The sequence below is a fragment of the Ruminococcus sp. AM31-15AC genome, from assembly GCF_003462045.1.
Taxonomy (GTDB): domain Bacteria; phylum Bacillota; class Clostridia; order Oscillospirales; family Ruminococcaceae; genus Hominimerdicola; species Hominimerdicola aceti.
Window position 1 is genome coordinate 1 of the sequence record NZ_QTYG01000018.1, and the last position, 49,816, is coordinate 49,816.

Annotated in this window: 38 protein-coding genes, 5 pseudogenes and 1 riboswitch; of the genes and pseudogenes, 29 read left to right on the top strand and 14 right to left on the bottom strand. The window is 42.6% G+C overall.

Annotated features, from left to right (window positions below; genetic code table 11):
- Positions 1–671 precede the first annotated feature (671 nt).
- From rlmD to DW793_RS06900, 4 genes are read left to right on the top strand one after another with little or no spacing between them, the layout of a single operon-like run.
- Complete coding sequence (gene rlmD, locus DW793_RS06885) at positions 672–1,925, top strand: 23S rRNA (uracil(1939)-C(5))-methyltransferase RlmD (RefSeq protein WP_118157458.1); 1,254 nt, start codon at positions 672–674, stop codon at positions 1,923–1,925.
- The gene (locus DW793_RS06890) at positions 1,894–2,832 is read left to right on the top strand and encodes an AAA family ATPase (RefSeq protein ID WP_118157459.1); all 939 of its coding nucleotides are present in this window, start codon (positions 1,894–1,896) and stop codon (positions 2,830–2,832) included. The genes rlmD and DW793_RS06890 overlap by 32 nt, the downstream gene beginning before the upstream one ends.
- Positions 2,833–2,845: 13 nt before the next feature.
- Positions 2,846–4,006, top strand: a complete 1,161-nt coding sequence (locus tag DW793_RS06895) for a DUF58 domain-containing protein (protein WP_118157460.1) — start codon at positions 2,846–2,848, stop codon at positions 4,004–4,006.
- Positions 4,007–4,018: 12 nt separating this feature from the next.
- Positions 4,019–6,229, top strand: a complete 2,211-nt coding sequence (locus DW793_RS06900) for a transglutaminase-like domain-containing protein (protein WP_118157461.1) — start codon at positions 4,019–4,021, stop codon at positions 6,227–6,229.
- Positions 6,230–6,368: 139 nt separating this feature from the next.
- On the opposite strand, the gene dapB is transcribed toward DW793_RS06900, so the two are convergent.
- From dapB to asd, 3 genes are all read right to left on the bottom strand, one after another.
- Complete coding sequence (dapB, locus tag DW793_RS06905) at positions 6,369–7,127, bottom strand: 4-hydroxy-tetrahydrodipicolinate reductase (RefSeq protein ID WP_118157462.1); 759 nt, start codon at positions 7,125–7,127, stop codon at positions 6,369–6,371.
- Positions 7,128–7,277: 150 nt separating this feature from the next.
- The gene (gene dapA / locus DW793_RS06910) at positions 7,278–8,168 is read right to left on the bottom strand and encodes a 4-hydroxy-tetrahydrodipicolinate synthase (protein WP_022286926.1); all 891 of its coding nucleotides are present in this window, start codon (positions 8,166–8,168) and stop codon (positions 7,278–7,280) included.
- A 36-nt stretch (positions 8,169–8,204) separates the two neighbouring features.
- Positions 8,205–9,287, bottom strand: a complete 1,083-nt coding sequence (asd, locus tag DW793_RS06915; RefSeq protein ID WP_117898006.1) for an aspartate-semialdehyde dehydrogenase — start codon at positions 9,285–9,287, stop codon at positions 8,205–8,207.
- A 173-nt stretch (positions 9,288–9,460) separates the two neighbouring features.
- A riboswitch (Lysine riboswitch) is annotated at positions 9,461–9,649 on the bottom strand.
- A 219-nt stretch (positions 9,650–9,868) separates the two neighbouring features.
- Between asd and queA the strand changes: the two genes are divergently transcribed.
- The 18 genes and pseudogenes from queA (at position 9,869) to DW793_RS07005 (ending at position 27,853) form a co-directional block, all read left to right on the top strand.
- Positions 9,869–10,921, top strand: coding sequence for a tRNA preQ1(34) S-adenosylmethionine ribosyltransferase-isomerase QueA (gene queA / locus DW793_RS06920; RefSeq protein WP_022286924.1), 1,053 nt, complete (start codon positions 9,869–9,871; stop codon positions 10,919–10,921).
- Positions 10,922–10,990: 69 nt separating this feature from the next.
- A complete protein-coding gene (locus DW793_RS06925; RefSeq protein ID WP_181988310.1) occupies positions 10,991–11,704 on the top strand; it encodes an acyltransferase family protein in 714 nt (237 codons plus the stop codon).
- The gene (locus DW793_RS06930; protein WP_147342175.1) at positions 11,659–12,111 is read left to right on the top strand and encodes a hypothetical protein; all 453 of its coding nucleotides are present in this window, start codon (positions 11,659–11,661) and stop codon (positions 12,109–12,111) included. Before DW793_RS06925 ends, DW793_RS06930 begins: the two co-directional genes overlap by 46 nt.
- Before the next feature lie 73 nt (positions 12,112–12,184).
- A complete protein-coding gene (locus DW793_RS06935; protein WP_252969715.1) occupies positions 12,185–12,484 on the top strand; it encodes a PAS domain-containing protein in 300 nt (99 codons plus the stop codon).
- Entirely contained in the window at positions 12,484–13,578 is a 1,095-nt protein-coding gene (locus DW793_RS06940; RefSeq protein ID WP_118157465.1) for a metallophosphoesterase family protein, read from the top strand. Before DW793_RS06935 ends, DW793_RS06940 begins: the two co-directional genes overlap by 1 nt.
- 13 nt (positions 13,579–13,591) lie before the next feature.
- A pseudogene (gene tgt, locus DW793_RS06945) lies at positions 13,592–14,733 on the top strand (tRNA guanosine(34) transglycosylase Tgt).
- A gap of 257 nt (positions 14,734–14,990) precedes the next feature.
- Complete coding sequence (locus DW793_RS06955; RefSeq protein WP_118157467.1) at positions 14,991–15,548, top strand: manganese efflux pump MntP; 558 nt, start codon at positions 14,991–14,993, stop codon at positions 15,546–15,548.
- Between the two features lie 287 nt (positions 15,549–15,835).
- Positions 15,836–16,501, top strand: coding sequence for an HAD family hydrolase (locus tag DW793_RS06960; protein ID WP_041337309.1), 666 nt, complete (start codon positions 15,836–15,838; stop codon positions 16,499–16,501).
- Between the two features lie 21 nt (positions 16,502–16,522).
- On the top strand, positions 16,523–18,190 hold the full coding sequence (locus tag DW793_RS06965) for an AMP-binding protein (protein ID WP_118157468.1): 1,668 nt from the start codon (positions 16,523–16,525) through the stop codon (positions 18,188–18,190).
- Between the two features lie 234 nt (positions 18,191–18,424).
- Entirely contained in the window at positions 18,425–19,483 is a 1,059-nt protein-coding gene (locus tag DW793_RS06970) for a fibronectin type III domain-containing protein (protein WP_181988311.1), read from the top strand.
- A gap of 149 nt (positions 19,484–19,632) precedes the next feature.
- On the top strand, positions 19,633–20,286 hold the full coding sequence (locus DW793_RS06975) for a hypothetical protein (RefSeq protein ID WP_252969717.1): 654 nt from the start codon (positions 19,633–19,635) through the stop codon (positions 20,284–20,286).
- A gap of 347 nt (positions 20,287–20,633) precedes the next feature.
- On the top strand, positions 20,634–21,653 hold the full coding sequence (gene pheS / locus DW793_RS06980) for a phenylalanine--tRNA ligase subunit alpha (RefSeq protein ID WP_022288228.1): 1,020 nt from the start codon (positions 20,634–20,636) through the stop codon (positions 21,651–21,653).
- Positions 21,653–22,243: a hypothetical protein gene (locus tag DW793_RS06985; protein WP_117897961.1), complete on the top strand. Its 591-nt coding sequence runs from the start codon at positions 21,653–21,655 to the stop codon at positions 22,241–22,243. Before pheS ends, DW793_RS06985 begins: the two co-directional genes overlap by 1 nt.
- Before the next feature lie 67 nt (positions 22,244–22,310).
- Positions 22,311–24,250, top strand: a pseudogene (gene pheT, locus DW793_RS06990) (phenylalanine--tRNA ligase subunit beta).
- Between the two features lie 77 nt (positions 24,251–24,327).
- On the top strand, positions 24,328–24,693 hold the full coding sequence (locus DW793_RS15285; protein ID WP_252969718.1) for a hypothetical protein: 366 nt from the start codon (positions 24,328–24,330) through the stop codon (positions 24,691–24,693).
- Positions 24,694–24,805: 112 nt separating this feature from the next.
- Positions 24,806–25,051, top strand: a complete 246-nt coding sequence (locus DW793_RS06995) for an IreB family regulatory phosphoprotein (protein ID WP_022288225.1) — start codon at positions 24,806–24,808, stop codon at positions 25,049–25,051.
- A gap of 202 nt (positions 25,052–25,253) precedes the next feature.
- A pseudogene (locus DW793_RS07000) lies at positions 25,254–26,020 on the top strand (polysaccharide deacetylase family protein).
- 159 nt (positions 26,021–26,179) lie between these two features.
- Positions 26,180–27,853 (top strand): DUF6583 family protein, encoded by a 1,674-nt coding sequence (locus DW793_RS07005; protein ID WP_118157471.1) that lies wholly within the window; start codon positions 26,180–26,182, stop codon positions 27,851–27,853.
- A 44-nt stretch (positions 27,854–27,897) separates the two neighbouring features.
- Here DW793_RS07005 and DW793_RS07010 read toward each other — a convergent pair whose 3' ends face one another.
- The 4 genes from DW793_RS07010 to DW793_RS07025 all read right to left on the bottom strand — a co-directional run bounded on the left by DW793_RS07010 (position 27,898) and on the right by DW793_RS07025 (position 31,090).
- Positions 27,898–28,140: an RNA-binding S4 domain-containing protein gene (locus DW793_RS07010; protein WP_022288222.1), complete on the bottom strand. Its 243-nt coding sequence runs from the start codon at positions 28,138–28,140 to the stop codon at positions 27,898–27,900.
- Between the two features lie 66 nt (positions 28,141–28,206).
- Complete coding sequence (locus DW793_RS07015; RefSeq protein WP_256319968.1) at positions 28,207–28,497, bottom strand: HU family DNA-binding protein; 291 nt, start codon at positions 28,495–28,497, stop codon at positions 28,207–28,209.
- 24 nt (positions 28,498–28,521) lie between these two features.
- Positions 28,522–29,319, bottom strand: a complete 798-nt coding sequence (gene mazG / locus DW793_RS07020) for a nucleoside triphosphate pyrophosphohydrolase (RefSeq protein ID WP_118157472.1) — start codon at positions 29,317–29,319, stop codon at positions 28,522–28,524.
- A 58-nt stretch (positions 29,320–29,377) separates the two neighbouring features.
- Entirely contained in the window at positions 29,378–31,090 is a 1,713-nt protein-coding gene (locus tag DW793_RS07025) for a polysaccharide biosynthesis protein (RefSeq protein WP_118157473.1), read from the bottom strand.
- A 223-nt stretch (positions 31,091–31,313) separates the two neighbouring features.
- On the opposite strand from DW793_RS07025, the gene DW793_RS07030 reads away from it, so the two are divergent.
- From DW793_RS07030 to DW793_RS07060, 7 genes and pseudogenes are all read left to right on the top strand, one after another.
- Positions 31,314–32,507, top strand: coding sequence for an aminotransferase-like domain-containing protein (locus DW793_RS07030; protein WP_118157474.1), 1,194 nt, complete (start codon positions 31,314–31,316; stop codon positions 32,505–32,507).
- 6 nt (positions 32,508–32,513) lie between these two features.
- Positions 32,514–32,978, top strand: coding sequence for a hypothetical protein (locus tag DW793_RS07035; protein ID WP_118157475.1), 465 nt, complete (start codon positions 32,514–32,516; stop codon positions 32,976–32,978).
- Between the two features lie 22 nt (positions 32,979–33,000).
- A complete protein-coding gene (locus tag DW793_RS07040) occupies positions 33,001–35,073 on the top strand; it encodes an FtsX-like permease family protein (protein WP_181988312.1) in 2,073 nt (690 codons plus the stop codon).
- Positions 35,070–35,807: an ABC transporter permease gene (locus DW793_RS07045; RefSeq protein WP_181988313.1), complete on the top strand. Its 738-nt coding sequence runs from the start codon at positions 35,070–35,072 to the stop codon at positions 35,805–35,807. The genes DW793_RS07040 and DW793_RS07045 overlap by 4 nt, the downstream gene beginning before the upstream one ends.
- A 14-nt stretch (positions 35,808–35,821) precedes the next feature.
- Positions 35,822–36,079, top strand: coding sequence for a hypothetical protein (locus tag DW793_RS07050; protein WP_118157478.1), 258 nt, complete (start codon positions 35,822–35,824; stop codon positions 36,077–36,079).
- Between the two features lie 18 nt (positions 36,080–36,097).
- A pseudogene (ychF, locus tag DW793_RS07055) lies at positions 36,098–37,191 on the top strand (redox-regulated ATPase YchF).
- Between the two features lie 201 nt (positions 37,192–37,392).
- Positions 37,393–38,760: an MATE family efflux transporter gene (locus tag DW793_RS07060; RefSeq protein ID WP_118157479.1), complete on the top strand. Its 1,368-nt coding sequence runs from the start codon at positions 37,393–37,395 to the stop codon at positions 38,758–38,760.
- Between the two features lie 44 nt (positions 38,761–38,804).
- On the opposite strand, the gene DW793_RS07065 is transcribed toward DW793_RS07060, so the two are convergent.
- From DW793_RS07065 to DW793_RS14605, 7 genes and pseudogenes are all read right to left on the bottom strand, one after another.
- Positions 38,805–42,158: a DUF4132 domain-containing protein gene (locus DW793_RS07065; protein ID WP_118157480.1), complete on the bottom strand. Its 3,354-nt coding sequence runs from the start codon at positions 42,156–42,158 to the stop codon at positions 38,805–38,807.
- A 37-nt stretch (positions 42,159–42,195) separates the two neighbouring features.
- Positions 42,196–43,884 carry a hypothetical protein gene (locus DW793_RS07070; protein WP_118157481.1) on the bottom strand — a complete coding sequence of 563 codons (1,689 nt, stop codon included), beginning with the start codon at positions 43,882–43,884 and terminating at the stop codon, positions 42,196–42,198.
- A gap of 11 nt (positions 43,885–43,895) precedes the next feature.
- Positions 43,896–44,644, bottom strand: a pseudogene (locus DW793_RS15290) (VWA domain-containing protein).
- Positions 44,641–45,036, bottom strand: a complete 396-nt coding sequence (locus DW793_RS15295; protein WP_252969720.1) for a hypothetical protein — start codon at positions 45,034–45,036, stop codon at positions 44,641–44,643. Before DW793_RS15295 ends, DW793_RS15290 begins: the two are co-directional and overlap by 4 nt.
- On the bottom strand, positions 45,033–47,429 hold the full coding sequence (locus tag DW793_RS07080; protein ID WP_118157482.1) for a DUF5682 family protein: 2,397 nt from the start codon (positions 47,427–47,429) through the stop codon (positions 45,033–45,035). Before DW793_RS07080 ends, DW793_RS15295 begins: the two co-directional genes overlap by 4 nt.
- Positions 47,390–48,496 carry an ATP-binding protein gene (locus DW793_RS07085; RefSeq protein WP_118157483.1) on the bottom strand — a complete coding sequence of 369 codons (1,107 nt, stop codon included), beginning with the start codon at positions 48,494–48,496 and terminating at the stop codon, positions 47,390–47,392. The genes DW793_RS07080 and DW793_RS07085 overlap by 40 nt, the downstream gene beginning before the upstream one ends.
- Before the next feature lie 786 nt (positions 48,497–49,282).
- On the bottom strand, positions 49,283–49,816 hold a 534-nt coding region (locus DW793_RS14605; RefSeq protein WP_181988314.1), incomplete at its 5' end, for a hypothetical protein.

The window sequence follows — 49,816 nt, forward strand, 5'->3', positions numbered from 1 at the left end:
CACGTGAGCGTGTGAGTTGAAATTATTTTTCCAAAACTGAACCGTATTCCCAGTTGTGTCACGCTCCACGTGAGCGTGTGAGTTGAAATTTATTGTGACTTCAAGTGCGACTATTTGTGACTTGTCACGCTCCACGTGAGCGTGTGAGTCAATTTTCGTTTCAACGCAGGACTTATCGATATTGAATAATACAAATAACCGCTCCGCTACGGTGAGGCGGTATTTTTATACCCAAATACTATACATTTTTCATGTGTTTTCCGTCAAATCCGCCAATTCACACCCCGAAATTTGTGCAAACAAATGATTTATAATTTAATTTGGCAACATTTCTGCAATTGTTGCATTTTTTCTGCAACAAAATACCCACTTTTCGTGTATAAGTAGAAGAGGTTTCACCACAAATCGGAAACCTTGCGGAGCGACAGTGTATGAGGAAACATTTTGTCAACGTGAGTTAGGTGAACACGATGAGAGGTTCTGATCGCACAGAAAAGCACTTCCTGCACTCCGTCTGAAGCTTGAAAATTGAATATTTATACCGAAACATCTTAGCTATACCCCATGAGCATACTGCTAAATTTAATTGTTATAACCGCCTTTGTTGACATTATTCATATAAAATGGTATACTTAAAATAAAATTTATACATAATGAAAAGAGTAAATGTGATGAATAAACATACCACTATCGATAAGTCAACAGGCGGGAAAAAATGTAGCTGCTTTAAACGCTGCGGCGGCTGTCAGTTGGATAAGGTCTACGCCCAGCAAATAGAATGGAAGCAGGCAAAAGCCGATAGAATGTTGAGCCGCTTTTGCAGACCTCAGCAGATAATAACTATGGACGACCCCTATAATTATCGCAATAAAGTCCAAACTGTCTATAAGGTCAATAGCTCAAAGCGTATCGTCTCAGGAGTATATCAGTCCTCTACCCATAGCATGGTAATAACTGACGATTGCTTTTTGGAGGATATAAGAGCACAGCAAATAGTCGCTACCCTTAAAGAGCTTATGGCTGACTTCCGAATCCTGCCATATAACGAGGAAAGCGATCAGGGTCTTCTTAAGCATACCCTTATCCGTACCTCCCAAACAACAGGCGAGGTAATGCTCGTGCTAGTTACAGCTACCCCCATATTTCCTGCAAAGAAAAATTTCGTTAAAGCTATCACCGAGAAACACCCATATATAACCACTATCGTCCAAAACGTTAATAAAGGCAGAGTTCCTCTTACTTTGGGCGACCGTGATATTATAATGTACGGCAAAGGCTATATCACCGACGAGATGTGCGGCTGTAAGTTCAGAATTTCACCTCATTCTTTCTATCAGGTAAACCCCGAGCAGACCGAAAAGCTATATTCCAAAGCAGTTTCCTGTGCAGAGCTTAAAAAAGGCGATAAAGTTATCGATGCCTATTGCGGAACAGGTACTATCGGTCTTATCGCTGCAAAAAGCGGTGCAGACGTGGCAGGCGTTGAGCTTAATGCCGAAGCCGTAAAGGACGCAGTTTCAAATGCCAAGCTCAATAAGCTTGACAATATCAGGTTTTATAATGAGGACGCAGGTGAGTTCATGACAAAGCTTGCGCAGGCAGGGGAGAGCTGTGATACAGTTTTTCTTGACCCTCCAAGAGCAGGCACAACAGAAGAATTTGTTGAAGCCTTGGGCAAACTCAGACCTGAAAAGATAGTCTACGTTTCCTGTAAAATAGAAACTCTCGAGCGTGATTTGAAGCTTCTTGCAAAAATAGGCTATAAAGCACAGCTTATCCAGCCCGTTGATATGTTCCCGCATACCACAGGTATCGAAAATGTGGTGCTTTTAAAAAGAAAAATGATATCGCTCACACCAAATAGAACACATGATAAAAAGGGGGATAAAAAAATTGAACGAAAAGGTAAAACTTCTCACAGATAATATTGAAAAAGTCATTGTCGGTAAGACCGACTCCGTGCTTAAAATAATCACAGCCATGCTTTGCGGCGGTCATGTTCTTATCGAGGACGTGCCTGGAGTAGGCAAAACTCAGCTTGTATCAGCCCTTGCAAGGTCAGTGGACGGCAAATATAACCGTATCCAGCTTACCCCTGACGTTATGCCGTCCGATATCGTTGGCTTTTCTATGATAGACCAGAAAACTCATGAGCTTGAGTATAAAGAGGGTGTGGCAATGTGCAATTTCCTCTTGGCAGACGAAATAAACAGAGCCTCCCCAAAATCTCAGTCAAGCTTGCTTGAAGTCATGGAAGAACATCAGATATCCATTGACGGTAAAACTCATGAACTTCCATTGCCCTTTATGGTGCTTGCCACACAAAACCCTGTGGAAACTTACGGCACTTATCATTTGCCTGAAGCCCAAATGGATAGATTTCTTATGAAGATATCAATGGGCTATCCCTCATATGATGATGAGCTTGATATCATGTCAAGAGCCGAAAGATCAGGCTTTGCAAAGAATATCCAGCCTGTCATGACCCTTGAAAACGTCCGTGAGCTTATGGGTTACGCTGAAAATGTGACCGCAGAGCTTTCTGTGAGAAAATATATCCTGAGCCTTGTTACCGCAACAAGAAATTCAGATTATGTAAAGCTTGGCGTTTCTCCCCGTGGAAGCATCGCACTGCTTAAAGCCTCAAAAGCCTATGCCTTTGTTCAGGGCAGAGGATTTGTCATGCCGGATGATGTCAAGGCTGTTATGCCTGACGTTCTTGCACATAGACTTATGCTTTCTCCAAAGGGCAAATCTGCCTTTGCAAACGAAAGGGAAGTCCTTGAAAATATCGCTCTTACAGTAAAATCACCTGACGCAATAGAGAAATAGAGGATATGACCCCATGAAAAATCTTTTAGGTTATCTTACCTGCGTGGCGGTGGCGATACTGCTTAGAGTTTATATAAACGGAAGTGGCGGTACACTTGTGCTTTATCTTTTAGCCATAGCCTTTGTGATATCTCTTGCGACACTTCTTATTACCAAGCGTAAACTTGTGGCAGCAATAAAGCTTTCCACAGAAATAAGTGCAAAGAACGAGGAGTTTGACGCTGACATAATGCTTTTAAATGCAATACGCATTATTCCCTCATGCGTTGTTGAGGTAACGGCAGAGTGTTCAGATAATATCGGTGCTGTAAGCCCACTTGAATTAAAAACTATCGTGGCAGGCGGCAGACAGCAAAGCATCAGCGTTAAGCTGAAAACACGCTATGCAGGTCTTGGCACAGTGAAAATAAAAAGCATACGTCTGCATGACTATCTTGGAATAATCACCCTTCACCTTGACAGTTCACGTTATGAAAAAGCCGTGGGAAAAATAAAGATAATGCCGAATATCCCTGACACTGGCTCTCAAACAGAGCTTCTTAAAGCAACTTCCGAGAACGCTTCATTTGACGATAACGAAAGCGAATCAGATGAAAATGCACTTGGTCTTACAGGCGTTCCGGGCTATGACCACAGACAGTATGAGATAGGCGACCCGCTGAAAAGAATAAACTGGAAGCTTTCTTCAAAACGTGACGAGCTTATGGTGCGCCTTGATGAAAAGGTCACGGCTTCAAGTCAGGCGTTTTTCCTTGATATACCAAGCGAAAATCATGACCCTATGTTTGCTGTGAATATCGATAATATAGTCGAAGCGAGCCTTGCAATGCTTTCAATGCTTATCATGGAGGGCTTTGAGAGTGAGTATAATTATTATCTTGACGGCTGGAAAAGCATGAAAATAAAGCAGGCAGGTGATATAATAGAGCTTCAAAACGACCTTGCGGCAATAGCACCATATCCGCAGGAAAAGCGTTTTGCCTTTTCTCATGAGATAGGCAAGACAGCTCCTATCTGCTTCACAGCCTGCATGGCGACTTCTCAGGGGGAATTTTCTTCTCTTATAGAAGAATTTAACGGCTCTTTTGTAGTGACACGTCTTAGCGGTCTTGATAAGCAGACAGAAAATATGTGGCTTGTAGACGAAACTTTCGAGTTTCGTAAAATGACATAGGGGGTGTGGCTTTTGAATACTAAAACTGCTCAGATAAAAAACACCCTTGTGAATATTCTTTCAAAATATGCTTTGCCGCTGCTCCTTGGAGCAGTGGTCATGAACATAATCTTTAAGACCTATCTTGTAGACAATGTCAGACTTTATACTTTTGGATATGTGGTCTATGAATGTCTGCTGTTCGCTCTTTTTGAGTGGCTGAAGCCGAAAAAAGTCCTGCGAGGTCTTGTCTATACCGCCCTTATGGCGGCAGTGCTGTTTTTGGGCTTTCAGCTTCTTCATGCTGGATTTGAACATTCTGGAAAATCATTTATCAATTGGTTTTATGTAAACAGGCAGGAGATAGGTCAGATAGATGAATATTTCTACTTTCTGTTTGTGGGACTAGGCTTCTTTATCATTTCGGTGCTTTATTATTTCACCATTGTGCGCTATAGAAGTTTTGGAACGATGCTCGTTTTGCTTTTTCCGTTTTTTATTTACGGAAAGCGTGCCGACTCAATGGATACTCTTGACATAACCATAATGCTCACTGTGTTCATTGCACTTATGGTGCACAGCAGACTTGTTTCAGACGAGAGCAAGCATGACCTTGTTATAAACGGCTCTTATGTGGCGGCATCGGCGGTTTTCGTTACCCTTGTGGGTGCGCTTGCAATGCTTATGCCGACTTCCTCAAAGACATCTTATCTTGAAAAAAACAGCAACTTCTTTGATGTGAATATCAAAAGCAGTGGCACATATGACAACCTTAGTGATGAGTCTTCCCCAAGATTTGGCGCAGAAGCAACGGGCGAGATACTTTTCAACTTTACCACAACTTCTGATGAGCAGGTCATTTACCTCAGAAGACAAGCCTTTGACCTTTTCAGAAACGAGAAGTGGGTAACAGACGATAGCTTCTACAATTTTCATTTTGATAAAAATGTTCATCTTTATGGTGACAACGAGGTGAACTCACCGAGCTATGTTTACAGCATAGCAAAGTCACTTGCGGATAAGGATTACAGCAAGGATCTTGGCGTGGAAAAGTCACAGTTTCCTGATGATCTGTTCAGTGAAAAGGCAGTCATGAATCAGTTTAGCGACAGCTTTACCCCTAGCTATATCCCTGCCCCGCTGATGATAACCCCAGGGGAAAACAACGTTTATATCAAAACAACTCACAGCGAGGTCTACAGACCATATGACACCGCAGGAAATAAGCTTGGCATCAGCTTTGAGTATATTCCTGAAACGGAGAGCGAAAGACAGGCTGCGGCAAATCTTGATATGACCGAAAATCAGTTCAAACTGCTGCTTTCTTACGGCTTGACAAACGGAGATGTCACATCAAATCAATCGGTGAATATTTATAATATATATGCGTTGTACACAGACGTTTCTGCATATGACGATAAGGGTGGAAAAATGGAGGCTCTTGCAAAGAGCATAACGGAAAACTGCAAAAATGATTATGAGAAGGCTCAGGCGCTTGTGGATTATTTTGAGCAGAACGGCTATGTTTACGATAACGAGTATGAGCCTGACGACGAGTCTATCGCATATTTTCTTTTCACGAGCAAGCGTGGAAACTGCACGAACTATGCCACAAGCATGACGCTTATGGCGAGAATGCTGGGACTTCCAGCAAGGTATGTTGAGGGCTTTGCAGCATATGAAAAGAATGAACGTGGAGAGTTTGTGGTAAGAGATAGCCACGCTCACGCTTTTGTAGAGGTCTTTATCACAGGTATTGGCTGGATGACTTTTGACCCGACAGTTCCGGGCTATCAGCGTGACTACAGTGCAAATGGTACGAACTTTGATGTTTCAACTTTTGTAAGCTATTTCAGCAAGATCGCACTGTTTATCGGTGTAGCGTTTGTGCTTGTGGTTTTCGTTTTCCTTAACAGAATTATCGAGGTATTTTTCCGACTGTCACTTAAATTCAGAGATAACGGCGACAGAGTCATAAGGCTTTACAGGCGGGTGATAAGGCTTTTGACCATAGCTTCTAATGATAAGCTATCGGGATACACGCCTGAAATGATAAGAGAATATCTTGTTAAGAGGCGTGGAGTTGAGCTTGGCGGTCTTATAGATCTTTTTGAAAAGACCTGCTTCGGTGGATATGTTCCTGATGAAGCCGAGTGGAAAATGGTCTATGCAGAGTACAAAGTACAATGGAAAAAGCTCACAAAGCGTGAGAAAACTTCTTTGGAGCTTGATAAGAATATGTAATGAAATGGCTGTGCGGAAAAATCACGCACGGCTATTTTTTTTGTATAAAAAAGGCTGCCGTATAAAACAGCAGCCTGAGAGTGTAAAAAACCTCCGAAAGAGCAGGACGTCAATGACGCCCACTGTATCTGATATTTAATTAAAGTGAAGCAAGAAGATCGCTCATTGCGTAAAGTCCTGCCGGCTTTCCACAAAGGAAAACGCCTGCATTCACTGCACCCACAGCGAAAACCTGCTTTGAATGAGCTTCGTGCTTGAGGGAGATGACTTCATCTCTGCCTGCAAAGATTATCTCATGCTCGCCAACAATAGTGCCACCACGGACAGAGTGCATACCGATCTCGGTCTTTTCTCTCTTTGCTCTTACAGAATGACGATCGTAAACATAGTGATACTTGTTGTCAAGCTCCTCGTTTATTGCGTCTGCAAGCATGATAGCAGTGCCTGACGGAGCGTCTATCTTCTGGTTATGGTGCTTCTCGATTATCTCGATATCATACTGACCGCCAAGAACTTTTGCGGCAGTTTTTGCAAGATTTGCAAGAAGATTGATACCAAGGGTCATGTTGAATGTGAAGAAAACAGGTATCTGCTCGGAAGCCTTGTGTATCTTCGCTGTATCCTCTTCTGTATAGCCTGTGGTAGCTATTACAAGTGCAGTGCCGTTTGAAAGGCAATAGCTGAGAAGTCCGTCCAGTGCGGAAGGGTGTGAGAAGTCGATGATTACATCAGGCTTTTCAGGCAGGTCGGCAGGCTCTTTTACTACAGGGAAGTCTGTATAAGCCTCGCCAAATTTGTCGATACCTGCGCTTACTGTGCAGTCGTCACGCTCTGATATAACGTCATATATGAACCTGCCCATTTTTCCGCAGGCGCCACATATTGCGATCTTAGTCATTTATATCATTCCTTTTCTTTTTGATTTGTAGATAAACGTAAGTGATAATGTCAAAGACAGCGTTTGGGCTGTCGGGGACGCCAACCCTTACATTAGTACAATTTTATAATGGTAAACATAAAGGGCGAATTTCTCCGCCCTTTGTATTTTTTACTTGATAAGTCCGAGAGCGTTCATTGACGCTTTCAGCTTTTCTATCTTATCATCGCTCATTCTTACAAGCGGCAGACGACACTCGCCGACCTCAAAGCCCATAAGGTTAAGAGCTTCCTTGACAGGGATAGGGTTTACGTCGCTAAAAAGTGCCTTTGCAAAACCAAGGGTCTTGAATACCTTTTCTCTTGCTTCCTCGTACTTTCCATCAAGGCAGAGCTGTGTGATCTCATGTGTTTCAAATGGCATACAGTTGGAAAGAACTGAAATAACACCCTTTCCGCCCAGAGCCATGATAGGAACTATCTGATCGTCGTTGCCTGAATAGATATCAAGGTCATCGCCGCAGAGAGCTGCCACCTGTGTTATCTGGCTGATGTTTCCGCTTGCTGCCTTGATAGCAACGATATTGTCTATCTTTGCAAGCTCACGGCAGGTCTCAGGAAGAATGTTCACACCTGTTCTTGACGGTACGTTGTAAAGAATGATAGGCAGTGTAACAGCCTTTGCGATAGCGGAGAAGTGTGCGATAAGTCCTGCCTGTGAAGTCTTATTATAATAAGGTGTAACACAAAGCAGAGCGTCAGCACCAAGCTCCTCAGCCTTCTTAGAAAGGTTTACGGCATACTCTGTATGGTTTGAGCCTGTGCCTGCGATAACAGGAACTCTGTGATTTGTCTTTTCAACAGCATAGCGGATACACTCGATATGCTCCTCATCTGTCATGGTAGCACTTTCGCCTGTTGTTCCGCAGATTATGATAGCGTCTGTGCCGTTATCGATGTTGAAATCGATAAGCTCGCCCAGCTTGTCAAAGTTGATAGAGCCGTCAGCGTTCATAGGTGTAACGATAGCAACGCCTGCACCTGTGAAAATAGTCTTTTTCATAAACAGCACTCCTTTCGTGCGTATATATGTGTTATATTAGTCAAAATAGCCCTTTGCTGCAAGAAGCTCAGCCAGCAGAACTGCTCCGCCTGCCGCACCTCTCAGTGTATTGTGTGAAAGGCAAACGAACTTATAGTCATACTGTGAATCTTCTCTCAGTCTGCCTATAGAAACTGCCATACCGCCCTCAAGGTTTCTGTCGAGCTTAGCCTGTGGACGATCGTTCTCTGTGAAGTAGTTAAGGAACTGCTTTGGAGCGCTTGGAAGCTGAAGCTCCTGTGGAACACCGCTGAAATCTTTCCAAGCCTGAAGGATCTCTTCCTTAGAAGGTTTATTCTCAAATGATACGAAAACTGCTGCTGTGTGACCGTCGGAAACAGGAACTCTCAGGCACTGTGTTGTGATAGCTGGAGCTGTTGCGTCAACGATAACATCGCCCTCAATATGACCCCAGATCTTAAGAGGCTCTTTCTCAGACTTTTCTTCCTCGCCGCCGATATAAGGGATAACGTTGTCAAGTATCTCAGGGAAGCTTTCAAATGTCTTGCCTGCGCCTGAAATTGCCTGATATGTGCAGGCAAGAGCCTTTGTTACCTTATACTTATCCATAAGAGGAGCAAGAGCAGGAACGTAAGACTGGAGTGAGCAGTTAGACTTAACTGCGATAAATCCTCTCTTTGTGCCAAGTCTTTTTCTCTGTGAAGCGATTATCTCGATATGCTCAGGGTTTACCTCAGGAATGACCATTGGAACATCAGGAGTATGTCTGTGTGCGGAGTTGTTTGATACAACAGGGCATTCAGCCTTTGCATACTTTTCTTCAAGGGCTCTTATCTCGTCTTTCTTCATATCAACTGCGCAGAATACGAAATCTACCATTGAAGCGATCTTCTCAACGTCCTCCTCGGCGTTCAGAACTGTAAGCTCGCCGATAGCTTCCGGCAGAGGCTCTGAAAGCTTCCACTTGCCTGCAACTGCGTCCTTGAGCTTTTTGCCTGCCGAACGTGGTGAAGCGGCAACGCATACTACATTGAACCATGGGTGTTTGTCAAGAAGCAGAGAAAATCTCTGACCTACCATTCCTGTTGCACCGATGATACCGACATTGTACTTTTTCATATTAAAACTCCTTTTCCTGTGCCATGGTAACAATTTTCTTTGGCGTTATACACTAAAATCACGCACTGTTCAAATGTTATTTTGCACAAAACATAAAAAATAAACAAATAATAAAAAAACTGGTTGAAAACCAGTTCATCATACAATATAATAAGAATGTTGACATAAAAATTTATGCCGATAGCACTCCACCATTTGTAATGATGACAACTGATAGTCTATTAAACTAACAGTCAGCAGGAGTGTTCCCGATACTCCGCTTCGGCAGTTTTACCTTTCTCATTTACCATAGGCGTTGGGACGCTGTTGTGTGGGGTCACACGAAAAATGATACTCATTTCAACTGCACCTCTATCTGTTCTGTTTAATGATAACAAATATTTAGCGTTCTGTCAATACATATAGATAAAAATATTTTAATTTTCTGTAAATTAATAAGTTTATATGAAATTAAATGGCTTTAAAGAATGTTGACAGTTGTTGGAATAAGGACTTTGAGAATGGTGAGAGTGGGACGTAGAGGACGCTGTTGCCTACATTATTATAATTATTATATTTTAAGTAAATAGGAGATATTTAAAATGCTTGATATCAACAACATGAAAAGATCGGATTTTTATTATGACCTGCCGCAGGAGCTTATTGCACAGACCCCTGTCGAGCCTAGAAATGCTTCGAGAATGATGAAGATAAACAGGCAGACGGGAGAGGTGGTACACGACCATTTCTATAATCTATGCAATTATCTCAAAAAAGGTGACTTACTTGTGCTTAACGACTCAAAGGTGCTTCCTGCGAGGATATACGGCGAGCGTGAGGACACAGGCTCGTTCATTGAGTTTTTGCTTGTGGAGCAGAAAGAGAACATGGTCTGGGAGATTCTTTGCAGACCTGGCAAAAAAGCCAAGATCGGCACAAGATTTGTTTTTGGCGGTGGTAAGCTGAAAGCGGAGATAATTGATGTGTTGGAGGACGGAAACCGTATCGCACGATTTGAGTGCGAGGAGAATTTCTTTGCCACACTTGACGAGATAGGTCAGATGCCTTTGCCGCCTTATATTACTGAAAAGCTGAAGGACAAGGACAGATACCAGACGGTTTATGCTCATGAGCTTGGCTCGTCTGCTGCGCCTACTGCCGGTCTGCATTTCACTGAACAACAGCTTGAGGACTTAAAGGCAATGGGTGTGAACATTGCGTATGTTACTCTGCACGTTGGTCTTGGCACGTTCAGACCCGTTAAGGAGGACAAGGTACTTGACCATAAGATGCACAGAGAGCACTATGAGCTTAGCCGTGAAACTGCAGACATGATAAACGAAACGAAGAAAAATGGCGGACGTGTTATTGCGGTGGGTACTACTTCATGCAGGACGCTGGAGAGCGTGGCGGCATTCAATGACGGAAAGATAGTTCCATGTGACGGTTACACGGAGATATTTATTTATCCTGGCTTTGAGTTCAAGGTGCTTGACGGACTTGTTACTAATTTTCACCTGCCTGAAAGCACGCTTATTATGCTTGTTTCTGCATTTATGGGATACGAGAACACTATGAACGCTTATAAGATAGCTGTGGAGGAGAAATACAGATTTTTCAGCTTTGGTGATTGTATGCTCATAATATCTGAGTGAGGAATTAAGGTATCGCCTGCGGCGATGATATCTCATTTCAAACTTTGTTTTACGGAGGTTTTTTTCTATATGAATGACGTTAAGTCAGGGGAGAAGAAACGACTGTATTTATATGACAATCTGAAATTTCTGCTTATAGTGCTTGTGGTCTTGGGGCATTTGATAGACGACAGCACTGTCAAGCTTTTTGGTGACGGCGGCGGTGAAACAGGTGTACCGCAGGCAAAGGTTTTTAGCGGCGCATTTTTGTTTCTGTATGCTTTTCATATGCCGATGTTTATATTCATATCAGGACTGTTCAACAGGGGGCATGATGACGGCAGGAAAGTGCTTGGAAAGACGCTTGGATTTGTTGTTATCGGAATGTTAATGAAATGCCTGAATTATTGGTCGCAGGTGAGATTTCAGACGGACTTTGACAAGGAAAACAGTGATGGCGAGATTTTCTTTGACCTTTTAGGCGGCGACGGTGTATATTGGTATATGTTCGCAATGGCGGCATTTATGGTGCTTTGCTATCTGTTAAGAAACAGCAGACCTTGGGCGGTGCTTACGGCGGCTATGGTGACGGCACTTGCGGCAGGGTATGACCCTAGCGTGGGCGATGAATATGAGCTATCCAGGATAGTGGTGTTTTTCCCGTTTTACTACTGCGGATATTTGCTTGACCCTGAAAGGGTGGCTGATTTTGTGAAGAAGTGGTATGTAAGGGTGCTGTCCTTGGGAGTGATAGGCATTTGGGCTTATTTCTGCTTTGGAAAAACAAAGCTTGTTTATCGCTGAGAATGCTTCTTACGGGAAGAAACTCTTATTTTTCCATATCTGAAGCAACGGACATGGATTGCACTTTTTTGAGCAGGCTTCTTGTTATGGGTATCTCGGCACTGCTTTGTTTGGCGGTGCTTGGTATTGGGCTTGATGTGAAGATTCCACTGATAACAAAGTGCGGTTCCAGGACTTTGCAGGTGTACTTCTGGCACAGGACTATTGTTTATATGCTCACATACTATGGTTATCAGGCATATCTTGCAAAGGCTTTTCCTGAACGTTGGGAGCTTTATTTGGCACTTACAGCGATACCTATTGTATTGGTGCTTTGCATAAAAATATTTGGTGTGCCTCTGGATATGGTGCTTAAAGGGATAAGGGGCAGGAATGATATCATAAAGGAGAACGGAAATGGAAAATAACTTTTTTAAGAGCGTTATTGACGCAGACGATGCACCTGTGGTCATTTGCGACCTTGAGCATACGATAGTATAATTGAACCCGACAGCGGTCAAAAGATATGCAAAGCGTGGTGGAGCGGCTCTTGTGGGCAGATCCATAAAGGGCTGTCACAATGAGGATTCTAATGCTAAGATAGAACAGGTCATTGCATGGTTCAAAAAGGACAAGGGCAACAACAAGGTGTATACTTTCCACAACGAAAAGGAAAATAAGGACGTTTACATGATAGCTCTCAGAAATGATGAGGGAGAGCTTATTGGATATTATGAAAAGCATGAGTACAGAACAAGAGAAAGTATGGCTATGTACGATCTTAGAAATGGTGAGAATTAATGGATAAGATCATTGACCTTTCGCTGCCTGAAAAATGCAGGATTCTTGCTGTCAGCGATATCCATACCCATTGGCAGCTTTTTGACAGACTGCTGAAAAAGGCAAAATATGACCCGCAAAATGACTATCTTGTGATAGTCGGCGACATACTTGAACATGGCAGTGACAATATAAAGACCCTTGAATATGTCAAGGCTCTTTGCGATAAAAGTGACAAGGCAATATTATTAATGGGCAATAATGACATAATGTGTTCAAGAATGGCTTATCACTATGAGTTCAAGTGGTTCCAGCAGCAGTTTTACCGCAATGAGCATAACACTTTCAGGCAAATGGCTAATACACTGGGATATGTTGATTGCTGGGAAGGCAACTGGCTTGAGATAAGAGAAAAGGTTGTAGAGAAGTATGGCGAGCTGTTATCTTTTATAAGAGAGCTTCCAACGTGCCTTGAAACAGAGGAATATGTTTTTGTTCATGCAGGGCTTGAAAACCGTCCTGATTGGAGAAATACAGATGATATTTATGCTATAACTGTTCCGTGGTTTTTGCGGAAAGAAAATCCAACAGGAAAGCAGCTTGTATTCGGGCATTATCCCACATACAATTATAAGCGTTCAAATGTGACTAATCTTCCGATAATCGACAGCAAAAAGAAAATGATATGTATTGACGGCGGAATGACTATCAAGAAGGCTTGTCAGATGAATTTGTTTATCATTGATAAGTGCGGCGAGAATTATTCTCATAGAATAATTTGGGATACAGATGTGCCAAAGAAAACTGTCTTAAAGGATTTTTCATGTGACATGAAACCTGTTTATATTGATTGGGAAAAGCAGGATATAACGATAATTGAGAAAAATGGATATACGACAAAGGTCAGAGATGAGTATTCAGGGGGCGAGGGTCTTATTCCTGACCGTGAAATATATTTTTTTGATGAAAAGCCTCATGTATATCAGTTTTTGTCATCGTTTCCTGCTGTCAGAAAAGGTGAGCGGGTATCGGTCTTTTACGAAGATGAAACAATGTCTTTGGTAATTTCGGAAAATGCCACAGTCGGCTGGCTGCCGTCTGATATAATAGAATGATAAAGGAGAATTTATGTTTACATTACTTAAACAAGAGGGTGCTGCACGCAGGGGGCAGTTTGAAACTGTTCACGGAACTATTCAGACGCCTGTTTTTATGAACGTGGGAACTTCGGCGGCGATAAAGGGCGGAGTTTCTTCCATTGATCTGAAAAATGAACTTAAAACGCAGGTGGAGCTTTGCAATACCTATCATTTGCACGTCAGACCGGGCGATGACATTATATACAAAATGGGCGGACTTCACAAGTTCATGAACTGGGACAAGCTATTCTTACAGACAGCGGCGGATTTCAGGTATTTTCTTTGGCCAAGCTGCGTAAAATCAAAGAGGAGGGCGTGTACTTCAACTCTCACGTTGACGGTCGCAGGATTTTTATGGGCCCTGAGGAGAGTATGCAGATACAATCGCATCTTGCGTCTACTATCGCAATGGCATTTGACGAGTGTGTGGAAAACCCTGCTGAGCATAGCTATTCAAAGGCAAGCTGTGATAGAACGGTAAGGTGGCTTGAGAGATGTATCGCTGAGCAGAAAAGGCTCAACGGGCTTGAGAATACTATAAACAAGCATCAGATGCTGTTCGGCATCAATCAGGGCTGTACTTATGAGGATCTGCGTATCGAGCATATGAAGCGCATAAGAGAAATGGAATACTGTTCGGGCTTTGCTATTGGCGGTCTGGCGGTGGGTGAGCCTACTGAGGTAATGTATAACATTATCGAAAAGGTCGAGCCTTTTATGCCAAAGGATAAGCCGAGATATCTTATGGGCGTTGGCACGCCGACAAACATAATCGAGGCTGTTTACAGAGGTGTGGACTTCTTTGATTGCGTAATGCCAAGCAGAAATGCACGTCACGGAACGCTGTTCACATGGAACGGTATTATGCACATCACTAATAAAAGGTATGAAACTGACCCTAGACCTATTGACGAGCATTGCGATTGTCCTGCTTGCCGTAATCACAGCAGGGCGTACATTCGTCATCTGTTCAAGTCTGAGGAGCAGTTGGGCGGCAGGCTGGCAGTTATGCACAATCTGTATTTCTACAACACGCTCACGGAGAAGATAAGAGAGGCTCTTGACGAGGGCAGATTTGAGCAGTTCAGAAATCAATACAGCTCGCTTCTTGCTTCAAAGTGTGAGGATTAACAAAATATAACGGTATGACGCTGTTTTCGGAAAATGCAAAGATGTTATTTTGTATTTTACGGAGATGGCGTTTTTTCGTTGAGTGGAGGCTATTTTATTTGATGAAAGCATGGTTTTGTTGCTTCGACTGGCGAACGCTAATCGCCCCTGCAGAAAAGGTGTGGTAGCAGGTGTAAAAAGTGTGGGTGCAGATAAAAATATAAGGGAAGTCAAGATTGAATGTAAAGCTGTTTTTATAAATTATACAGGGGGATTATATGAGTATTTTTGAGCTTTTTCTTACTGCGTGTGGACTTTCTATGGACGCTTTTGCGGTATCGGTGACTAATGGGCTTTGTGTCAGAAAGGGGAGAGTCAGGGGAGCATTGATGTGCGGTATCATATTCGGGCTTTTTCAAGGGATAATGCCTGCGATCGGCTATGCGCTTGGCATGAATTTTGCGGAGTACATAGAGAAGTTCGACCACTGGATAGCTTTGATACTGCTTGGATTCATAGGGTTGAACATGATATGTGGTTCGGGGGACGATGAGATCCAGACAGGGGGCAGGCTCACTTTCGGGGCGGTGTTGGTGCAGGGATTTGCGACTTCGGTTGACGCTCTGGCTGTGGGCATAAGCTTTGCGGCACTTGGTGTGGGCATAGTCAGGTCGGCGGCGTTTATATGTGTTGTTACGGCGGCCTTATCGTTCTGTGGGTTTATGCTTGGTAACAAATTCAGCGGAAAACTCAAAAGCAAGGCAAGGATAGTTGGGGGAGTTATTTTAATATGTATAGGGCTTAAAATATTCGCTGAACAGACTATATTTGCTTAAAACAACTTTCTTATTCACATAAATATGTATCACATAGATATCTTTGTGAATTTTAATTTAACAATTACAGGTGTGTATGTTCATAAACAAGCCACAATATCAGTGTATAATAAATCTCGTGATTTTTAGACAAGTGTATAAATTTGCGATTGATGTACAAACTTATGATAAGTGTACAAAGTTATGATATGTGTATAAACTTGCGATAAGTGTAAAAATTAGTGCATGGTGACCGACAAGTTTATGGAAAGTCGGAGGGAGGAAAGGCTTTTTTTATAGCTGGTTTTATGAAAAAGCTATTTATTTTTGATTTGGACGGAACGCTTGTAAATTCTATTTATGATCTTGGGGACGCCATGAACGCGGTACTTGAGAGATATGGGTTTCCTGTGTTTGATTATGATACCTACAAGCATTTAGTGGGAAATGGTACTTTGAAGCTTGTTGAGCGGGCTTTGCCTGAGAAGCTGAGAAGTGAGGAGAACATCAAAAAGTATCATGCTGAGTTCTCTGAGGAATACAACAAGAGATGTGTGAACAAGACCAAGCCTTATGAGCATATCTGCGAGGTGCTTGACACGCTTCGCAATGAGGGCATTATGACGGCAGTGGCTTCAAACAAGCCTGACGGCTTTGTGAACTACATTGTAAAGAATATTTTCGGTGAGAAAGATTTTGACCTGATCGAGGGCAAAAAGGACGGTGTTCCGACAAAGCCTGCGCCTGAGATAATATACAATATTCTTGGCACGCTTGGGGTCAAGGCTGAGGAAGCTGTGCTTATTGGCGATTCTGATGTGGACGTTATGACGGCAAAAAATGCGGGTCTTGACTGCATTGGCTGTGAATGGGGCTTCAGGGGCAGAGAAGAACTTGAAAATGCAGGTGCGAAGTATATTGCGGAAGTTCCGCAGGACATAGTGAGCATTTGTCATGAGATAAACAGGATATAATTAAAACGGAGGATTTCATATATGAGTTTTGTAATGGCTGATTTTTACAAGAGATTTGTTGACGAGGAGCTTGACAGCGAGGGCAGACTTAAAAGCTTTAAGCTTGACCTGCCTGAGAACTTCAACTTCTCATATGACGTTATAGACGAGCTGGCTAAGAACGTGCCTGATAAGGTGGCTATGCAGTGGGTCAACGAAGATGGTGAGGAGCATATCTTCACTTACAAGGATCTTTCTGAAAAGAGCAGTCAGGTGGCTAACATGATGCTGGCACACGGAGTTAAGAAGGGCGATTTTGTTATGGCTGTTCTTAAACGTCATTATGAGTTCTGGTTCCTTGCTTACGGTCTTATGAAGATAGGCGCTATCCTTGTGCCTGCAACTTGTCAGCTCAAGAAAAAAGACTATGTTTACCGCTTTGACGCTGCGTCTATATCTTATATCGTGGCAACTGCGGAGGACGATGTTCCTAATCAGGTGGATTCAGCTCTTGAGCAGTACAGTGGCATGAAAGAGAAGTTTATCACTCACGGTGCTAAAGAGGGTTGGATAGACTTTCTCAGCGAAATGGACAAGTATCCAAAGACTTTTGAGAGGATCGAAACACACGTTACTGAGTCAATGCTCATGTATTTCAGCTCTGGTACTACCGGTTATCCTAAAATGGTACTGCACAAGTATTCACTGGCTGCGGCACACATTATCACTGCTAAGCACTGGCACCACCTTGATGAGAACTCACTGCACCTTACTGTTTCTGAGACAGGCTGGGCAAAGTGTGCATGGGGCAAGATGTTTGGTCAGTTTATCTGCGGTGCGACAACATTCGTATATGACTTCGACAGATTTATTCCTGCAAACGTGCTGAAAGTAATTCAGGATTACAAGCTGACTTCTTTCTGCGCACCTCCGACAATGTACAGATTTTTCATTAAGGAGGGTCTTGAAAACTATGACCTTTCTTCACTGAAATATAGCTGTATCGCCGGTGAGGCTCTTAACCCTGAGGTATTCAACAAGTGGTATGAGTACACAGGTCTTAAGCTTATGGAGGGCTTCGGTCAGACAGAGGGCGCTGTGCTTGTGGGCAATCTTTACGGCATGGAGCCAAAGCCGGGCTCGATGGGTAAGCCTACACCGCTTTACAATATCGGTATAGTTGACAACGAGGGCAAGCCTGTTAAGGTAGGCGAGACAGGCGAGATCGTTGTTTACGCTAAGAGAGGCGAGAACCCTGCGCTGTTCAAGGAGTATTACAGAAATCCTGAGGCAACGGACAACGCTTGGAGATTTGGTATGTATCACACAGGCGACACTGCTTACATGGACGATGACGGCTACTACTGGTATGTTGGAAGAACGGACGACCTTATCAAGGCTTCGGGCTATCGTATAGGACCTTTCGAGATAGAGAGTATCCTTATGGAACACCCTTCTGTACTTGAGTGTGCTATCACGGCGGCTGATGACGCTATCAGAGGCAAGGTAGTTAAGGCTACTATCGTGCTTGCAAAGGGCTACACTGCTTCTCCTGAGCTTGCTAAGGAGCTTCAGAACTATGTTAAGCAATCAACTGCACCTTACAAGTATCCTAGAATAGTTGAGTTCGTGGACGAGCTGCCTAAGACTATCAGCGGTAAGATACGCCGTGTTGAGATAAGAGAGAATGACAGCAAGAAGAATGGGTAATTGATTTAGATATGATAAAAGCACAATGCTCTTGGTGGGTGTTGTGCTTTTTGTTTGTTGCTTCGACGGGCGAGCAGTGTTCGCCCCTACGGAATTTTGCAGGACATTTTATTTTGCAATTTTCAATATTTTATATTTTTTCGTAAAAGTATTGACAAATATTTGGCTTTATGGTATTATATAATACTACCCTGAAATATGGGGAATTATAGAGAATCGGGAGAGGTGCTTTTTATGAAGAATGGTATGAAGAAAACGGCGGCTGTTGTTATGGCGGCAATGCTTATGGGCACGGGGGCTGTTGTACCTGCGGCGGAGGATATGGGGATATTCTCACAGACGGCTATCGTTGTGGAAGCGGCGAGTGTTGGCAAGGTAACGGGGCTTAAATCTAAGACGCTTTCAAACAGCGAGATACAGCTTAAATGGAGCAAGGTAAAGGGTGCGAGCGGTTACACTGTTTATATGCGAAAAAACGGCAAGTACAACAAGCTTGGGGATTGCAAGGGTACGAGCTACACAGTTAAGAAGCTGCCTAATGCAACGAGAGAAAATTTTAAAGTAAGGGCATACAAGACTGTAAAGGGCAAGAAAGTTTACGGAGAATATTCCGCAAACTGGAACACGGCGACCAATCCGCAGGCTTGCAAGGGTCTAAAGGTAAGCAGTGTTGGCACTGACAGCGTTAAGCTTCCTTGGACGAAGATAGGCTGTACAAATTACCGCATTTATCAGAACATAAAAGGCGAATGGAAAGAGATAGGCAAGACCACAGGGACAAGCTACACTGTGAAGAAGCTTGCGCCTGCGACAAAGTATCAGTTCAAGATAAGGGCTTGCAAGCAGGACGACAAAAAGACGAATAATAATCACTATGGCAAGTATTCGGGGGTCGTGACGGCGACAACTAAGAAGAGTGACAAAATCACACAGGCTGATATTGATGCTATGAAGGCAGAACTTACAGCATATTCAAGAGAAAAAGCAACGTATATTAAGGAACATTACACGGAGTTTTGGAAGTACGGCATAGATTATAATACGGTAGAAGAATATTTTTCAATGCTTGAAAAAAAACTTATTCCTAATGAGTCAAGTTATGATACTGTTGATACTATACACTTTGGAGAGAGCGTATCTACCCTTAATGATTTCATGAAACTTTACAAAGATTATATTGACTATGAGTACAATAAGAGAGGCGATGTGTACTATATTGTGTACATAGAGCCTTGCCCGAATGGTCTTGATGTAAACCCTAACCCTTGTTGGGCTGTGTATCTCCTTTACTAATAACGGACACATATGTCACAATCTTATTAAAACGTGTTGACTTTTGCACATTTCAGGTGTATAATAAAACTGAAAATAGATAAGAAAATGTACAATGCTCTTATGGGTGTTGTGCATTTTTTGTATCATATGGTTATCCTAATTGTGAGGTGAATGTTTTGCAGGCGGTTTATGAATATCCTCCGAAGCTGTCAAGGGCGGAGAGGCAGGTCAAGGCGGCACATGATATTGAAGAACACAGGAAAATGCAGAGGAATATGTATAAGAATATCCTGCTTGGGGTCGTTATCATCATAATTGGTGCGGTGTTTGCAAGTGCGGTCTTTGCAAAGGTTCTGCTTATACTGCTGGGGGCTTGCAATTGTTCTGTGGGCGGGCTTATGTATTGGTATTACTCGCTTTCACGGGACGCTGATGTTTACACGAGGATATATGAGGATCATATTGAACACTCTCAACGCATTGGGCTTTCTAAAAGCTATCTGCACATATGTCTTTACTATGACGAGATAGAGAAGTCTTATCAGACAAACAAGGGCAGACTCATTTGCGTGCTGAAAAATGTGGAGAAGTCAAGCTTTGTGGTAAAGGACAAAGAAGGCAGGGAAAGCACATACAAGTTAGAAGATAATACTGTAAGTCTGAGCTTTCAGGACACTAAGGGCAAGCTTGTGCTTATCAATGATTTTTATGAGAAGATAGGTTATCCACACAAGGAATACAATAAGATTGAGGACGAGGAGGACGATTATTACTCCGAGGAGGATATGAAGTGGGATAAGCTTCATAAGCATGGGCTGTAGTTGTAAACTTTTTGTTAAGCCCTTGAAATGTGGTGCGGAATGTGATAACATATTATTATATCAATACACTTGAAACACTATGACCGAGAGAGTAGTTTTGCTAAGGGTCTTCAGAGAGAAGCTGCGGCGTGTGTGCGTTTTCTGAAAGCGGCTTTATATCCTGACAAAATGAAGTTCACTTGCGAGTGGTCATGCCGAATGAGAGATAGTCTTTAGTAAGCGTGAACGTTTGTCTGCGTTAAGGACGGAAGAGTGTTGGCTCTTTACTGATAGGTGGTATAAACAAGAATTTCAAAGTCTTGTCCTGTTTAGTCGGGGCAGGGCTTATTTTTATAGGAGGATAAGTAATGAAAGAACAGTTGAAAAGCATTGACGAGCGTGCGAAAGAGGAACTTTCACATATTGATGACGCCAAGCTGCTGGAGGATTTCAGAGTAAGATTTCTTGGCAAAAAGGGAGAGATAACTTCCATACTTAAGCAAATGGGTAAGCTTTCCGCAGAGGAAAGACCTGTTATCGGTCAGCTTGCAAACAAGGTAAGAGCTGATATTGAGAATGCTCTCAATAAGCGTAAGGAAGAGCTTAAGAGCAAAATGGAGCAGGTAAGGCTTACAGAGGAAGCTATAGACGTTACGCTTCCGGGCAAGAAAACAAGAATAGGCAGACCTCACCCTCTGAACGCTACTCTTGAAGAGGTAGAGGAAGTGTTCCTTGGCATGGGCTTTGATATCGTTGACGGCCCAGAGGTTGAAACAGACCATTATTGCTTCGAGGCACTGAATATGCCTAAATCTCACCCTGCAAGAGATACGCAGGATACATTCTACATCAATGAGAACGTTGTTCTTAGAACACAGACTTCTTCTGTTCAGATAAGAACTATGGAGAAGAGAAAGCCGCCTATAAGAATCATTTCACCGGGCAGAGTTTATCGTTCTGACACAGTGGACGCTACACATTCACCGCTGTTCCACCAGATAGAGGGTCTTGTTATTGACAAGGGCATCACTATGGCTGACCTTAAGGGTACGCTGGAACTTCTTATGAAGCGTCTTTACGGCGAGGACACTCAGATAAGACTTCGTCCGCACCACTTCCCATACACAGAGCCTTCTGCTGAGGTCGATCTTATGTGCTTCAACTGCCATGGCAAGGGCTGTTCAATGTGCAAGCAGGAGGGCTGGGTAGAGCTTCTCGGCGCAGGTATGGTACATCCTAAGGTACTTGAGGGCTGTGGCATTGACCCTGAGGTTTACAGCGGATTTGCATTTGGTATCGGTCTTGAAAGAATAACAATGGGCAGATACAACATCAATGATATGCGTCTGCTTTATGAGAACGATATGAGATTTTTAGAGCAGTTCTGATGAATGAAGTTATAATGCAGAGCAGGCTTTACAGAAAGCTTGCGCCGTCAAAGGCTAAGCTTGTAACGTCGGCGGCTATCAGCACACTTATGGCGCTGATAGTAGGTGTTGGCGGTGGGTTATCGGTCATGCTTGTAAAAGAACAGCAGAGTGCATGGGATATGCTCGTGCTATGTGGGTTTCTGATGATTTTTCTGGGTATCCTGCTTTTTATCGGAATAAGAGGATTTAAAAGGCAGGTAAAACAATACAGAGGAAACCTTACAAGGCTGGAGCAATTTGACGCTCAGGATATGCTGGCTTTGGAAAGCGAGATAGAGGGAAGCGAGTTCAAATACAAGACCTTTTATCTACTTGACAGATATATGTATGTGCCTAAGGCTAAACTGCTTATAAAATATTCGGATATTAGAGAGTTCAAGACCATAGTTCACAGCACAAATGGTGTCAATGACAGCATGAAAGCTGAGATAACTGATAATTTCGGGATAAAATATACTGTGAACATAAAGCGGTGGAAGGATTTCTATATTTACAGACCGCTGTTTTTAAAGGACTTGGACGAGAAGATACAAAACTGCGGTAAATGATAAGATTACGGAGGAATAATAAATGGATTTGTCAATGAAATGGCTTGCAGACTATGTAGACTGCGATATGCCGATAAAGGATTTTGTTTCCGCTCTGACGCTTTCAGGCTCAAAGGTAGAGTGCTTTGAGCAGGAGGGCGAAGATATTTCTAACGTTGTTGTGGGCAAGGTAGTTTCTATGGAGCGTCACCCTGATTCTGACCATATGTTCATCACTCAGGTAGACGTGGGAGAGGACGAGCCTGTTCAGATAGTTACCGGTGCTCAGAACGTTCACGAGGGCGATTTTGTGCCAGTTGCAAAGCACAAGTCATCTGTTCTACATGAGGGCAAGCAGGTGAAGATAACAAAGGGCAAGCTGAGAGGCGTTGCTTCTAATGGTATGCTTTGCTCTCTGGGCGAGCTTGGACTTTCTGTTCACGATTTCCCATATGCTATAGAGGACGGAATTTTCATTCTTGGCGATGACTGCGACAAGACAGTAGGCAAGGATATACATGAGGCTATAGGATATAATGACACAACTGTTGAGTTTGAGATAACTTCAAACAGACCTGACTGCCTTTCTGTTATCGGTCTTGCAAGAGAAACTGCGGCTACTTTCGGCACAGAGCTGAAGGTCAAGAAGCCTGAGTTCAAGGGCATTGACGGGGATATCAACGATATGCTCAAGGTAAAGATACACAACACTGATCTTTGCAAGAGATATATGGCCGGTATCGTAAAGAATGTAAAGATAGGTCCTTCACCTCGTTGGATGAGAGAAAGGCTGAGAGGCTGCGGCGTTAGACCTATCAACAACTTTGTTGATATCACAAACTATGTTATGCTTGAATACGGCAGACCAATGCACGCTTTTGACCTTAAATATGTCAAGGACGCATCTATCAACATCAGAAACGCTAAGGCAGGAGAAACTATCACAACTCTTGACGGCGAGGTAAGAGAGCTTTCAGAAGAGATGCTCGTTATTGCTGACGCTGAAAAGCCAGTTGCAGTAGCAGGCGTTATGGGCGGCGAATACAGCGGAATCATGGACGACACAACTACTGTTGTATTTGAGTCAGCTTGCTTTGACGGTGCAAGCGTAAGAACTACAGCTAAGAAGCTTGGCATGAGAACTGACGCTTCTGCAAGATATGAAAAGGGTCTTGACCCACATGAGTGCTACGAGGCTCTTATGAGAGCTTTCCAGCTTGTTGAAGAGCTTGGTGCAGGTGAGGTCGTAAAGACTTATATTGATGAGAATTACGAGGACGAAACGCCTAAGACGGTTGATTTTGACCCTGAGTGGATAAATAAGTTCCTTGGTACTGAAATACCTGAGAGCGACATGGTTGAATATCTCACAAGGCTTGGCTTTGAGATAAAGGACGGCAAGGTAGTTTCACCTTGGTACAGAGTGGACATTGCCTGCAAGGCTGATGTGGCAGAGGAAGTTGCTAGACTTTACGGCTACAACAAGATCCCAAACACTATCGTAAGAGGCGTTGCACAGGCTAAGCTCACCGAGGCGCAGAAGTTTGACAGACATATACAGAGATCTATGCTCGCTATGGGTCTTAACGAGATATCTACATTCTCATTCATTTCGCCTAAGTATTTTGACAAGATAAATCTTCCTGCTGAATCAAAACTGAGAAAGACAGTTGTTATCACAAACCCTCTTGGCGAGGACACTAGCGTTATGAGAACGACTATCATTCCGTCTGTATGTGAAGTGCTTGCAAGAAACTACAGCTACCGCAACCCTGAGTGCTATATCTTCGAGAGAGGAACGAGTATATACCTGTTGAGGGAGAGGTGCTTCCTAACGAGCCTGAAAGACTAGGTTTTGGTTTCTATGACACTGAGACGAAGGCTGATTTCTATGACATCAAGGGCGTTGTTGAGGGTCTGCTCTCTAGCTCGGCGCACAGAAAGTTGAATTTGAAAAGGCTACTGCTGAATGTAGCTTTGATGAGTTCTACGCCTTCCACCCAGGCAGAGTTGCTGTCGTTAAAGTAAATGGTGAGGAGATCGGCATTTTTGGCGAGCTTCACCCGAGAGTTCTGGAGAACTACGGCATTGACGCAAGAGCTTATGTGGGAAAGATAAATGTTCCTGAGCTTATGGCAAGCTGTGTTGCTCAGAAGACATATAAGCCACTGCCTAAGTATCCTGCTACAACAAGAGATCTGTCTATCGTTTGTGATGACGATATCCCTGCGGCTCTTCTTGAAAAGACTATAAGCAAGGCTGTTGGCTCGATACTTGAAAAGGTAACGCTTTTTGACGTTTACAAGGGCGAGCAGATCGAAAAGGGCAAGAAGTCTGTTTCATACTCCATTTCAATGCGTTCACATGACGGCACGCTTACTGACGAGCAGGCTGACAAGGCTATGAATAAAGTTCTTGAAGCTCTCAAGCTATCGGTGCTGAACTCAGAATGTAAAAAATATAGTGCTTGATTTGTATAATGTGCATAAATTTTGCTTTTTGACTTGTTATTTTGAAACAAATGGAGTATAATAATATCAGGCGTATTGCTGATATTAATACATTGCAGAGGGGCTGAGCATAATGCACGAACAAACTATGGAATTTTCAGTACAGCACGACAAGGAGGCTGAGCTGAAAAAGACACTTACAATTATATATGACGCTCTGAAAGAGAAGGGCTATAATCCTATTAATCAGATCGTAGGTTATATTCTTTCTGAGGACCCGACCTACATAACAACATACAATAATGCCAGAAGTCTTATTCGTCATATTGACAGAGATGAACTTTTGCAGGCATTGGTGAAGTCCTATCTTGAGTCATAACTGATATTTAAAGGCGGTAGTTTTTACCGCCTTTTTTGTTTTACGTCAGAATTTACCTGAAACGTTTTTTTGTATAAAGCCGTTTTCTGAACATAATAGTATAAGATAATAAGAAAACGGAGGGCTTCATATGAAGATAAGAAATTGCATGGCACTTATTTGTGCAGTTGTTGCACTCAGTGCTTGCGGCAGGACAGTGATAATGCGTGAGGGAAATTCATCAGAGGGAACAAGCTCGGCGGTCATCGAGCCTGTGGCTGTGGGAAAGAAAACAGCTAAGGAAAAGATAGATCTTTCGGGGCTTTCACATGACAAGGTGGGATATGGTCAGGGCGTTTTAGTCGATGATAAGAACAGGACAACGGGTGCGCTTGATTTTAATGAACAATACGGTAAGCTTAACGCAAAGGCTATAAATAATGATGACAAGATATATCTGACCTTTGATCAGGGGTATGAGAACGGATACACTGAAAAGATCCTCGATGTGCTGAAAGAGAAAAAGGTCAAGGCGACGTTTTTTCTTTGCAGGATTATGCAGAGAAAAATCCTGAGCTTGTGAAGCGTATGATAGACGAGGGGCATATTGTGGGAAATCATTCGGTACACCATTATTCTATGCCGACGCTTGGGCAGGCGGAATGTGAGTCGGAGATAAAGGATTTCCATAAGTATATGGAGGAAAACTATGATTATACCATGACAGTGTTCAGACCGCCTATGGGCGAGTTTTCGGAGTTCTCTCTTGGAGTGACGGCAAACTGCGGTTATGAGACTGAGCTTTGGAGCTTTGCTTACGCTGATTGGGACGTGAACAATCAGCCTGATGAGGGGCAGGCACTTGAAAAGCTTGTGAATGCGGCTCACCCGGGGGCTATTTATTTGCTTCACTCGGTATCGAAAACCAATACTGATATCCTCGGGGACTTTATCGACAGAGTGAGGGCTGGCGGATTTGAATTTGGCTGATAAGAGAATATGATGAAGAGAGGCCTTGTGCCTCTCTTTTTGTTATTTTAGGGACATTTGTAGCTGATTTGTAATATGTTAGTCTATTGACAAATTGTTAAAAGTATGTTATATTTTAAATACGAACAGAAACATGAGTTTCTTTAAGGAGGAAATAAAATGGTAAAAAATAAAGTGCTTACACCTGTATTGGCAGGCGTTTTGGGTCTTAGCATAGTTGGCTCAGGTCTTGGCTATTATTTTGTAAATAAAGACAGTAATGATGGTAAAACTGAGGGCGGCAAGGCTAAGCTTACTCAGGTGGCAGATAATATAAACAACACTCTTGGCACGGCTGAAAAGGCTATCAAGGGCGAACTTGATTTTGCTTACAACGCAACGGCTACTGTTTCATTCGGCGATGGCTTCACAGAGCAGGCAGGCGTTAGCTTACAGCCTATTTCTGTGACAACTGTTACAAAGCAGAAGGGAAGCAACACTGCAGCAGATGTTTCGCTGACATATGGCGGAAATAATCTTGTGTCTGCTAATGCTGTATATTCTAGAGATAACAAGTCGGCTTATGTTCAGATACCTGAGCTTTCTGACGCTTATCTTATGGTTAACGTTGACAGCCTTAAAGACAAGGTAGGCAGTGAGCTTTCTTCACAGGGCATTGACCTTGATTCTCTCTTTGATTCTGCTGAGGGCGCTGATGTTGATTTTGATACTGACGCACTTGAAAAGGATCTGGAGGAATACAAGAAGGTTATGGAGGACTCTTTCCCTAAGCCTGTTGACGGTGAGAAAAAGACTGGTGACATTGACGGAAACGAGTACAGCTATACAACTAAGGAATACACTATCTCAGGCAATGATGTAAAGGCTGCTTTTAAGGCTGTTCTTGACAAGGCTAAGGACGACGCTACGCTTAAAGATATGTTCAACAAGGCAGGCGTTGCTGACAAGCTTGGTATGTCATATGATGAGATAATCTCACAGTATGCTGATTCTATGGATTCACTTTTTGCAAGCGATAATCTTGACGAAACTGTAAAATTTGACGCTTACTACAGCGGTGATGATCTTGCGGGCTTTAGCTTTGAAAAAGACGGCGAGGGTGCAACTCTTTACACCATTCTTAAGGACGACGTTGTGGCTGTTGATTTTAGTCTTGACATGGGCAGTGAGGGCAGTGCATCATTCAAGGGTTCTGCAAACACTGTTGACGGTGTTACGAATGGCAAGTTTACAATGAAAATGGAAACTTCGTCTGATTCAGATATAGACGCTGACATGACTTCTGCTGACGGTGGACTTTCCCTTGAGCCTACCATGGCAGTTTCACCGAGCATAAACTTTGACACGATGGAAGCTGAGGTGACTCTCAAAGACCTTAAAGAAGAGGGTGACGCATTCTCGGGCACTATCAGATTTGATGTGAATGGTACATCTGATTCCCAGGCTGTATCAGGCTGGGTAGAGCTTGCTTCTGCTTCAACTGCTGACAAGCTTGATCTTTCTGTTGAGTTTGGCATGAACGGCAAGCAGTTTGTTACAATGGCAGTTACAGGAAATAAGACAGAGGCTTCTGACATCACTGTTCCGTCAGGCGACAAGATCTATGACATCACAAATGACGATCAGATGAATACATACCTTGCAGGCTGTGACAGTGATGGATTTGTTGCTAATGTAAAGAAAGTTCTTGGTGACGAGGTCTACAATATGCTTGTAAATGCAGAAGGTGATCTTGAGTCGGATTATGATGACTATGGTGATTATGATGATTATGATGACTACGATCTCTCTGATATTGATATGTCAGATTATGATTTGAGCGCAAATGCATAATAGATAAAAAAATTAAGAGGATCGCATTGAGCGGTCCTCTATTTTTAGCTGATAACACGATAATTTTCGGCTGCTTCTTCTTTTTTCACATACTCAGTGACATTGAGAACTTCCACCTTGACAGGCTTCTGACCCATATTTATGGTGATAATGTCGCCAACTTTCACGTCATATGAAGCTCTTGCAATCTTATCGTTCACAAGCACCTTGCCTGCATCGCAAGCTTCGTTTGCAATGGTACGTCGTTTAATAAGTCTTGTGACTTTCAGGTATTTATCAAGCCGCATATTTTCCTCCTTTGTAGTAAAAAAGACCTAACCCGCAGGCTAGGTCTGAGTGGCATAAGCTTTAGATTACTTGTTTACGGCGTCCTTAAGAGCCTTGCCTGCCTTGAATGCAGGAACTTTCTTAGCTGCAACAGTGATCTGCTCCTTTGTACGAGGATTGATAGCTGTCTTTTCAGCTCTCTCTCTAACCTCGAATGTACCGAAACCTACCAGTGAGATCTTCTCGCCGTTAGCAAGTGTCTCTGATACAGAATCAATAACAGTTGTAAGTGCCTTCTCAGCGTCCTTCTTTGAATAATCGCCCTTTTCTGCGATAAGATTGATCAGTTCTGCCTTTGTCATTGTTTTTACCTCCAAATTATTTTTAACGAATAAAGTTATTCATTCATTTTGCTCTCGCCAATAAGCGTCAAGCTCATTTATGCTCAGGGCGGTCATATCCTGCCCGTTTTGCCTTACAGCATCTTCTGTTTTCTCAAACTTTTCGATATAATTATTATTTGTATCCGTCAGCACTTCTTCAGCGTCAAGGTCAAGCTTTCTTGCAAGTGAAGCACAAGTGAACATTATCTCACCAAGCTGTTTTGCAACTACGGCTTTATCACTGTCAGCACTGTTTTCAAGAGCCTTAACAGCATTTTCAAGTGCGCTGATATCATGAGCATTGTCATACTCGATACCTGCTCTTGCTGCACGTTTGCTTAACTTCTGAGCTCTCATAAGTGCAGGAAAGTTCTTTGGAACGCTTTTAAGGGTATCGGAATAAGTTTCCTGTCCCTTGGTTTCTTTCTTGATAGTGTCCCAATTTTTAAGCACTGTTTCAACGTTGTCAGCTTCTACGCTTCCGAAAACGTGTGGGTGTCTGATGATAAGCTTTTTACAGATATCAGTTATCACATCGTCAAGTCTGAAATTGTTGTTTTCAGTCTCTATAACTGTATGGAAAACCACCTGCAAAAGAACGTCGCCAAGTTCTTCCCTCATCATTTCAGGAGAGTCACAGTCAATTGCTTCCATGACCTCATAGACTTCTTCAAGAAAATCTTTCTTGATAGACTTATGGGTCTGGACCTTATCCCACGGGCAGCCGTTCTCGCTTCTGAGAATTACCACGATATCCGCAAGATCATTGATATCAAAGCTGTCTTTAGCAAGCAATTCCTTAATTTTATCGCTCATTACATCATTACCTTTCCAAAAGGGTGCTTATTAATAATAAACCATTTTGCTCAAAATTTCAAGGGTTTTGCGGATTTTTTTTTGAAAATATGTAATTTACAATATTTTTCGGCGTTTCGCACAATAAATATAAACAAAAAAAGTACATTATGCTACCAATTCCTATAGAAAAAAGGGTCACAAATCTATGATTTATTTGCAAATGGGCTATTTTCGTAAGTGTTTCGTGTGACAAAACGGCTGTCACGCTGCACATGATAGCGGCGTAGGTGGGCTTTACGAAAATTTCGCTCACTTTTGGTTTTAGATCCGTCATTTTGCAAACTGAGTGTACGGATAGGACGCATATGAAAACCTCTGATACAAGAGTAGAAATAGCTGCTCCTGATATATTTATTATGGGCTGTCTTATAAGTATAATGTTCAGAAATAGCTTGATAATTCCACCTGCCAACATAATTATTATGGCTTTGTGAGGTTTTCCAAGAGTTTGCAGGATGGAAAAGCATGGTGTGGCTATGGCAAGGAATATTACTGCTATTCCAAGTATGGACATTGGCATTATACAGACCTGTATCTCAGTTTCACGGCCTCCGAAAAGAAAACGCAGGATAGGTTCTGACAAAACTGCTATGCCCATGCCTGCGGGTATGGCTATGATACTGGTGACGATGAGCATTTTTGTAAGGCCTGACTGCATGGCTTTTTTATCGTTTTTGGCACAGCTTTCGGCAAGTGAGGGGAGTATGCTTTTGCCAAACATTGCGGTGATGGTCGGAACAAGACCGAAAACTGTTACGGCAAGTCCTATGTAAGAGCCGTAAATGAAGTTCGGGAGCATATCGGTGGTGAGCTTGTCAGAGAGCAGGCTGTTAAATGTGTGTGGAGAAGCTTTCATGGCGGTTTTGATACACGGATTGACAGTGAGCATATCTATCATGTTGGCAAAGGTCATTATCACTGAGATAAGTGCGATCGGAAGACAGCAGACGACAAGCTTTTTGGCTGTTGCTCCTGTGGGGTCTGTTATGGTATCTCTTTGAAGCATTTGCTTTGTTACGCTGTCGCCTTTGATCTTGCCTGATATGAGAATATACAGACAGGCGATCGCAGAGGCTATGGACGATCCTAGGATAGCTGCGGCAGCTATAAATGGAAGTGCGGCGGAGGCTGCCTGGCGTGAGTTTTCATAGGCTGTGCCGAATATCATGCCTGTTTTATCATACATATCGGAGATATGATACATTAGTCCGTAGGCGAAACCAAGACCTAGGATAAGTTTGAAAAGGGTTTCTATCACTTCTGATACAGCGGTCGGTATCATATTCTGCAAGCCCTCACAGTAACCGCGTTCCACTGACATAATGGTACAGTAAATAATAGATGGGGCAACGCACATGAGAGCATATTTTGTACTTGGCTCGCCGACTACATTGCGTGACAGAAAATCTGAGGTGAGTATCATTACTGCAGCAGCGGCTGCGCTGATGATCGTGAAAAGAAAAAATGCAGTTCGCTTGGTATGACGCATATTTGAAAAGCGTTCAAGGGCATAGTTTTCAGCGGTGAGGCGTGCCATGGTGGAGGGGATACCTGAAACGACTATGGCGAAAACTGGTGTGAAAACTGAGAATGCTGAAGCGAAATATCCCATGCCTGTGCCGCCCAGAAGATTGGTAAGAGGTATCTTATAGAGAAGTCCCAGAATTTTTGTTATCAGAACCATTGCAAGCAATATTGCTGAGCCTTTTATAAAGCCTTGTCTTTTCATCTGTCAACCTGCTTTCTGACTTGTTTTTATATGATTTTATGCTGTTATGGTGGGTTTTATTACGGTTTGTCCATATGTCAGGTGGATATGCAGTTGTTTAAATTGCACAAAAATAGAGCTTAGGGTGCTAATACTAAAAAAAGTTTGCGTAAACACTTTATTTTATAGGAAAAATGTGATATAATCATATTATGTATTTTTAAGAAAAAGAGGTAAAAAAGTTATGACTTATAAGTTTTCAGAAAAGGTTTCTCATTTGCAGGCTTCTGCTATCAGGGAAATACTTAAATTTACTTCTGACCCAGAGGTAATTTCATTTGCGGCAGGCAATCCTTCTCCTGAGGCATTCCCTGTGGACGAGCTTAATAGAATATCAGAAGAGATATTCAAGGAAAATCCTATCGGTGCACTCCAGTACAGCCTTACAGAGGGATACACTCCTCTGAGAGATCTTCTTAAGAAAGAGCTTGAAAAGAAGGGTGAATTTGATCCTGAGAGAGATGATCTTATCATCACAAGCGGTGCTCAGCAGGCTAACGAGCTTGCTTGTAAAGTTCTCTGCGACCCAGGCGACGTTCTTTGCTGTGAGGCTCCAAGCTTTATAGGCTCACTTAATGCGTTCAAGTCATACAATGTTGAGCTTAAGGGTATCACGCTTCATGAAGACGGAGTTGATTTGAAAGAGCTTGAAGAGGCTTTCGCTACAGGCAAGGTAAAGGTATTCTACATTATCTCTAACTTCCAGAATCCTACTGGTCTTACAACTTCTCTTGAAAAGAGAAAGGCTATCTACGAGCTTGCTAAGAAGTACAGTGTTATGATACTTGAAGATAACCCATACGGCGACCTGAGAATAAAGGGTGAGGCTATCCCGTCTATCAAGAGCATGGACAAGGACGGTCTTGTTATGTATTCAAGAACATTCTCAAAGATACTTGCTCCTGGTATCAGAGTTGGCTACATTTCCGCTCCAAAGGAGATAATCGGAAAGATAGTTGTCTGCAAGCAGGTGGCTGACGTACATACAAACATCTGGGCGCAGATGCTGGCTTACAACTTCATGAAGGACAATGATATTGAAGCGCATCTTGCTTCGCTGAGAGTGATCTACAAGCATAAGCTCGAACTTATGATAGAGCAGATCGAGAAGAATTTCTCTTCACAGATCAAGTTCACAAGACCTGAGGGCGGTCTGTTCATTTGGTGTACTCTTCCGGAGGGCAGTGACATGACTGGTTTCTGCAAAAAGGCTGTTGCAGAATATAAGGTAGCCGTTGTTCCGGGCAATGCTTTCATGGTAAGCGAGTCTGACAAGACAGCTTCATTCAGATTGAACTTCTCAACTCCTACAGACAAACAGATAATCGACGGCTGTGAGAAGCTTGGCAAGCTTTCTAAGGAAATGTTCGGCGATTAAGATAAAATGAAAAAAGTTCCTTTTACGCCTTTTCAGCTTGTGCTTACGGTGGTAAATACGGCGGCTCTAATGTTCTGCATGGGGTGTGATTGCTTTGTGCTGATAGTGGGCATGACGGCAGGCAGGACAAAGCCTTATGTGGTGGGTCTTGTGCTGAGTCTTCTTGCTATGGCGGTGTTTATTCTGCTTGTGTTTTCAGCAGGCAGGATAAATATTTTCAGTGATAAAGCTGACCCCGATGGGGACACTGCACCTGCGGTATCGGCACTTAGGACGTATTTTTGTATCTTGTTTTTTGATATTTCAGGAGTGCTGGGCCTTATGCTTGCGGGAGCGTTGGGGGTTGAGTGGGCTAAAAAAGCTATTATAATTTTTGCTCCTGTCGTTTTTGTCCTTGCAGCGATTGTTTATTTTATTCTATCGGGCAGGATAGGTCTTGATGATTTTTCGGATAGTGACGGGGAAGATTGATATTACAAGGGGGAGGTCTGTCATGAAAAGTGCATTGAAAAAGGATACTGTCAGAGAGATAAGACACTCGTTGGGCAGATTTCTCTCTATTTTTCTGATAGTTCTTCTTGGCTGTGGATTTTTTTCTGGTATCAAGGCGACTATGACTGATATGATAGACACGGCGGAGAAATATTTCAGTGATAACAGACTTATGGATATTAAGTTAATGTCGTCTATAGGCGTTAAGTCTGAGGACGTTGAGGCTGTGAAAAAAGCTGATGATGTTCAGGGCGTTATGGCGGGATATTCTAAGGACGTTTTCTACTATCATGAAAATCAAAACCTTGTGCTGAAATTCATGTCCTTCAACAATGTTGTTGATGAAAACAGCCCTAATAATCTTGATAAGCCTGTTTTACTAGAGGGCAGGCTTCCTGAAAAAAAAGGCGAGTGCGCAGTAGAGGTAAAAATGAGTTCACCTGACACCTTTAAGGTGGGCGGAGAGATAAAGATCAACGAGCCTGACTCGTCAAAAAATATAACTGATACTTTGGCAACTGACACATACAGGATAGTAGGTATTGTGGCTTCACCACTTTATATCGGCTATGAGCGTGATGCGACCACAGTGGGCAACGGAACTGTGGTAAGCAACGTTTTTGTGCCTGAGAGCGAGTTTGTGTGCGATTATTACACTGAGCTTTATGTGAAATTCAAAGGCACTGACGAGCTTGACCCGTTTTCCGACGAGTACAAGCAGGCTGTGAAAGATAAGAGCGTTCAGGCGGTGGAGTTTTTTGAGGACAGTGTGAACGCAAGGTTTGAAAAACTAAGCAGTGACGCTCAGGACAGTATTGACATCGCTCAGGAGAAAGTTGACATCTTGAAACAGGCGCTTGCCTGCGACGAAAAACAGCTTACGGAGCTTTTGGCAACAGCGCAGAAGTCGGTTGAGGAAGCTCAGGAGGCTTATGATAAGGCTGAACAGAGTGGTTCTAGTGCAAAGTATCTTGCAAGGTCACAGCTTTTAAAAGCACAACAGCTTGAAGAAGTGGCAGGAAAGCTTCTTCAAGACAAAAAGACAGGAAGTACGGCGGCTTTTGATGAATATAATGGTCAGCTTGCGGCGGCAGAAGATGAGATAGCCGGAGCGAAAAAAGAACTTGAAGCCGTTAAAACGCCTGCATTCTATCAGTATGACAGATTTGAGGCTAGCTCTGATTATAGTTCCTTTTATGGGGACGCTCAGAAGGTCGACTCTATCGCAAAGGTGTTTCCTGTGTTCTTTATTCTTGTGGCGGCGCTTGTGTGCCTGACCACAATGACTAGAATGGTAGAGGAACAGAGAACGCAGATAGGTACATACAAGGCTTTAGGATACAGTGGGGCAAGAATAGCCGGAAAGTATCTTTTCTATGCAGCAACAGCGGCATCAGCAGGAAGCTGCATAGGCGTTGTTGTTGGATTGCAGATCTTTCCGAAGATAATTTATAGTTGCTATAATATTTTATATAACATTCCTGATATTGACACACCGTTCAAGCCTGTTTATATGGTGCTTTGCTTGGTGGTGTCGGTTATTTGCACTTGCTCGGCGGTGCTTTACGCTTGTATCAAAGAGCTTAAGTCACAGCCGTCACAGCTTATGCGTCCAAAGCCACCGCAGAATGGCAGGCGTGTTTTGCTGGAACGTGTGGATCTTATATGGAATCGGCTTGACTTTCTTGCAAAGGTCACCGTGAGAAATTTGCTGAGATATAAAAAGCGTTTCTTTATGACGATCGTGGGAGTGGCAGGCTGTACGGCGCTGATAGTCACGGGTTTTGGTTTGAAATATTCTATAAAGACTATTGCCGAAAAGCAATTCAATGAGATATTTCTGTATGATGGTATTGCGGTACTTAATTCAGCCGATTTTGACGAGAAACAATTGGAGGACAAGATAAGCAGTATCGCACAGGTAGACAAATCTATGCTTATGCAGAGTACAGATGGCATTGCAGAAAATGAAAGTGAAAACCAGTCTGTTTCTATGATCGTGCCGAAAACTCCTGAAAATATGGGAGATTATATCGATCTTGTATCTGCTGAGAATGGATCAACCTTGAAGTGAAAAGCGGTTCTGTTATCATAACACAAAAGCTTGCAAAGCTTCTTGACCTGAAAACGGGTGACACTATTACCATAAAGCTCAGTGGTCATGAGGAGAAAGAGTTCAAGATAGGCGGAGTAAGCAAGAACTATGCTTTGCATTATATTTACATCACTCCTGATGATTTTGAAAGTGTATACGGTGAGAAGCCTGTTTATAATCTTTCTTTTATTGACCTAAAGAAAGACACTGATGAAAACTCTTTCAAGGAACAGCTTATTTCAAATGACGAGTTTTACGGAATAAGCTTTAAAAATGATTCAAGCAGAGGTTTCCTTAATTCTGTAGACAGCCTTGACGCTATCGTTATTTTGCTCATCGTTTGCGCGGGAGGCTTGGCGTTTGTGGTGCTTTACAATTTGGCAAACATAAATATAACTGAGCGTGTTCGTGAGATAGCGACAATAAAAGTGCTTGGATTCTATGACGGTGAGACTTCGGCGTATATTTACAGAGAAAATCTGATATCGACGATTGTGGGCATTATCGTGGGTCTTGCGGCAGGAAAGATACTGCACTATTTTGTTGTGATAACTTCTGAGGTCGATCTTGTGCTGTTCAACAGACAGCTTGTTTGGTGGGCGTATGTGCTTGGTGCATTGCTCACATTGGCATTTGCATTTATAGTTAATTTGGTTCTTCATTTCAAGCTTAAAAAGATAGATATGGTAGAATCTTTAAAATCAGTAGAATAGACGGAGGTATTATTATGGATATTTTTGAAGAAAACTGCGATACTGAAAATAACTGCACAGTAAGCTATTTCTGGAAAGGTCTTGCACTTTTTCTCCTTGGCGTTATAATTGGTCTGTTTGTTTCGCCTATCAAGAAAGGCGTTACTATCGGTTGTAACAACAAGATAGACAAGGGTGGCTGTAACGATCATTTTGACCCTGAAGAGTATTATGATGATTATAACTTTGATGATGATGAAGATGATTTTGACAATGATGGCGTAAAATTTTAACGAAAGGCGTATATTGATATGAAACTTGGCATGGTAGGACTTCCTAACGTAGGAAAATCAACACTTTTTAATGCACTCACAAATGCGGGTGCAGAATCTGCGAACTATCCGTTTTGCACGATCGAACCGAATGTGGGCATTGTTTCGGTGCCTGATGAAAGACTTGACAAGCTGGCTGAGATGTATCACCCTGTAAAGTTTACTCCTGCAACACTTGAATTTGTTGACATTGCAGGTCTTGTAAAGGGTGCTTCAAAAGGTGAGGGACTTGGAAACAAATTTCTTTCAAACATAAGAGAGGTGGACGCTATCGTTCACGTTGTAAGATGTTTTGACGACCCTAACATCATTCATGTTGACGGCTCTATCAATCCTCGCAGAGACATTGAAACTATAGATTTGGAGCTTATTTTCTCTGACGTTGAGCTTATCGAGAGAAAGCTTGACAGAACTAAAAAGGCAATGAAAGGCGATAAATCTCTTGCTTCTGCTGTAGAGTTCCTTGAAAAGCTCAAAGAGCATCTTGAAAGTGGCAAGCCTGCACGTTCTTATGACATGACAGAGGACGAGCTGGAGATACTTAAAGAAACACCGCTTCTTTCACTTAAGCCTGTTATCTATGCGGCTAACCTTTGCGAAGATGATTTCAGAAACAATATCGAAAGCAACGAGCATTACAAGGAAGTTTGCGAGATCGCAAAAGCGAAGGCTCGGCTGTGTTCCCGATATGCGCGCAGATAGAGGCTGAGATATCTGACATGGACGACGAGGACAAGGAAATGTTCCTTGCAGACCTCGGTCTTGAAACTTCAGGTCTTAACAGAATAATCAAGGAGGGCTATTCGCTTCTTGGTCTTATTTCATACCTGACAGCAGGCGAACCTGAGGTAAGAGCTTGGACTATCAAAAAGGGAACTAAAGCTCCACAGGCGGCAGGAAAGATACACACTGACTTTGAAAAGGGCTTCATCAGAGCTGAAGTTGTTTCATTTGACGATCTTATGAGCTGTGGCTCTATGACGGCGGCTAAGGAAAAGGGTCTTGTTCGTCTTGAGGGTAAGGATTACGTTATGCAGGACGGCGATATCGTTCTGTTCAGATTTAACGTATAAAGCGTAAGCTACACAAAGGCAGGCTGAAATATGCTTGCCTTTTTTTATGTGCAATATGTATGTTTTTTGTTATTATATTTGTTTAAAATCACAAAAGTAAATTTAATTTGTGTTATAGATTTTTTCATATATTGATGATAGAATGTGATAGTAAAAATTAAAGATGATAAATGTAATAGTTAGGTTTTTGGAGGAAAAGTAATGACAAAAAACATGACAACGGGCAGTCCGTTCAAGCTTATAATGAGCTTTGCGCTTCCTCTGCTTTTAGGAAATTTGTTGCAGCAGACATACAATCTTATTGACGCTGCAATCGTGGGAAGATTTCTTGGTTCTGACGCTCTTGCAAGTGTCGGAGCTTCAAGCAGTGTGCAGTTTTTGGTGCTTGGTTTCTGCATGGGAACAGCCTGCGGCTTTGGCGTGCCTATTGCAAGGCATTTCGGAGCAGGGGACATAAAAAAGCTGAAACAGTATTTTTACAATTCTATTGTTATAACCGCCGTTACTGCGTTTGTATTGACCACAATTTGTGCGGTGCTTTGTAGTGAGATATTGAAGCTTCTTTCAACTCCGTCGAATATTTTTGATGACGCATATAAATATCTACTGGTGATATTTCTTGGCATACCGTTCACACTTTTGTATAACCTGCTTTCAAGCGTATTGCGTTCTGTTGGCGACAGCAAAACGCCATTTGTATTTCTTGCTATATCAACGGTTTTGAACATTGCACTTGACCTTGTGTGTGTTATCGTGTTCAGGTGGGGCTGCATGGGTGCGGCTATCGCTACGGTCGTTGCGCAGGCGATAAGCGGAATACTATGTGCTGTATTTATTATGAAAAAGGTCAGCGTGCTGAAACTTACCAAAGAGGACAGAGTTATGTCAAAGCCTGCGGTGCTAAACCTTATAATAATGGGCTTTCCTATGGGACTTCAATATTCCATAACGGCTATCGGCTCAATGGTCATGCAGTCGGCTAACAACAAGCTTGGAAGCATTTATGTGTCAGGATTCACCGCTGCGGCGAGGATAAAGCAGTTCACAATGTGTCCTTATGACGCTTTTGCAACAGGTGCATCTGTTTTTGCAAGCCAAAATCTCGGTGCAGGAAATCTCAAGCGTATCAAAAAGGGTATACGCATTGGAGTTGGCGTTGGCATGACATATGGAGTAATAGCCGGTATTGTACTTATATTCTTCGGCAGAGAGCTTTCGCTTATCTTTGTGAATAAGTCAGACGCAGCAGTGCTTACTGCTTCAGCCAAATATCTATTCTACGCAGGCTTTTTCTATTGGACGCTCGGTATACTCAACACTTGCAGAATGTGTACGCAGGGTCTTGGATATTCTGGACTTGCTATATTCTCAGGAGTGACGGAAATGATAGCTCGAATTTCTGTAAGTATGATATTTGTGCCGAAATTCGGTTATCTTGCAATCTGCTTCACAGATCAGGCGGCATGGATAGCGGCTTGCTTGTACATAGTTCCTGTTTGCATATATTGTGTGAACAAGGCAGGCAGACACATTGCAGGAGATCACGGACTTCCTGTGGAAAATAAATAAGTAAAAGGCAGCTCTGAAAAAATCAGAACTGCCTTTTGTTATGCCTACTTGTTTATAGCTTTTTTAAGTTGTAAGACAACTTCGCTGTAGTATCTTGGACTGACATCGCCAAGTTTCATGTTGTCATTGTATGCAGCGTCGGGAAGTCGGAAGTAAAGCTCTTCCACGGTCACGTCCTCTATCTCGTAATAGCCGATGTATGTTCCTGAGAATTTAAGCTCGGCGGTCATGCCTATGTTGAGGAGCTTGCCGTCGGGATCTTTTTCCTTGCCTGAGATATCATTTCTTATGAACTCATAGAAAAAGCCTGCGTCCTGTGCCTGACCTTTATACCAGCCTGCTTTGGTCATGCGGTTGACTAAAGTGGTGTTCGTTATCTCGGTATTCTTGAAGATCTCGCAGGCGGTCTTATTCTTATCGCTTTCCGCTACTTTGTATACCTTCCTTCTTAGCTGGTCGAATGGCTGTATTATCTCGTAATCATCAAGCTGTTCCAGCCAAGCTTCTTTTTCATGTTCAGTAAGCTCCAACGGGTGAACAAGCCCTATCTGCATAACCTCGGACAGCTCTATCTCATCATCATCTGAGTTTGTAAAGCTGCCGTCGTCAAGATAACGGAACGAAGTTTTAAGGCAGCCATTTTCGTAAATACCCCATATAAGACCTATCGCAAAGCAGTGCATGAGAGGATTTTTTACAAAGAGAGCTTTCCAAGCTTCTGCTGTCCACTTACGATCAAGCATAAGCACATATTCAAGACGCTGTTTCTGTGCGCCAATAACAGTTTTCATTTGTTTTTTCATTTCCTTGAAATCAGCAGTAGCCTTTTCTGCGAGGACAGGGTCGTCATTAACGCCTATTTTAGGGAGATTTTTAAGCTTTTTCTCGCCCTCGAATATTTCTATATCGAGCTGTGGAGTGAGATAAACGGAGAATTTTCTGCTTCCAAAATCAAAGGTGCGGCACATTTTCTCGTCAAAGCCCATGTCAGGTACTATCTTGTCCGCAAGCTCCTGCGTTGTCAAGCCAAGCTGTTTAGCGGCATTGGCAAGTGCGTCAACTGCGGCTGCTCTGACCGCACGACTCTTATATTTTCTTGAAATATTGTCTACAGTCATAAGTGCATAGGAACTGCCGTTCAGAGCTACGGCATTGACGGCTTTAACCGCAAGGGCAACACGCATATTTAATGACTGTTTCGACCATTCTTTTATGTAATCCGTCAGGCAATTTATTGCTTCATCACCGCCGTAAATGGCCGCAAAATACATTGTCCACTTTGTTTTCGCTTCTGCACCTTTTTCAAGCCAGCGGCTCAGGACTTCAAGGGCGAATGTTTCAAGCTCGTCAGCTTTGAGCTTCTGGGCAAGTGTCTTGCCCTCGGGTGGGAGGGTACCTTCGTCTGCGTTTGCATATGTAAGCAGGAGAGCCTGCAAATAGATATCCTCAGTGGCTGTATCATCGGTGAAGTGAACAGGTGCAAAAGGCTGTTCAAAAAGCCAGAGAACTTTCTTGCTTTTTGTGCCTTTGGTGAGCGCAGTCACAAGGTCTTCATCTGATATTTCGGCAGGCTTTGCTTCGCTGCCCAAAAGTTCAGATATTTTCGATTTTAGTTTGTCGGATTTTTCTGTGGAATAGGCTTTTTCAAGCTCTGTGCGGTAGGCGTCAGCACCTTGATTTTCAATTATCATAAGTGCAGTTTCACGCTTGGCTGATTTTTTCTGAGCAAGAAGTTTGCAAACATCATCGTGCCAATCTTTATGGGCGGATATAACTTTCACAAGCTCTGCTTTTATTACCTTACTGTTATCATCACAAAGGGCAAAAAATTCGTCTTTGTACTTGTTGCTGTCTGCGATATCAAGAAGCCTTATATACAAAAGTCGGCTGGACACAGCCATTTTGCTTACGTCAATAATGGTGGCTTTGTCTTTAAATTCTGGCATGATAGCGGTTATCTTATTGATGATGACTTCTTTACAGTAAGAGCTGTCTATCTGCCAGCCAAGGGATCTTATGATTATATCTATTGGCAGACCTGATCTTACCATTGCACGGACGATGAACTCGGTGTTATAATAAAGATCGTTGCCTATAAGCTGGAGGGGGTCACTTGTATCTTTAGACGCTCCTATGGAAAGGGCGGCGATACAGCGGATAATAAAATCGTCCTCTCCATATGCAACAATATAGTACATTTTCTTATGTCTGCCCTCGCAGGCTTCTTCGTCTGCAAAGGGGAGTATCGTGTCTATTTCTGCTTTGCCCATGATATATGCGTATATCTCGTCACTGTGCTTGAAATGTTCGGCAATAAGTTTGGCGATACGTTCCTGATGGGTAGCTTTAAGACCAATTGCTTCTGCGTTATATTTAGGGTCGGTGGCTTTGAGCATTTTCTCCATTGTGATCGCTGTGTCAAATGGAGCGTTTTTCATTGTTTCTATGAAAAGCTGTGGGTGATCTTTTGCGAGCTTTACCATTTGCGCTGGATAATTCCCATTTCTGTCAGGTGATTTGACAAAATGCAGAATGTATCTATCTGTAAGACACTGTGGTTGAGCTTCGATAAGGTCGAATATCCTGTTGGTGGAAAGCTTCATATATATCAGCCCTTGGGTAAGATCGTCGTAATATTTCACAATGTTTTTATCGAAAAATGCACGGTATTCTTTTACAAAATATGACGCTTCTGCATATGCGGCAAGAAAAAGACAGAAAACGGCTGTAGTTGTTTTGGGCTTTTTTTCGACTACTTCGCAAAGCTTTTTTATGGCAATTGCCGCTGTATCAGGAATTTTTGTTTTGCCGAGCAGGCTCTTTCTAGGCAGTTCGGTTGCGTCCAATGCGTAAACGCACAGGAGAAGATGTGCGATAATATCGTCAGCGTCAACATATTTGAATGTCCTTATGGCATCATCAGCGGAATAGACAGGATTTACATTGAAAACGTAATATATGGATTCATCTGATCTGTGTGATATCTCTGTTGATATCCAGACTGCTTCTGCGTTCTCACCATAAAAATCGGTGAGCGGCTTCATATACATGGCCTTGTTTTCGGAATATATATAGGCATTGCCAGACAGCGCATCTGTCATATATCGAAAATATGGACCCGTTGCCATTGAACTGAAAATAATATAACGGTCTTTAAGCTCCTCACTATCTGAACCTGATATCTCACTTTTTACAGCTTTGATAAGCTTTTCACGATAACTATACTGCATGAGTTTTGGATAGTATCTTGTTGTAATTTTTCTCATCAGGTCATTGTTTCTAGGCTTTGTGATGTCAAGATATTCAAGGGCAAGGTCTATGGTCTGCTGGTCAAAACCAAGCTCCTTTAGGGCGGTTTCAAGCTTTATAAAGCTTTTGGTGCTTTCGTTGTAGATCATTTTTTCTCCTCCATATTATTTATCGCACTGAACAGTGCTAATTTTTGTGTGCAAAGTCTGATATACCGCATTGTGTTGCCTGCGGCAGTGAAGATATCAAGGCTTTTGTCTGCGGTGGTGTGTCTTGCATTTTCGCACAGCTTTGTGAAGATTCATAGCGTTTTGCAAGTTCTTTAAGTCCGCATTGGCGTATGCTTTGAGCGTGTTCGTCTGCGATAACAGAGTTCACTCCGCACTCCATTGCCGTGACTATCCTCTTGTCGGTTTCTTCGGTGGCGTCAAGAAGCTCGCTACACATTCCATAGTCTTGGTCTGTATCATTCTCGACAGGTACAGGAACATTGTCAGGCGGATCAATAAAATCATAGACCTCTATTGGGAAAAGCGTTAGCCTGCCGTGGTCGATATACCCCTGAGCCAGCAGGACGTAGTTTTTGTGCTTCTCTTTTAGCATTTTGCCACCTATGGTTTCAAGCGTGGAAATAAATTCACGATTTTCTGCTGTGTATTTTGCGGTGACGGATATTTGTCTATCACTGCCGTCTTTTATAATAAAAATCTGCTGTTGAGTGTGCTTGTCAAAATATGAAGCGACGCACTCTTTGGGGTGAACGAAATAAAGTCGGTCGGTCTCCTCGTCGCTTTTGTTTGCGGAGATCTTTTCCGCAAGCTTTTTGAAATCGCTGACAATAAGCTCACGGAGGGCAAAACAGTTTAGCTGTGCAGGACCTGCGCCTATGGCGTTGGTCTTTGACGATGAGGACAAATGTCCCATGCTCACCTTGGCGTTTTTGAGCTTCAGCTCTGTGCACATATAGCTGTTTAGAGAGCTGTCAAGATCCCATACAGTTGTGCTTTCGGCAAATCGTCTTGACTTTCTTTCATAGAAAGTGGGGCGCAGATCGCTGTAGGTTAGAAAGCGCTGGTGAGATGTTCTGTCTTTATTGAGAAAATAGTAGATACAGCCAGTGTATTCGCCACTGACATTTCTTGTGCCTATAGGCAGAAGTTGGAGTGCCCCCTCATAGTCGGTGTATTCTCTGCGGAAGGTGCCGAGCATTTCTTCTGTGATGTCGGCTTTTATAAGCTTGTTCATGCTGTCAGCATATTCAAACATTTTGTGAGTGAATACCTGCGGACTGAATGAAGCTCGCCTTGAAACACAGTCTTTAAGTCGGCTGCCAAGTTCACGCATTTGTCTTTCTGCCTCAGCCATTCTCAAAGCGTGGCAGGAAACTGCGGCAAGCTCAAAATTATCGGGGTTGCTATCTTCGGCTCTTACAAGGCCTCTGGTAAATATTCCGGACATTATTTTTATGCACTGTTCGGCACATCCTTTTATCTTTTTCTGGGTATCCTGAGAAAGCGAATTTATTTCAGGTTGGTCGGGGAGTTCAATTTCTGCTTGTTCAGGCTCGGAGGTTATGACCTCTGGAGTGATATCCTCGCCGTCGTACGGTGGAAGCTGTGCTTTCAAAAGCAGTATGGCTGTTATAATGTGCCTGCACATTCCTCTTGAAACACAACTGCATTGACTTTCATCAAGTGGTGATTTTATGGTGCAGGTTTCACCGTCTAATTTTACTATGTAACATTCATGGATTTTTTCAGCCGAAAGGGTCATGTTTTCGGATTCCTTCAACGCACGTTTGTAAATGCCCTTGTTTGAAAGCTCAATAAGCGTTTGTTCGTTTGCAATGTTAAGCTGTTTATCGATTACGTCCAAGATGTCATCTCCTATGCAAATATTTTTCCGATGTAATCCCCAAGCTTATCAGGGGTAAGACCGCCCACGAATGAGCCTATATCTGCAAGCTTCTGACCTGTCGCCTTGTCATAGGCAGGGTCGGCATTTTCATCAAGGGCGGTAAGGAATGAGAGATGTGCGCCGCTTGTGATTATATTTTTGCTGACGTTCATAAGCTGTGCTTCACTGCCGCCCTCGTAAAGGTCTGTTACCACGATAACGCAAGTGTCACGGGGCGTAACGATAAGGCTTTCGCAGTAGGAAAGGGCTTTTGCAATATCTGTTCCTCCCCCAGCTGAACGCTCATTATTGTCTGAGCAGGGTCGTCTGCATGGTCTGAGAGGTCAACGATGCTTGTATCAAATATGATGAGCTTCACCTCTGCAAATGGCAGTTCGGAAATTATCTGCGCCATTACTGCACTATAGATGACTGAACCGAGCATTGAACCGCTTTCGTCTATGGCTATGATAATGCGCTTTTTGTTATGCTTTTTCACACGTCCACTGAAATAGATATCTTTCAGTATAAGCTGGTTGCTTGCTTTGTCATAGTTTTTCAGGTTTCGGCGGATAGTCTTTTTGAAATCGAGGTTTGCAGAGCATTTCATAACTGACGATGTGTTTTTATCAAGCCTGCCTGTAAGGCTTCGCTTTATGGTCATATCAAGCTTTTGTTTGATATCGTCTGCCACCTGTTTTGCTATTTTTACAGCCGCCTGCAACACCTCGCCGTTCATGAGATGTTTGAGCTGAATGATAGTTTTAGCAACGCTATATCAGGCTTCATTTCTTCAAGAACCTTTTTATCGGTAAGAAGCTCGGTCATGTTGAACCTTTCCAAAGCTTGACGTTCAAGCACATCGGCAGTCTGCTTTGGAAATAGCGTTCTGACTTTTGTTATCCATTCTGCGGCGTTTAGCACACTGCCACCCTGACCGCCTTGCCTGCTGTTCTCGTTCCTTACATCGTCACCTTGCGCACGGCTATAGAGATAATCGAGTAGCTTTTCCATATCCTGAAACGTTATTATCTCTGCTTTGTCACCGGTAAAGGAAAGGCTTTTGTCAGACATTCCTCCCAGCACGAGCCGCCAGCGGTTGACGGATATGGCTTTGTTTTCATCTGTCATGGCTTTTCCTCCTCAGACAAAAGTTTAACTATCTCTTTATCTATTTTCTCACCGAAGCTGTATAGCCTTTCGTTTATAGTTTTTTCCGTAAGAAGCTCAGCACTGTCAGCGTCATAAAGCTTTGCGACAGCGGTGGCTGTCTGCTGTATTTCATAGGGGGTGAAACAACTGAAAGCAAGCTTCATGGAGGGAAGTATCTCTATAAAATCGTCATAGTCAAGTCCGCAGATAAGCGTGTCTGTCATTCTGATGAAAGAATCGTCCGTCATGATGATATCACGGGCGGCATTGAAAAGTCCGTGAAGAAACTCCGCTCCTTGTATCTGAACATTCCTGTCGCCTTTGAGATAGCTTGACATTGCCTGTTCAGCAAGCTTACGGTGGTGGGGGTCAAAGGCGTAAAGTATGCCAAGTGCTGTGCCGTAAACAAATGGGTCTTTATCAGATTTGCCGCAGAGAGAAAGCAGGGCGTTTTCATAGTCCTGACGATATTCTCTAAAGCCGTCAGTGACAGCTTTCTGCATTGCGTACATTATCGCTGCACATTCTGCAATGTGGTCGTCTTTCACCGACGCCATATCAGGCAGTGCTGTGATTATCCTTGTCATGCACCGCTTTGCACAATTTTCTGCGGCGGAAAACTCGGTATTATAAAGCTGTTGGAGTTCCATAAGAGTGATAAAATGCCTTAGACCTCTGCCTACAGAGAAAAAGTCACCGTCTGAGTTAAGAATATTCTCGGCACAAGCCTTGTCATCGTCAGAGAGTTCTAAGCCCATTTGGAAGCAGTCCACAAGGATATGCGCCGCAACATCACAGTGTTTTTCATGGCGAAGTGTTCTTGAAGCACAAGTGCGGCAGGCTTCTTCAATGGTGAAGCCGTCGGCAGTATGGTCTATGAGTGCAACGTCTGTGGCAGGGACTTTTTTGTATACCCATTCTTCACGGACACGGCTTCTATCTTTTCGCCTATGTAAATCAGGTCCTTTAGTTCGCTGGGCAAAGTCTGTGCCTAGAAACACCATTCTGTGGAAAAATCTGCTTATTTCCATGCCGTTTGCAGTGGTAAAAAGTGAAACTTCCGTCTTATTAGGGGTAACTGTTTTTATTTTAAGTCGAAACCTTTTACACTGCTTTTCAAAATCAGCGATAAGCGGAGGAACGTGGTTTATATCACCTATATGACCTGTCTTGTCGCCTGTGGCAAGTTTGTGCATAAGGTCGATAGGCAGGGCGGAGGATATTGTTTTCTCTCCCTTGATAAATGACGAGGTTATGGCGTCCTCAAGCTCGTAAAGTCCACATTCATGACAGCCACGAAGTGTGGCAAGTCCACTCATCATAGACTGCGCTGCGGAAGCGTCAGCCATTGACACTGGGATATCATGTTTATCACAGGCTCTCACTGTACCTATGAGCAGGTCAAGAACTGTGTCGCTGTAAACACCTGCCGGGTCATCGCAGTGGATTAGCTTGTTCATCACGCAATCATAAAAATAAGGACGCTGTATACCAGAGGCATATCCACTGAGAGCGTCTGCTGCTTCATAAGAATAAGCTACGGGGAAACAGCCCTCATCTTTTTGAGAGAGCTTGTGAAGCTTTTCTTTTTGGATATTATCACTTTTCAAAAGCTCATAAAGTCCCAAACTGTGGAATCCGCCTGTTATAGCAAGGACTTTTTTGTTATCTTTAAGTGCTTCTTTGATACGCAATGCCATATGGTTTTCTCTTGCAAGAGTGCCGTCTGCCGCAAGATCATCTTCTGTTTCGTCATTTCGTGTGATAATGCAGTAGGTGTACATTTGCTGTACAAAATCTTGTACAGAAAGTCTGAGTCCCTCTATTTCAAAATACTTCTCCCAGAACTCTTCAAAGGTCCTTAGATCTGTTTTCTCGCAAAGCTTTTTGCAGAATTTGCTGTATATAAGTCTGCTGTCATCAGTGTAGCTGTGTTTGTCCTTATTACTGCGAAGGCCTTTATTTACGGCTGTGGTAATAAGTATCTCGCTGTAGGGAAGATCTATAAAGCGTGCTTCTATATCCATGGCTGCGGCTGTTTTCAGAGCGTTATACTCAGGTGAAGCATAGATAAAAGGGTAGTAGCATTTATAGTCCTCGGCTTCATCACTGATAAGCTTTTTTCTGTCCTTGTAGTAATAATAGAAAGCCGCAGGGAGTTTTGTTCTCTCGTCCGTCAACACACCTATCATATCATTGGCGTTTTCAGGACCCTCTATAAGTATGACATCGGGCTGATATTCTTTAATTGCTCTGATGAGTTGCCACGAGCAGACAGGGCTGTGGTGTCTTACAGGAAAAAGCAGAAATGGCTGAGAATAGTCAAAAGGTATTATTTCAGATACTTGGCTGTATCCAGATATTCTGTCCATATGCCTCCCTCACTTGCACTTTTTTCCTTAACAGCGATCCTGAAATAGCTTTTGAGCTTTTCAAGGTCGTCTTTGTTTTCCTTACAAACTGCTCCTAAAAGATTCTGCGTAAGCTCTTTGAGATCAGTTTTTCCGTCGCCATAATAATATGCATTGCTCATAGTTTGATAGAAAACGGACACAGCTTCGGCCGTACTCATGACGGCGGTTGGTTTTTCAAGCTTAGTTCCCTCTGAGGTAATGCCCTCACGAAGCTCATGATATGTGACAGCAAGAAGTTCAGCAGCGTCGGTGTCTATAGGCTGGTCGATATGACCTGTTTTTGCAAGGTCTTGTGCTTCGCGGATAATGATCTCCTTTTCAAGCCTTACGTCACGAACAGGCTCGACAGTCTCAAAATTGAAACGTCTTTTCAAAGCACCTGACATTTCATTTACGCCTTTATCACGGGTGTTTGCGGTACCGATTATATTAAATCCTTGCTTGGCGAAAACAATTCCTTCGTTTTCAAGCTCAGGGATATTGAGTATCTGGTCGCTCATTACAGAAATAAGGCTATCTTGGATTTCTGCAGGGGTACGAGTTATTTCCTCAAATCGTGCGAAAATGCCTTGTTCCATGCCTATGAGCAGGGGAGCAGGCACAAGGGCTTCACGGCACGGACCTTTTGAAAGAAGCATGGCATAATTCCAGCTATATTTTATCATATCCTCGGTAGTTCCAGCCGTACCCTGAACTGTGTTCGTGCTTATGCCGCAGCAGGCAGCAGAGAGAAGCTCTGAGAGCATAGTTTTTGCTGTGCCTGGTTCACCCACCAGCATAAGACCACGGTTTCCGGCGAGGGTGATTATACTGCGCTCAACAAGTGCGTCATTGCCATAAAATTTACGCTTTATCTGCATTTTGCCATCGGCAGTTTTGATGATTCCGCCTAATATAAATGTTCGCACTGCCTTTGGCGACAGCACCCAATTCTCAGGCTTTTTACCAATATCAACACTTTTCAAGGCGTCAAGTTCATTTTTGTAGCGTATCTCAATGGGCGGTTTTATGTATTCATTCGTCATAGCAATTATCTCCTAAAAGTTAATTTATCAGTAATAATTATATCATATTTTGCTGTTATTTACAATAAGCAGGGGGATATTCAGCTAAATTGACAACGAACAGATGTTTTGGTTGTGCATTTTGACAGTTAGGATTGGGTATAAAAAAACCGCTTCGCATTTCTGCGAAACGGTTTGATAAATGAGAACGAAATTATCTCTTGGAGTTTAAACATTCCAATTTGGCTTTTTTGTTGCAAATCAAAAACACACTAAAAGCAAAGTATTTTCGCTAAGATACTAGAAAGTAGCTTTTTCAACTTTCTTCGTTTTATTATATGTTGCTGTAACTTAGTTGTCCAAAAGTTGTCCAGAGTTGTACAACTAAAATGGCGTGGTTTTGCGTACCTGAGCGATATGATAACTGTAGAGAGAACCTATGAGAATTATTCTAACATGACATTCATCCATTTGTTATCATACAATACTTTTAAGAGAAAGTCAAATACAATATGGAGATAATTGTAAGATGGGCATTATTAAGGAAACTCAAGTTGCATTTATTTAGAGAATTATTGCCCTTACGGGCTGTGTTCGGTTAGTATCATTAGTTACTTGAAACAAACATAAATAATGTCCGAAATTACCAAATTCAACTTTTGAAAAAATGATACAACTTCAAACAGACTGTTCTGCTTAATAATATTGAGGAATAGAAGAACTTGAGAATTGTTTTTACTACATGGCGAGAGATTTGATATTTTATAGTCTTATTGAAGGAAAATGCAGTTGTATCTTATGATGCGGTTATACATTAAACTTTATCGGAATAGGAGAATTAATTCCGAATTGATCAAAAATATTTTTTTCATCATTTACTACTTTATCAAAAATTTCTTTTAGTTTATTTTCTGATTCGGTCTTTGGTGGATATGTCTCAATAGAATTAGCTATTTGCGCTATTGTAACTCCAAGCAAATTTAAGTTCTGCTTATCTATAGCATATCCATATCCTTTTGATCCAGTACTTTCACCAACTAAATCTGCTAATACTTTATATACATATTCAGACCTATAAATATCAGAAAAATATTGCCTTATAACCTCGAGATTATTCTGATAATTACGACTAAGTGCGTATATATTATGTTGGCTATAGTTGCGCCTATCATATAGGTTGACTTTATTACCCACAATTGTAGCACACATATCTGAATATAATTTGTTGAACAATGAAATGATTTCACCAGATTTCCCCATTTTATCACTATTTAGCCAATATATCAAACTACTTATAAATTGTAATTTATTATATTCAGTTTTAAAATTATGGATAATTTC

Coding starts and splice junctions, on each gene's coding strand:
- rlmD (WP_118157458.1), top strand. CDS start 672: ATGAATAAACATACCACTATCGATAAGTCAACAGGCGGGAAAAAATGT.
- DW793_RS06895 (WP_118157460.1), top strand. CDS start 2,846: ATGAAAAATCTTTTAGGTTATCTTACCTGCGTGGCGGTGGCGATACTG.
- dapB (WP_118157462.1), bottom strand. CDS start 7,127: ATGACTAAGATCGCAATATGTGGCGCCTGCGGAAAAATGGGCAGGTTC.
- dapA (WP_022286926.1), bottom strand. CDS start 8,168: ATGAAAAAGACTATTTTCACAGGTGCAGGCGTTGCTATCGTTACACCT.
- asd (WP_117898006.1), bottom strand. CDS start 9,287: ATGAAAAAGTACAATGTCGGTATCATCGGTGCAACAGGAATGGTAGGT.
- queA (WP_022286924.1), top strand. CDS start 9,869: ATGCTTGATATCAACAACATGAAAAGATCGGATTTTTATTATGACCTG.
- DW793_RS06925 (WP_181988310.1), top strand. CDS start 10,991: ATGAATGACGTTAAGTCAGGGGAGAAGAAACGACTGTATTTATATGAC.
- DW793_RS06940 (WP_118157465.1), top strand. CDS start 12,484: ATGGATAAGATCATTGACCTTTCGCTGCCTGAAAAATGCAGGATTCTT.
- DW793_RS06955 (WP_118157467.1), top strand. CDS start 14,991: ATGAGTATTTTTGAGCTTTTTCTTACTGCGTGTGGACTTTCTATGGAC.
- DW793_RS06960 (WP_041337309.1), top strand. CDS start 15,836: ATGAAAAAGCTATTTATTTTTGATTTGGACGGAACGCTTGTAAATTCT.
- DW793_RS06965 (WP_118157468.1), top strand. CDS start 16,523: ATGAGTTTTGTAATGGCTGATTTTTACAAGAGATTTGTTGACGAGGAG.
- DW793_RS06970 (WP_181988311.1), top strand. CDS start 18,425: ATGAAGAATGGTATGAAGAAAACGGCGGCTGTTGTTATGGCGGCAATG.
- pheS (WP_022288228.1), top strand. CDS start 20,634: ATGAAAGAACAGTTGAAAAGCATTGACGAGCGTGCGAAAGAGGAACTT.
- DW793_RS06985 (WP_117897961.1), top strand. CDS start 21,653: ATGAATGAAGTTATAATGCAGAGCAGGCTTTACAGAAAGCTTGCGCCG.
- DW793_RS06995 (WP_022288225.1), top strand. CDS start 24,806: ATGCACGAACAAACTATGGAATTTTCAGTACAGCACGACAAGGAGGCT.
- DW793_RS07005 (WP_118157471.1), top strand. CDS start 26,180: ATGGTAAAAAATAAAGTGCTTACACCTGTATTGGCAGGCGTTTTGGGT.
- DW793_RS07010 (WP_022288222.1), bottom strand. CDS start 28,140: ATGCGGCTTGATAAATACCTGAAAGTCACAAGACTTATTAAACGACGT.
- mazG (WP_118157472.1), bottom strand. CDS start 29,319: ATGAGCGATAAAATTAAGGAATTGCTTGCTAAAGACAGCTTTGATATC.
- DW793_RS07025 (WP_118157473.1), bottom strand. CDS start 31,090: ATGAAAAGACAAGGCTTTATAAAAGGCTCAGCAATATTGCTTGCAATG.
- DW793_RS07030 (WP_118157474.1), top strand. CDS start 31,314: ATGACTTATAAGTTTTCAGAAAAGGTTTCTCATTTGCAGGCTTCTGCT.
- DW793_RS07035 (WP_118157475.1), top strand. CDS start 32,514: ATGAAAAAAGTTCCTTTTACGCCTTTTCAGCTTGTGCTTACGGTGGTA.
- DW793_RS07040 (WP_181988312.1), top strand. CDS start 33,001: ATGAAAAGTGCATTGAAAAAGGATACTGTCAGAGAGATAAGACACTCG.
- DW793_RS07050 (WP_118157478.1), top strand. CDS start 35,822: ATGGATATTTTTGAAGAAAACTGCGATACTGAAAATAACTGCACAGTA.
- DW793_RS07060 (WP_118157479.1), top strand. CDS start 37,393: ATGACAAAAAACATGACAACGGGCAGTCCGTTCAAGCTTATAATGAGC.
- DW793_RS07065 (WP_118157480.1), bottom strand. CDS start 42,158: ATGATCTACAACGAAAGCACCAAAAGCTTTATAAAGCTTGAAACCGCC.
- DW793_RS15295 (WP_252969720.1), bottom strand. CDS start 45,036: ATGACAGATGAAAACAAAGCCATATCCGTCAACCGCTGGCGGCTCGTG.
- DW793_RS07080 (WP_118157482.1), bottom strand. CDS start 47,429: ATGGACAGAATATCTGGATACAGCCAAGTATCTGAAATAATACCTTTT.
- DW793_RS07085 (WP_118157483.1), bottom strand. CDS start 48,496: ATGACGAATGAATACATAAAACCGCCCATTGAGATACGCTACAAAAAT.